Annotated in this window: 40 protein-coding genes (1 of these 40 running past the window's edge); 16 read left to right on the forward strand and 24 right to left on the reverse strand. The window is 64.0% G+C overall.

Annotated features, from left to right (window positions below):
* From NH448_RS09705 to NH448_RS09720, 4 genes are all read right to left on the reverse strand, one after another.
* The coding region (locus tag NH448_RS09705; protein ID WP_253028699.1) for a retention module-containing protein at positions 1 to 1,835 on the reverse strand (1,835 nt) is incomplete at its 3' end.
* A gap of 405 nt (positions 1,836 to 2,240) precedes the next feature.
* Positions 2,241 to 6,152 carry an AAA family ATPase gene (locus NH448_RS09710; protein ID WP_253028700.1) on the reverse strand — a complete coding sequence of 1,304 codons (3,912 nt, stop codon included), beginning with the start codon at positions 6,150 to 6,152 and terminating at the stop codon, positions 2,241 to 2,243.
* Positions 6,153 to 6,184: 32 nt separating this feature from the next.
* A complete protein-coding gene (locus NH448_RS09715) occupies positions 6,185 to 6,817 on the reverse strand; it encodes a tRNA-(ms[2]io[6]A)-hydroxylase (protein WP_045994931.1) in 633 nt (210 codons plus the stop codon).
* Complete coding sequence (locus tag NH448_RS09720) at positions 6,814 to 7,287, reverse strand: DUF1289 domain-containing protein (RefSeq protein WP_045994930.1); 474 nt, start codon at positions 7,285 to 7,287, stop codon at positions 6,814 to 6,816. Before NH448_RS09720 ends, NH448_RS09715 begins: the two co-directional genes overlap by 4 nt.
* Positions 7,288 to 7,538: 251 nt before the next feature.
* On the opposite strand from NH448_RS09720, the gene acnB reads away from it, so the two are divergent.
* Positions 7,539 to 10,142: a bifunctional aconitate hydratase 2/2-methylisocitrate dehydratase gene (gene acnB / locus NH448_RS09725; RefSeq protein WP_045994929.1), complete on the forward strand. Its 2,604-nt coding sequence runs from the start codon at positions 7,539 to 7,541 to the stop codon at positions 10,140 to 10,142.
* A gap of 193 nt (positions 10,143 to 10,335) precedes the next feature.
* Here the strand turns inward: acnB and NH448_RS09730 are convergent, their stop codons facing one another.
* Positions 10,336 to 15,291, reverse strand: a complete 4,956-nt coding sequence (locus tag NH448_RS09730; protein ID WP_162197852.1) for a tandem-95 repeat protein — start codon at positions 15,289 to 15,291, stop codon at positions 10,336 to 10,338.
* Positions 15,292 to 16,000: 709 nt separating this feature from the next.
* On the opposite strand from NH448_RS09730, the gene rraA reads away from it, so the two are divergent.
* Together rraA and NH448_RS09740 are read left to right on the forward strand one after the other, a co-directional pair.
* Positions 16,001 to 16,486 (forward strand): ribonuclease E activity regulator RraA, encoded by a 486-nt coding sequence (gene rraA, locus NH448_RS09735; protein WP_045994927.1) that lies wholly within the window; start codon positions 16,001 to 16,003, stop codon positions 16,484 to 16,486.
* 141 nt (positions 16,487 to 16,627) lie between these two features.
* Positions 16,628 to 18,502: a glycerophosphodiester phosphodiesterase family protein gene (locus NH448_RS09740; RefSeq protein ID WP_253028701.1), complete on the forward strand. Its 1,875-nt coding sequence runs from the start codon at positions 16,628 to 16,630 to the stop codon at positions 18,500 to 18,502.
* Positions 18,503 to 18,572: 70 nt separating this feature from the next.
* Here NH448_RS09740 and ggt read toward each other — a convergent pair whose 3' ends face one another.
* The 3 genes from ggt to ppsA form a co-directional block, all read right to left on the reverse strand.
* Positions 18,573 to 20,411 carry a gamma-glutamyltransferase gene (gene ggt, locus NH448_RS09745; protein ID WP_253028702.1) on the reverse strand — a complete coding sequence of 613 codons (1,839 nt, stop codon included), beginning with the start codon at positions 20,409 to 20,411 and terminating at the stop codon, positions 18,573 to 18,575.
* A gap of 142 nt (positions 20,412 to 20,553) precedes the next feature.
* Complete coding sequence (locus NH448_RS09750; RefSeq protein ID WP_253028703.1) at positions 20,554 to 21,105, reverse strand: hypothetical protein; 552 nt, start codon at positions 21,103 to 21,105, stop codon at positions 20,554 to 20,556.
* Positions 21,106 to 21,277: 172 nt separating this feature from the next.
* A complete protein-coding gene (gene ppsA, locus NH448_RS09755; RefSeq protein ID WP_045994922.1) occupies positions 21,278 to 23,650 on the reverse strand; it encodes a phosphoenolpyruvate synthase in 2,373 nt (790 codons plus the stop codon).
* 417 nt (positions 23,651 to 24,067) lie between these two features.
* Here ppsA and NH448_RS09760 point away from each other — a divergent pair, with 417 nt between their 5' ends.
* The 5 genes from NH448_RS09760 (at position 24,068) to NH448_RS09780 (ending at position 30,257) form a co-directional block, all read left to right on the forward strand.
* On the forward strand, positions 24,068 to 24,901 hold the full coding sequence (locus NH448_RS09760; protein WP_045994921.1) for a pyruvate, water dikinase regulatory protein: 834 nt from the start codon (positions 24,068 to 24,070) through the stop codon (positions 24,899 to 24,901).
* A gap of 279 nt (positions 24,902 to 25,180) precedes the next feature.
* Positions 25,181 to 26,461: an imelysin family protein gene (locus NH448_RS09765; protein WP_045994920.1), complete on the forward strand. Its 1,281-nt coding sequence runs from the start codon at positions 25,181 to 25,183 to the stop codon at positions 26,459 to 26,461.
* A 127-nt stretch (positions 26,462 to 26,588) separates the two neighbouring features.
* A complete protein-coding gene (locus NH448_RS09770) occupies positions 26,589 to 28,028 on the forward strand; it encodes a di-heme oxidoredictase family protein (RefSeq protein ID WP_253028704.1) in 1,440 nt (479 codons plus the stop codon).
* Positions 28,025 to 29,143: an imelysin family protein gene (locus tag NH448_RS09775; RefSeq protein WP_253028705.1), complete on the forward strand. Its 1,119-nt coding sequence runs from the start codon at positions 28,025 to 28,027 to the stop codon at positions 29,141 to 29,143. The genes NH448_RS09770 and NH448_RS09775 overlap by 4 nt, the downstream gene beginning before the upstream one ends.
* A gap of 4 nt (positions 29,144 to 29,147) precedes the next feature.
* Positions 29,148 to 30,257: a DUF1513 domain-containing protein gene (locus NH448_RS09780; protein WP_253028706.1), complete on the forward strand. Its 1,110-nt coding sequence runs from the start codon at positions 29,148 to 29,150 to the stop codon at positions 30,255 to 30,257.
* 155 nt (positions 30,258 to 30,412) lie between these two features.
* Here NH448_RS09780 and NH448_RS09785 read toward each other — a convergent pair whose 3' ends face one another.
* The 5 genes from NH448_RS09785 to NH448_RS09805 form a co-directional block, all read right to left on the reverse strand.
* Positions 30,413 to 31,702, reverse strand: a complete 1,290-nt coding sequence (locus NH448_RS09785) for a CaiB/BaiF CoA-transferase family protein (protein ID WP_349625479.1) — start codon at positions 31,700 to 31,702, stop codon at positions 30,413 to 30,415.
* Entirely contained in the window at positions 31,699 to 32,880 is a 1,182-nt protein-coding gene (locus tag NH448_RS09790) for an acyl-CoA dehydrogenase (protein WP_045994918.1), read from the reverse strand. Before NH448_RS09790 ends, NH448_RS09785 begins: the two co-directional genes overlap by 4 nt.
* A 137-nt stretch (positions 32,881 to 33,017) precedes the next feature.
* A complete protein-coding gene (gene mmsB, locus NH448_RS09795) occupies positions 33,018 to 33,926 on the reverse strand; it encodes a 3-hydroxyisobutyrate dehydrogenase (protein WP_222517235.1) in 909 nt (302 codons plus the stop codon).
* Positions 33,927 to 33,985: 59 nt separating this feature from the next.
* Positions 33,986 to 35,113: an enoyl-CoA hydratase/isomerase family protein gene (locus NH448_RS09800; RefSeq protein WP_253028707.1), complete on the reverse strand. Its 1,128-nt coding sequence runs from the start codon at positions 35,111 to 35,113 to the stop codon at positions 33,986 to 33,988.
* Positions 35,114 to 35,162: 49 nt separating this feature from the next.
* Positions 35,163 to 36,329 carry an acyl-CoA dehydrogenase family protein gene (locus tag NH448_RS09805; RefSeq protein WP_253028708.1) on the reverse strand — a complete coding sequence of 389 codons (1,167 nt, stop codon included), beginning with the start codon at positions 36,327 to 36,329 and terminating at the stop codon, positions 35,163 to 35,165.
* Positions 36,330 to 36,634: 305 nt separating this feature from the next.
* Here NH448_RS09805 and NH448_RS09810 point away from each other — a divergent pair, with 305 nt between their 5' ends.
* A complete protein-coding gene (locus tag NH448_RS09810) occupies positions 36,635 to 37,090 on the forward strand; it encodes a MerR family DNA-binding transcriptional regulator (RefSeq protein ID WP_290442723.1) in 456 nt (151 codons plus the stop codon).
* A gap of 126 nt (positions 37,091 to 37,216) precedes the next feature.
* Positions 37,217 to 38,953: an AMP-binding protein gene (locus tag NH448_RS09815; protein ID WP_253028709.1), complete on the forward strand. Its 1,737-nt coding sequence runs from the start codon at positions 37,217 to 37,219 to the stop codon at positions 38,951 to 38,953.
* A gap of 184 nt (positions 38,954 to 39,137) precedes the next feature.
* Here the strand turns inward: NH448_RS09815 and NH448_RS09820 are convergent, their stop codons facing one another.
* Positions 39,138 to 39,716, reverse strand: coding sequence for a hypoxanthine-guanine phosphoribosyltransferase (locus NH448_RS09820; RefSeq protein WP_045992365.1), 579 nt, complete (start codon positions 39,714 to 39,716; stop codon positions 39,138 to 39,140).
* A gap of 22 nt (positions 39,717 to 39,738) precedes the next feature.
* The gene (gene nagZ, locus NH448_RS09825) at positions 39,739 to 40,752 is read right to left on the reverse strand and encodes a beta-N-acetylhexosaminidase (protein WP_222517239.1); all 1,014 of its coding nucleotides are present in this window, start codon (positions 40,750 to 40,752) and stop codon (positions 39,739 to 39,741) included.
* 199 nt (positions 40,753 to 40,951) lie between these two features.
* Here nagZ and NH448_RS09830 point away from each other — a divergent pair, with 199 nt between their 5' ends.
* The 4 genes from NH448_RS09830 to NH448_RS09845 all read left to right on the forward strand — a co-directional run bounded on the left by NH448_RS09830 (position 40,952) and on the right by NH448_RS09845 (position 43,768).
* The gene (locus tag NH448_RS09830; protein WP_045992367.1) at positions 40,952 to 41,809 is read left to right on the forward strand and encodes an A24 family peptidase; all 858 of its coding nucleotides are present in this window, start codon (positions 40,952 to 40,954) and stop codon (positions 41,807 to 41,809) included.
* A 179-nt stretch (positions 41,810 to 41,988) separates the two neighbouring features.
* The gene (gene coaE, locus NH448_RS09835) at positions 41,989 to 42,594 is read left to right on the forward strand and encodes a dephospho-CoA kinase (protein ID WP_045992368.1); all 606 of its coding nucleotides are present in this window, start codon (positions 41,989 to 41,991) and stop codon (positions 42,592 to 42,594) included.
* Between the two features lie 49 nt (positions 42,595 to 42,643).
* Positions 42,644 to 42,880 carry a DNA gyrase inhibitor YacG gene (gene yacG, locus NH448_RS09840; RefSeq protein WP_045992369.1) on the forward strand — a complete coding sequence of 79 codons (237 nt, stop codon included), beginning with the start codon at positions 42,644 to 42,646 and terminating at the stop codon, positions 42,878 to 42,880.
* Positions 42,881 to 42,883: 3 nt separating this feature from the next.
* Positions 42,884 to 43,768 carry a DNA replication terminus site-binding protein gene (locus NH448_RS09845; RefSeq protein ID WP_045992370.1) on the forward strand — a complete coding sequence of 295 codons (885 nt, stop codon included), beginning with the start codon at positions 42,884 to 42,886 and terminating at the stop codon, positions 43,766 to 43,768.
* Between the two features lie 291 nt (positions 43,769 to 44,059).
* On the opposite strand, the gene NH448_RS09850 is transcribed toward NH448_RS09845, so the two are convergent.
* On the reverse strand, positions 44,060 to 44,356 hold the full coding sequence (locus tag NH448_RS09850; RefSeq protein WP_253028710.1) for a hypothetical protein: 297 nt from the start codon (positions 44,354 to 44,356) through the stop codon (positions 44,060 to 44,062).
* Positions 44,357 to 44,717: 361 nt separating this feature from the next.
* On the opposite strand from NH448_RS09850, the gene NH448_RS09855 reads away from it, so the two are divergent.
* On the forward strand, positions 44,718 to 45,524 hold the full coding sequence (locus NH448_RS09855; protein WP_045992373.1) for a helix-turn-helix transcriptional regulator: 807 nt from the start codon (positions 44,718 to 44,720) through the stop codon (positions 45,522 to 45,524).
* Positions 45,525 to 45,948: 424 nt separating this feature from the next.
* On the opposite strand, the gene NH448_RS09860 is transcribed toward NH448_RS09855, so the two are convergent.
* The 8 genes from NH448_RS09860 to NH448_RS09895 form a co-directional block, all read right to left on the reverse strand.
* A complete protein-coding gene (locus NH448_RS09860; RefSeq protein WP_045994818.1) occupies positions 45,949 to 46,329 on the reverse strand; it encodes a histone-like nucleoid-structuring protein, MvaT/MvaU family in 381 nt (126 codons plus the stop codon).
* 342 nt (positions 46,330 to 46,671) lie between these two features.
* Positions 46,672 to 48,348, reverse strand: a complete 1,677-nt coding sequence (gene rpsA, locus NH448_RS09865) for a 30S ribosomal protein S1 (protein ID WP_253028711.1) — start codon at positions 48,346 to 48,348, stop codon at positions 46,672 to 46,674.
* Positions 48,349 to 48,524: 176 nt separating this feature from the next.
* The gene (gene cmk / locus NH448_RS09870; RefSeq protein WP_253028712.1) at positions 48,525 to 49,226 is read right to left on the reverse strand and encodes a (d)CMP kinase; all 702 of its coding nucleotides are present in this window, start codon (positions 49,224 to 49,226) and stop codon (positions 48,525 to 48,527) included.
* Positions 49,223 to 51,526 (reverse strand): bifunctional prephenate dehydrogenase/3-phosphoshikimate 1-carboxyvinyltransferase, encoded by a 2,304-nt coding sequence (locus NH448_RS09875; protein WP_253028728.1) that lies wholly within the window; start codon positions 51,524 to 51,526, stop codon positions 49,223 to 49,225. The genes cmk and NH448_RS09875 overlap by 4 nt, the downstream gene beginning before the upstream one ends.
* A gap of 47 nt (positions 51,527 to 51,573) precedes the next feature.
* Positions 51,574 to 52,668: a prephenate dehydratase gene (gene pheA / locus NH448_RS09880; protein ID WP_045994814.1), complete on the reverse strand. Its 1,095-nt coding sequence runs from the start codon at positions 52,666 to 52,668 to the stop codon at positions 51,574 to 51,576.
* Positions 52,669 to 52,770: 102 nt separating this feature from the next.
* The gene (gene serC / locus NH448_RS09885) at positions 52,771 to 53,874 is read right to left on the reverse strand and encodes a 3-phosphoserine/phosphohydroxythreonine transaminase (protein WP_253028713.1); all 1,104 of its coding nucleotides are present in this window, start codon (positions 53,872 to 53,874) and stop codon (positions 52,771 to 52,773) included.
* A 103-nt stretch (positions 53,875 to 53,977) separates the two neighbouring features.
* Positions 53,978 to 56,731, reverse strand: a complete 2,754-nt coding sequence (gyrA, locus tag NH448_RS09890) for a DNA gyrase subunit A (protein WP_253028714.1) — start codon at positions 56,729 to 56,731, stop codon at positions 53,978 to 53,980.
* A 142-nt stretch (positions 56,732 to 56,873) separates the two neighbouring features.
* Positions 56,874 to 57,293, reverse strand: coding sequence for a thioesterase family protein (locus tag NH448_RS09895; RefSeq protein ID WP_253028715.1), 420 nt, complete (start codon positions 57,291 to 57,293; stop codon positions 56,874 to 56,876).
* Between the two features lie 209 nt (positions 57,294 to 57,502).
* Between NH448_RS09895 and NH448_RS09900 the strand changes: the two genes are divergently transcribed.
* Positions 57,503 to 57,671 carry the beginning of a recombination-associated protein RdgC gene (locus NH448_RS09900; RefSeq protein WP_108133792.1) on the forward strand. 782 nt of this gene lie beyond the right edge of the window, so 169 of the gene's 951 nt are visible here — the first part of the coding sequence; it begins with the start codon at positions 57,503 to 57,505; the stop codon falls past the right edge of the window.

Below are 57,671 nucleotides of genomic sequence, written 5' to 3' on the forward strand. Positions count from 1 at the left end.
TCGGTGAGGGTGTAGTCGATGACCGCCTTGCCTTCGAAGCCATCCGCAGGGGTAAAGGTGATCTCGCCATTGGACGCGAAGCTCACCGAACCCACACTGGCCCCGCCCTGCACGCTGGCCGCGGTCAAGGTGGCACCATCGGCACCCTGGGTGTCGCTGGTGCCGTCGTCATTATTCAGCACGTTGTAGCTGACCGGGGTGTCTTCGCCGGTGCTGGTGGTGTCGGCCACGGCCTCGGGCTTGGTATCGAGGATGTTGATGTCCAGACTGTCGGAACGGCTTTCACCGGCAGTGTCGGTGACCACTACCTCAAAGCGATCGACAACACTGTCATCGCCGGCCCTGTGATCCGCGCCTTGCGAGTTCTCGGTATAGCGATAATCAACGGCACCGTTGTCAAATCCGATGATTTCGAGCTTGCCCTGCTCGGTTTCTATCACCACCGGATTGTCGGCGGTAGCCTTTGTAATATCCGACCCGGCGATGGTCGCAGTGCCGATTCCTGCGCTGGCTGTCAGCAGCATCTCGCCTGAGACCGTCTCGCCACTGCCCTCCACTACGCTGTTGTCGCCGGCCGTGACGTCACCATCGCTGTCCTGGATCACCACATTGGGATCACCATCCGTGCTGCCGTCGATCAGCACGGTCAAGGTCGCAGTACTGATATCGCCATCGGCGTCCTTGACGGTGTAGCTGAAGGTCTCCATCAGATGCTCGCCATCATCAAGGGCCTGCACCGCCGCAATCACCGTATTGACGGAGTAGCTCCAGGTGCCGTCACCGTGATCGGTGAAGGTGCCATATCTTGCTGAAGTGTCGTCGAAACCTACGAAACTCAGTCCATCGGACCTGGCAAGGTCGTTATCCAGCAGGTCACCGGAAATCGGCGCACTGCTATCTTCGCCGACCCGGGCAGCGTCATCTTCAGCCAACGGCACGGTATCGAGGATATTGATGTCGAGGCTGTCACCGGCTTGCGACCCCCGGTTGTCGGTCACCACCACCTCGAAGCGATCAAACACGCTGTCGTCACCGGCAGAGTGGTCGGCTGGCTGACCGTCTTCGGTATAGACGTAGTCGATCGTCCCGGTATCAGGATCGAAGCCGGTGATCGCAAGGGTACCGTGCTGCCCATCGATCAGGACTGGCGTTGCGGCCGAAGCGCCCGATACATCGACGCCCGAGACAGCAACACGCGCCACACCGGCAGGAGCCGTCACTGTCACGCTGCCGGTGACAGATTGGCCACTTCCTTCAACGACGCTGTTGTCTCCGGCCGAAACGGAGCCCTCTCCCGCTTCGATCGGCGGTAGATCGGGCTCACCTTCCGCCAGGAAAACCTCTTCGTCGTCGGCGATGGGAGTCCCACCGCCCTCTACCGGCTCCAGCGACTCCACTGCTCCCGCCCCACCAAAGGAGTAGCTCTGGGGATCAACAGACTCGGAGATGCGCAACAGGCGCACGAAATCGAAGCCCTCTTCCGCGCCACCGCCACTTTCCCCCAGGCCAGGTGCCTCTATCGCCTCGAGCAGATCGGGTACCTCCGACTCGAGCAGACGCAACAGCTCCGTTACTTGCTGCTGGTCCAGAATCTCGACCGAGGAAGCGTCGCCCTGCCCCATATCCTCGGGCAACGAAACCTGCTGCGCATCGACCAGCGTGACACCGGGCCTGCCGTCCGCAAACTGCAGCGTCACGAGGGCGCCGTCCGCCGTGATGACGATATCGCCGACGTCCAGACGATCCCCTTCTTCCAGAGCGATGACGTCGCCATTCGGCCGTTTGACCCAGGCGTTTCCTTGCAATGAGCTGACAGTAGCGATGGTAACAGGCACGGGGACCTCGAATTTTTCGTAACGGAGCGTAAGACAATGGCTAGTAAACTGGTACGAATAATACTACTTACGTTACACGTCGTTACACACTGTACCAATGGCCAATAGTCGCTACGATCAAGTAATGCACCTTCCGAGATACTGCTTTCCTCCTAGTCACCATAGAAAGTCATGCTTTTTGCTGCCACTTTTGTACGTTTTATCGTCTGTTTCATGCTGATTTCGGAACAGCGTGGTGCGAAATTGGCCCTTGCCAGGAGCGCTGGCGACGAGAACACGCAGACTGGGGACGCCTGGAGCTGACAGCGCGAGACGCCTGGGAGAAACAAACAGAAACGCCCGACTGGCCAAGCCAGTCGGGCGTCGTCTTGTCGGTGAGACGTCAGTGAATGGGTAGCTAGCGCATCAAGCGTCGGTGGTCTGCGATACCCGACGATCAAGCAGGCTTCGCCAGCGCATCAACACCGGCGCATCGCTCAGGCTGACCTGGGACAGCAGGCGGCGAAACTCGCTTCGAACCGCATCGTCGTCGGGATCGACACACGTCAGCCAGACTTCCAGGGCCCCGAGCAATTGATGAAGGTTGCCGTCCCGCTCCGCCTGGGTGCGCGCCTGCTCGGCGAGGGTCCGTACCGCTTCGGCGTCGCGACCCAGGCGGTGGCGCACCAGCGCCAATTGGGTGGCAAGCTCCGGGACAAACAGCGTCGTACGCTCTCGGGCCATCAGCAGACACTGATCCAGATAGTCTTCGGCCTGCTCCAGCTCTCCCATGGCAAGACAGGCGTCCACGTACCACAGGTTCGGACGCTGACTCGGGTCCCGGCCGGTCACTTCCGCCAGTTCCTCGTGGGCCGCCTGAAGCTGCTGCAGGCCTTCACGACTCCCCGCCAACGCCTGCTGCCATCCCAGTACCGCACGGGAGGCGACCTGCCATAGGTGCAGATCGGAACTGCCGGTGAGCTCATACGCTCGCTGGGCCCGATTGGCCGCCTCGTGGACATGCCCAAGCTGGCGGTACAACGCAGAGGCGTACATCAGCGCCATCGCCAGACTGCCGGGATGATGGATCTCTTCCGCCAGGCGGATGGCCGATTCCACATGGCGTTCCGCCCGCTGGTAGTCGCCACGCAGACACAGCGCCCATCCCTGGAAGCAGGCAGCCGCCACCTGCGGGTGGTCAGAGAACGGCAACCACTCGATCATCATCGGCTTGTTCAGCGGATCCAGCTCTTCCAGATGGTCATAGGCCTGGCGAATTCTGCCAGCCCAGTACTCACAGCTTGCCCCGGCGTAGTCGGCCAGGCGCTGGTAGCGCGGGTCCTCAAGGCGCAAGGCGAGATCGTTCAGCCGCGAGGCCAGCAGAAAGGCGTCGGCGTGGGCGTTGCGCTGACTGCAGCCAACCCATAGTCCCCACTTGACCAGGAACGCCTGCTCGAGATCGTCCTCATCCTCGAGGTCGGTGGTGCACTCAGCCAGCAGCTCGCGTGCCTTGACGAAGCTCTCGTGGGCGGTAGGCGAACCATGCCCCTCCAGGGCGAAAGCGGCCTGACCACGCACCGTCAGCAGGCTGATTTCACGCTCTGCCTGGGGCTCGACCTGGCGCAGACTGGCGAGGCCGGCGTCGGCCATCTTCAGCGCCGTGCGATTGGCACTGACCTTGAGCGCCTCCCGGGCGGCAAGCTCGAAGTAGCGCGCGCCTCGAGCGTAGTGACCGCTGCGCCGCAGGTGCATGGCGAAGTCACCGGGATGACGACTGATCCACACCGGGAAACGCTCTTCAATCAACTGAACCACGCGGCGATGCATGTCGACCCGCACGTCACGCGGACAGGAAAGATAGGCTGCCTCATGCAGCAGCTGGTGAGTGAACTGAAATTCTCGCGCCCCCACGTCACCATCGGACGGCTCGATGATCTCGAGTCGACGCATTTCTTCCAGCGCCCGGCTCAGCCGTTCCGGCTCCCAACCACTGCACTCGGCCAGAAAGTCGAAGCGGAAGTGGCGACCCAGCACCGCCGCGATGTGCGCCACTTCGCGATCGCCATCCAGTTGATCGATGCGACTGGTCAACAGGCCAAGCAGGCCGTGGGGCAGTTCGTCGAGCTGGACGCTACGCCCTTCCCGCCGGTCCATGTCGAGACGACGACAGATCTCCTGCAGGTAGAGCGGGACGCCATCGCAGCGCTCGATGATCTGGCCTCGCAGGCGCGGCGACAGATGCAGCCGATAGCGACGAGCCAGCTGGGTCAACAGCCGCGACGACTGCATGGCGTCGAGCCTGCCAAGCGCAATCTGCTGATCCCAGTGCAGTCGGGTGGGCAAGGATTCACGACCATGATGGCTGGCGATCAACAACAGCGGACAGTTGATCGGCAGCCGCGCTTGGAGGCCGGCCAGCACCTTGAACGATGGCTCGTCGACCCACTGCAGGTCGTCGATCATCAGTACCAGCGGACGTTCCTGTGACAGCTCATGGATCAGCCCATGCAGAAGCGCCACCACCGCTTCCACCGCCTCGCTGCTCTGCGCCAGCAGCGAGACTTCGTGAGGTTCGCGAATACCCATGGCCTCTTCAAGCCAACGAATATCGTCGTCATCCAGCTCGCTTAGCCCCAGGCGCTCGACCAACGCGGCCAGGCCCTCGCTGTCGATCTCGCCCCCCAGATGCCAGCGCACCAGGTGGCGCGCCACACCATAGGATTCCTGCACCGACATGCGGGTGTTGGGCTGCCAGCAGATGGTGGCGTCGCGACTCTGCTCAAGGTGACGAAACCCCACCAGCAGTGCCGACTTGCCAAGCCCCGATGGCCCCTTCACCAGCACGCTCTGACGCAGACCGATACCGGCCCGCGCCAGGGCGTCGCGCAGCATGCGCAGCGCGTTCTCACGCCCCACCAGGCTTGGTGGCGTCGCGTCACGGCCGCCCTCATTGGTGCCCAGCACCAGGGCACGCAGGCGGACTCGGCCGTCGCTTGCCACCAACCGGGAAAACAACCTCGGTTGCAGGTCCAGCGCCGGCGGCATGTGCTGGCTGGCCTCCTGAGAAATAACGAGTTCGCTGCCCTCGGCGGCGCTCATCAGGTCGAGTGCCCGCTGGGTCACCTGACCCAGCGGGTCCACCAGGTGGCGCGACGGCAGATAGACCACCTGGCCGCTGTTCAGGCCCGCCGCCAGGGTCATGCGGGGCAGGCTCCCTTCACCGGTCCAGTGTCGCTGCGACTCTTCCGCCAACAGACGTCGACAGTGTTCGTACAGGGCCACCAGTTCGGCCAGCTGATGCGCCGGCCCATGGGTACCGAAACAGGCAAGCCCCAGCCCGCCCGTGGCACCGGGCAACCAGAAGCCACCCAGATGGTGGCACTGCTTCTCGAGCCAGCGCATCAGTTCGATCTGCAATGCCAGACAGGCCCGCGTCTCGGCCCGGCTACCCATGTCGCCGTCCAGTGTCAGGCGAATCGCCATGACCGACAGCTGTCGGTGCTCGACCTCTTCTTCACCGAGCGGCGGACTGTCCATCGCCAGGGTCCGCGAGAAGGCGCCCTTGGGCGACAAGGACGGGTTTTCGGGCTGTCCGTCGGACCAGTAACAAGCCAACTGCAGGAAACTGGGGTCTGGCTGTTGCCCGGACAGCGCCAGCAACTGCAAAAAGGCGTTGTACTGCTCATGCGCCGCCGCCATCTGGCCTTGCTCGGCCAGTTGGCGCACCAGCTTTTCATGAAAGGGAGCGTAGCCGGAAAATCGGCTGACCAGCTCCTGCAACAGCGCATCGGGGATACTGCCCTCCTGGTCGAGCACGTCCTCGGCGAAGCGAATGACCCGCTGGCGCCACTCGTTGCGCACCTGAATCAGCCAACGCTGGAAATCGGGACAGGCCGGCAGCTGCAGCTCCTCCACCAGGTCGCCTCGATACAACCCCAGCAATTCTTCCAGGGTGTCGATGTCACGACTACCCTCCAGCAGCCGCTGCAGGTCATGAACATCGAACCCCCATTGCGCCGGCAGTTGAAAGGCGATGGTCTGGCGCGACACCGTCAACACCTTGTCGGCCTCATCCCCCAGCGACTGGCGCAGACAGTGAAGGGCATGTCTCAGGTTGGTGCGACCGGAGGACAACCCCTGGTCGGGCCACAGCAGTTCGGCCAGGGTCGCGCGGTTGACCGGCTGCTGATGCAGCAGCAGGTAGACCAGCAGCGCCTTGACCTTGTCGTAGCTGAATTGAACGAGGACATCGTCTCCCAGGTTGAGGGAAAAGTGCCCAAAGAGTGCCAGGTGGTCCTGGTCCGTTATCTGGGAAGCATCGTGTTGGGCGTCCCGCATGATGGTGTCCCTGCGTGGCGGTGCTATCGGCCTCAGGCCGGCACACCGCTGTGAAATCGAAAGGCGACGTCCGGGGTCGTCACAAGTTGCTCTTCGCGGGCCTTGAAGACCGCAATGCGCGCTTCTATCGGCGCGTCTGAAAGCTGGCTCGCCAGTGTGATGTAGTCCTCGAAGTGGCGTCCTTCCGACTTAACCAGACCTCGGTAGAACTTGGCAAGTTCGTCGTCGAGATGTGGAATAAGTCGCGCAAAGCGTTCACAACTGCGCGCCTCGATCAAGGCACCGACGATCAGCACATCCACCAGACGCTCCGGCTCATCGCGCCTGACCAGTTCCCTCAGTCCTTCAGCATAGCGCGATGCGCTGAGATGGCGGTACTCAATCCCCCTGGCGCGCATGATTTTCACGACCTGCTCGAAGTGCAGAAGTTCTTCACGGGCCAATTGCGACATCTTGGTCAGCAGGTCGACGTGATCCACGTAGCGATACATCAGACTCATGGCCGTGGACGCCGCTTTCTTCTCGCACTGGGCGTGATCGATCAACAACAGGGTTTCATTGTCCAGCGCCCACTCGACCCATGCATTCGGCGTCGCACACGGCAGGAAATCGAGAAGCTCCTCAGGCAGCGAGGTGTCGTGGTCGGGGCTGATGGTGACATTCATGAAAGCGGTTTCCATTGCTGGGCCCCATCGGGCCCGGACTCGAGATGAAGTGTCCGACGTTGTTCGGCGGCCTGCTGAAGGGCCTGGCTGATGGCGGCGTACAACTGCTGAGGCTGGTCCGGCACACCTGGGCGCAGCACGATACCGTAGGCTGCCAGGTCGCCGATACGATCACGCCCCACCCTCAGCAGCTCTATCACACGCGACGCCGCCGGCTGGGACGAACGAAAACGCACGCGATGGCGTCGCATCTGGCGCTCCAGCAGGTCTTCGTCGATCACCTCGACGAAATTCGCGGCCACCTCGATACGCAGAGCGTCCAGTTCTCCGATCCGCCTCTCACGCTCCTCACCATCCAGCGAGAACCAGCGCAGAATTTCCTGATCATGGCGCTGACAGCCGCGGCAGACGTTATCGCCCACCGTGGTCGAACACAGCCCGACGCAGGGCGACACCACAACTTGGGTCATCGTCGGACACCTCATCGTGCTAAAAATTGAATCGGCACATGGTAACGCCTGCCTCGAGCGGACACACCCCTACCCCAGTCGAATAGGCACGAACCGGCCTCGGCGACCAAAGTTCAAAGCCCGTCATGACGGGCTCTCTTAACATTGTCGACAGTTTATTCTAGAATCCCGGCCACCGTTGACAGCGTGTCCCTCACGTTCGAGCGAGACGCGTTCGAGCGTGACCACCACAAACCAATGAGGGCCCCCACGTGCTTGAAGCCTATCGCCAACATGTCGAAGAGCGTGCCCAGGAAGGCATTCCCCCCAAGCCGCTGAACGCCGAACAGGTCGCCGAACTGGTCGAACTGCTCAAGGCGCCGCCCGCCGGAGAAGAAGAGACTGTCCTCGATCTGCTGACCAACCGCGTTCCGCCCGGGGTGGACGAGGCCGCCTACGTCAAGGCCGGTTTCCTGACCGCCCTGGCCAAGGGCGAAGCCGAATCTCCGCTCATCGACAAGGTGCATGCCGTCAAGCTGCTGGGCACCATGCAGGGTGGTTACAACATCGCGACCCTGGTCGAACTGCTCGATGATGCCGAGCTTGCCAAGGAAGCCGGCGAGCAGCTCAAGCACACCCTGCTGATGTTCGACGCCTTCCACGACGTCGCCGACCGCGCCAAGGCCGGCAACGAGGTGGCCAAGGACGTGATGCAGTCCTGGGCCGACGCCGAATGGTTCCTGTCCAAGCCGGCACTGGCCGACAAGATCACCCTGACCGTGTTCAAGGTGCCCGGCGAGACCAACACCGACGACCTGTCCCCGGCCCCCGACGCCTGGTCACGTCCGGATATTCCGCTGCATGCCAACGCCATGCTCAAGAACGAGCGTGACGGCATCGAGCCCGAGGTCCCCGGCACCAAGGGCCCCATGGCGCAGATCGAAGCGGTCAAGGCCAAGGGCTTCCCGGTCGCCTACGTCGGCGATGTCGTGGGTACCGGTTCCTCGCGCAAGTCCGCCACCAACTCGGTGCTGTGGTTCTTCGGCGACGACATCCCCAACGTGCCCAACAAGCGTGCCGGTGGCTTCTGCTTCGGCGGCAAGATCGCCCCGATCTTCTTCAACACCATGGAAGACGCCGGCGCCCTGCCGGTCGAGATGGATGTGTCGAAGATGGAAATGGGCGACGTCATCGACGTCTACCCTTATGAAGGCAAGGTCTGCCGTCACGACACCGACGAAGTGATCTCCACCTTCGAGCTGAAGACTCAGGTCATCCTCGACGAAGTCCGCGCAGGCGGTCGTATCCCGCTGATCATCGGTCGCGGTCTCACCGACAACGCCCGCAAGACGCTGGGTCTGGAGCAGTCCGACGTCTTCCGTCTGCCCGAGCAGCCCAAGGACACCGGCAAGGGCTTCACCCTGGCCCAGAAGATGGTCGGCAAGGCCTGCGGCCTGGAAGGCGTGCGTCCCGGCATGTACTGCGAGCCGAAGATGACCACCGTCGGCTCTCAGGACACCACCGGTCCGATGACCCGTGACGAGCTCAAGGACCTGGCCTGCCTGGGCTTCCAGGCGGATCTGGTGATGCAGTCGTTCTGCCACACCAGTGCCTACCCGAAGCCGGTGGACGTGGAAACCCACCACACCCTGCCGGACTTCATCATGAACCGTGGCGGCGTATCGCTGCGCCCGGGCGACGGCATCATCCACTCCTGGCTGAACCGCATGCTGCTGCCGGACACCGTCGGCACCGGCGGTGACTCCCACACGCGTTTCCCGATGGGCATCTCCTTCCCGGCGGGCTCTGGCCTGGTGGCCTTCGCCGCTGCCACCGGTGTCATGCCGCTGGACATGCCGGAGTCCATCCTGGTGCGCTTCAAGGGCAAGCGTCAGCCTGGTGTCACCCTGCGTGACCTGGTCCATGCCATTCCCTACTACGCCATCCAGAAGGGGCTTCTGACCGTCGAGAAGTCCGGCAAGAAGAACGCCTTCTCTGGCCGCGTGCTGGAGATCGAGGGCCTCGAGGATCTTACCGTCGAGCAGGCCTTCGAGCTGTCCGATGCCAGTGCCGAGCGCTCCGCGGCGGGCTGCACCATCACCCTGTCCGAAGACTCTGTCTCCGAGTACCTGAAGTCGAACATCACCCTGCTCAAGTGGATGATCGCCAATGGCTACGGTGACAAGCGCACCATCGAGCGTCGCATCCTGGCCATGGAAGAGTGGCTGGCCGACCCCAGCCTGATGCGCGCCGACGCCGACGCCGAGTATGCCGAGGTCATCGAGATCGACCTGGAGCAGCTCAAGGAGCCGGTGCTGTGTGCCCCCAACGATCCGGACGACGCCCGTCTGCTGTCCGAGGTGGCAGGTCAGAGCATCGACGAGGTGTTCATCGGTTCGTGCATGACCAACATCGGCCACTTCCGTGCCGCCGGCAAGCTGCTCGAGAAGCAGCCCGCCGGCAGCCTGAAGACCAAGCTGTGGCTCGCCCCGCCGACCAAGATGGACCAGCACCAGCTGACCGAGGAAGGCTACTACGGCATCTACGGCCGCGCCGGCGCGCGCATGGAAATGCCGGGTTGCTCGCTGTGCATGGGTAACCAGGCCCGCGTCGCCGCCAAGAGCACGGTGGTGTCCACCTCCACCCGTAACTTCCCCAACCGTCTGGGTGATGGCGCCGACGTCTTCCTGGCCTCCGCCGAACTGGCCGCCGTGGCCGCCGTGGAAGGTCGCCTGCCGAGCGTCGATGAGTACCGCCGCTACATGGGCGAGTTCGACGCCATGGCCGGCGAGATCTATCGCTACATGAACTTCCACGAAATCGAGGAGTACCAGAAGGCCGCCTCGAACGTGATTCCGGTGGCTCAGGAAGCCTGAATCATCTGACGGTCAACGGCTCGAGTCTGTCGCCAGACCGACTCGAGCCTTGAATCACAAGGAAGCGCCCCGGGGAGCGAGTTGCGTTCAACTCCCCGGGGCGCTTTTTCATGCCTTGCCAGCAAAGGCCGTGTCACTGGGCGGGCGGCTGACCGCCCACCCCACCTTCCCTCGCCTGCTTTACTCGCCTGCTTTACTCGACCCTCAACTGACCATCGTCGAGCAGGTTCTGCAGGAAGGCGTCACCGTCTGCGCCCATCTGCACGCCCTGAAGCACAACGACCTGATCGGCGTTGCCACCTCCAGCCGCCAGGTTGCCTTCGCTGCTGATGGACAACAGGGTATCGTCCCCGTCCTGACTGGCCTGAAGGTAGTCCGCCAGATTGTCCTCGTCGGCGCCCTGAAGAAGATCGGCAAGATCGAGCCGGTCGGCCTCGGCCTCAACGCCATACTCACCGACGGTGAAGTCGGCCACGGTGTCCTGCGCCGGTGCCGTTGTGCTGCCCGCGTCACCAAACTCCCAGGCGAAGACATCGGCCCCGGCACCGCCGACCAACAGATCATCATCGACACCGCCGATCAGCAGGTCGCCGCCGCCGCCACCGTTCAGGATGTCTTCACCGGCACCGCCGGACAGGCTGTCGTTGCCACCGTCAGACCGATCCGCGATAGCCAGGGTCTCGACGTTGTCCCTGACGTAGTCGATGATCTGCTGATCCGTCGGCTCCGCCCCACCATTCACGCTCCACCTCAGGAACTCGACAAGGCCGAGATAGCCCAAGCCATCGTGTTCTCCCGCCTGGAAACTCTCGCCACTGTCGCCATCCACCCAGGACAGTCCATCGCTGTTGACGGTATCGCCGAACAGGACATCGTCTCCCTCGTTGCCTGCCAGGACATCATCGCCCAGCGCGGCCAACTCGGCCTGGCTGCCTCCGCCAAACAGGGCCGCTTCCAGTTCTTCGGCGGTATTGACCACCTCCACCTGCCCGGTCTCGAGAATGTCTCCATCGTCGAGCAGGCGCTGCTCCAGTCGGATCTGATCGATATCGAGACTGTCGTTGGTGCGGTTGCCGCTGTCGACCAGGAACCGGAGACGATACTCCCCCGTCTCGAGAAAGCCGGTATCGACCGTCGTCCAGTTCGGGGCGTAGGTCAGTGAACTGCTGGCGTACTCCTGCCATTGGCCACCTTCGCGCACCTCGACCACATAACCCATCGAATCGTTCGACTGACTGAACACACTGGTGCTGTAGCGAAACAGCAGCGAGGTGTACAGCTGGTCATCGGGATCGTCATCGACGAAGAAAGAGGTACTGACCACTTCCGCCGCCTGGTCGTCATTGGCGTTGTCCCTGATCCGCAACTTGCCCCCGAACTGGGCCGCCACCGTGTTGGCGTCGGAGACCTTGGTCCAGGTCTCTACCCTCAGCGCGTCCGTCGAACCGCGCGTGAAATTGGCAAGCCTGACACCATCGACCACGGTGCCCTGGTAAGACAGCGCCCCGGTGCCCGACACATCCGTATTGTCGAAAAACTCGAGAACATCTTCCCTGGTCGCGTCACCGATGCCGACCGCTCGCACGCTACTGAGCGCGGCCAGCTCGGTATAGGCGTCGGCGGCCTCCTTGATGGCGGTGGCGTCGATCGCTGTGGCGCTCACCGTGCGTCCGGCATCATCCGTGTAGTGTGTGGGCCCACCATCGGTCAGGATGAAGCTCAGGTCCTCGAAATCGGCGAATTGGGGATCGGCGTCCTGCGCCGCCAGCCACCCAGATGCAGTGCGAATGCCGGCTTCCAGATTGGTGCCGCCCTCCGCCCTGAAACCGTCGATGAAGCTCACCACCTTGGCGATATCGTCAGCGCTGCTGAGGTCGATGACGATATGATCGACGGCATTGGTGCCGAAATCGACGATCTGCAGATTGATCTGGCCGTCATGGGCCACCAGGTCGGTCAACAGGTTCTTGAGCGCCGCCTGAACCAGCTCGAGTCGACTCAGGCCTGGTGTCCCCGACGGCACCACCATGCTGCCGGTGGTATCGACAATCAGCGAAATATTGTAGTTGGTGGCCGGCGTCAGCACCGCCTCCAGGCCACCTCGATCACCGATCAGCACGTCGCCGCCGGCCCCTGTCGCTTCGTTATCGTCGTCGTTGTCCCCCACCACCAGTTCGTCCGCAGGACCTTCGACGCTGACCGTCGCTTCGGCCTCGGCGCTATCCCCATCGTTGTCGGTCAGGGTGTAATCGATCACCGCCTGCCCGCCAAAGGTCGGGTTGGGGACGAAGGTCAGCGATCCGTCGGTGTTCACGCTTACCGTACCGACGCTGTCTCCTCCACGCACCGCAGCCGCCGTCACGCTTGCCCCATCGGCACCCACTTGATCGTTGTCGAGCACCTCGATGACCACCGGCGCGCCGCCGCTCGCGCTTGCCGCGTCGTCCGCCGCCAGCGGCGAATCGTCGTCGACCACGACATTCAAGCTGCCCTGGGCTTCGTCGCCGTCACTATCGCTGACGACGTAGTTCAGGGTCAGATCAATGTCATCCTCGAAGCCAGGGTCGCTGTGGTCCAGCGGACCGGCCAGGGTGACCTGATAGGCACCCGTGAGCAGATTGGTCAGTACCGCCGTCAAGACGACGCTGCCGCCTGCGCTACCCACCAACTGGCGACCATCGCCGCTGAGCGAGAACATGACCGGCATGCCCCCGGAGGTCAGCCCACTCGGACTCGGGGCCAACCAGCGGAAGTCGCCGGCGCCGTCCGTGCCGGCATCGTAGCCAAGCACTCCGGCCACCTGAGTCGCTTCACCCGCGACATCGTCGATACCCCCCGCGATACCTCCCGCCAGGCCATCCTCATCGACCACTGCCACGGGCACGTCATCACCACTCGGCGTCGTCGGGGTACCGTCGGCGTCCACGATGATTGTCCACTCGGCAAAGCGAGGGTCGCCATCGCCGTCGGTCAGGGTGTAACGCACGGTGGCCACACCACTCTGGCCGGGGTCGGGGGTAAAGGTCAGGGTGCCGTCCTGGTTGAGCACTACCGAGCCGGTAACCTCGCTGTCTCCCACCACATTGGCGGCTGTCACGCGGCCACCGTCGGCGCCGACGGCATCATTGGCCAGCACGTCCAGGGTCACCGCAGCACCATTGTCGGATACCGAGCTGTCATCCTCGGTCTCTGCGGTGTCGTCATCGATGAGCAGCTCGAGCTGCCCCTGAGCGGTGTCACCGTCGGCGTCGGTGACCGTGTAGGACAGACCAAGGAAGATATTGTCCTCGCTGAACGGCCGCAGATGATCGATGGGTCGATGCAGAACGGCGCGAGCCACGTCCGAGCCGTCTTCCAGACTCACCGTAATGACACTCTCGCCTGCCTCGTTGCGGCCGATCAGGCCACGCCCCCCATCGACCACCTCAAAGCTCACCTCGCTACCCTGGGAGGTGAGGCCATCGAGATCACTGCGAGGATTGTCGTCGGTAGGGCTCTGGGGGCCTGCGGTCAGCGCGATGTCCGCACTCCAGGCGAAGCCGCCTCCCGCCGCCGGTCCATCGGCACCAAAGTCAATCTGGAGGTCCCTCACGGCGCTGATCGGCTCACCGACCACGTCGCCATTGCCGCCGGCATTACCCCCTGGCAATCCATCCTCATCGAGCACGATGCGATGCACATCACTGGTCACCGGCTTGCCATCGGTGTCCTCGACCTTGACGGTCCAGTGGCCGACCATCGGGTCTCCGTCGCAGTCCAGCACCTTGTACTTGATGCGGGCGGTGCCGCTGAAATCATCAGCGGGGGTGAAGGTCAGCGTCTGGTCGTCATTGATCACCACCTGCCCCTGGCCCGATACCACTTCGGCACTGACCAGGTGCCCCAGATCTGCGCCCGGGCTGTCATTGGCCAGCACATCCGCGTTCACCGACTCGCCGGACCCGGCGCTGGAATAGTCGTCGACGACCACTGGGGTGTCGTCGTCGACGGTGACCGCCAGATAGCCCTTGGCCTCGCTGCCATCGGCATCCTTCACCACGTAGCCGAAAGACAGATCGATGTCGTCCTCGGTGCCGGTGGCGAAGTGATCCAGCGGGCGCAGCAGGGACACCGTTACCAGATCCGAGTCATCTGCGCGCACCACCGTGAACACGGCTTCGCCGCTCACCTCGTCACGGCCGGTCAGGCTGAGGCCGTCGGCCGACACCTCGTAGACGACGGCGCTGCCCTGGCTCTGCAGATTGGTCGGCAGGCCGTCCGTGGTCCAGTAGAAGGCCCCGCTGGCGGCAGGTCCATCGGCACCAAAGTCATAGCCAAGCCGCGCGCTGGCGCTGGTGGCCTCACCGGCCACGTCCTCAGGGCCTCCGGGGTTGCCCCCAGCCAGGCCGTCCTCGTCGACCACCACCGAAGGAGACCGGGTGTAGGGGTCATCATCGCTCGTTGGCGTTGTGGGGACATTGGCGTCGGTGATCTCTACCGTGACCTTCGCCCGTCCGCGGTCCCCATCGTTATCGATGGGCCTGAGGGTGAACTCGAGCTCCGGATGGGTGGTCTGGTCGAGCCCGTCCCTGGCCTCGAACTCCCAGCTACCGTCGGAGTTCACGATCAGGGTGCCCACCGACAACTCGATGGGTGTGTCCAGACGGTAGAAGCCGATCTCCTCCGACACGTAGACGCGCATTTCACGCAGACCATCGGCGCCAGCATTGACCGACCAGGTACCGCGCGCCACCTCCCCTTCGGCCACCGAGCTCGGTGCCGTGGCGGTGGCATCGGGCACGTCATCCTTGACGAAAATCCGCAGATTGTCGGTCTGCACCCCTTGGCTTCCGCCGTTCACTTCCACCTTGAACGGATCGTTGATGCCCTCGTCGCCGCGCCCCTGGGAACGGTGATCGTCAGAGTTGTCGGTCAACTGGTAGTCCCAGCGATAGTTGCCCTGGGCGTCCACCGCCACCGTCAGGGTGCCAAAGTCACCGCTGAGGCTGCCGCCACCGGTCAGGTCGACACCGTTGACGACAAAGCCCTCGATCTGTCCTCCGGGCGGCCGCTCATAGACGCCCCCTACCGAGGTCGCAACGGATCCCGCCCGGGTGCCGTCATCCAGCCCCGCCTCATCCACCCTGAAATCACTGCTCTGGTTCGCCATGACGCCATCCCCTGTGTCGATGCCAAGAAGGAAAGACGCCGGGTCCGCGGCGTGCACGATCAACGCACGACTGGAGCTTGGCCGAGTGACGCCTTTCACCTGGCCAAAGATATGCGGACGGCTGGCATTGCGACGGCCGAACTTGGTCATCGCCGATGGCTTATGCGGAAATCGGCAATGACCTCAAGATCCCCTTATCCGCAACGGATCTTTGGATTCAAGTGGAGAGTCTGGCGACACCGCTCTCGCGCTGGCGTCTCCGGCTTCCCCCGCGGCTTGCAGCGCTGCATAGTACCGGCCTTGCACGACCGACCCTCGGCCCGGCCCGCTATCGATTCGCCAGCACCACGAAAGATCAGCGCCGGTCTGATGCCGGAATCATGAGAGCAACTCACCACCAACGAATGGAGGCCAACGACATGCACTCGCACTCGGGTGCCAGGCAAGTCATCGTACCTTCAGTGGAAAAAGGATCAGGCGGATTGCCAGGGCGCTTCGCCAAGGCATCGATCACATCTCTGGGCTGAACGTGGACAAGCCGGTGAAACGACGCCACTTTTCAACGACCGATATGACGACTCGCGCACAATTCATCAGAGATCGCCGAAATCCATTCCCACGCTCGACCTCCTCAGCCCGTCATCCCCCGGGGGCTGGATAACATCGACACCTGTGGCATCATGCCAGGACTAGCCACGGAGACGCTCCAATGACCCAGATTGTCACGCCCGATATCTGCGACGCCTACCCCGAGGTGGCGGTGTGCGACCCGATCTTCGTCAACTACGGGGGCCAGGAGGCCTTCTTCGGCCCGGTGAAAACGGTCAAGTGCTTCGAAGACAACTCGCTGGTCAAGCAGGCGGTCGCCGAACCAGGAGACGGCGCAGTGCTGGTGGTGGACGCAGGCGGGTCAACCCGCTGCGCCATGCTCGGCGACATGCTCGCGGAACAGGCGGCCGGCAATGGCTGGGCCGGGGTGATCATGTATGGCTGCGTGCGCGACGTGGACATCCTGGCGGAGACCGACCTGGGCATCCAGGCCCTCGGCGCCCACCCACGCAAGAGCGAGAAGCGCGGCGAAGGCCAGCGTGATGTTCCCGTCGCCTTCGCCGGTGTCGACTTCGCACCGGGCCAATGGGTCTACGCCGACAACAACGGCATTCTGGTCGCCGAGTCCCGCCTCGAACTCGATTGACGGGCCATCGCTCTTCCTTGGTCCACCGACCGTCGGGGGTCCTGTGACCCCCACCACTGACGCCATCGCTCACTCGGTGGGTCCTCGGCGCGCAGCGCCCCCTGCTCCTGCTACCCACGTCCAACGGCACACTTTAGACTCATGACGCTTGCCAGGGATGTCTACACCAGCCTGCATGACCACCTGCGTCCGCTGCTGGCCTACCATCTACTGTTCACGCTGTTCGCCTCGGCTGCATTGCTGCCGGCCATGGGCTGGCTGCTGGCCGGCTGGCTTTCCCGGGTTGGCCGCCCCCTGGTCACCACGGTGGATGCGGTCGAACTGCTGCTGTCCCCGCTGGGCTTCAGCTGGATCCTCGCCTTTGCCGTCATCCTGCTGACGCTGCTCTACCTGCAGCAGGCCGGGATGATGCTGGTGGCGGTGGAGCGCCAGGGCTCCCACGCGCGTCAGGCCTTGATCGCCCTGTGGCAGAGCCTGCATCGTCTTCCCAGGCTGTTGGGCCTCGCCAGCCTGCAGGTGTCGATTCACCTGCTGGCCCTGACCCTCGTCGCCGCCTGTGCCAGCCTGGTCCACGATTCCCTGCTCGGTCACCTGGATCCCTACTATGTGCGGCGGGTGCGCCCACCGGCCTTCTGGCTCTACACCTCGACCCTGCTTCCGCTGGTCGGACTCTGGGCAGCGCTGGCGGCGCGACTCTACATCCGATGGTGGCTGGCGCTGCCCTGCGTGGTACTGGAGGGTCTCTCGCCTGTCGCAGCGATGCGCCGCAGCTACCAGTTGACCCGGCACCGCCAGGGGGGACTTGCGCGGGTCATCTTTTCGATGCTGGCGGTACTGCTGGTGCTGCCGTCGGCGGTGTCGATCGCCTTCAGCGCCTGGGTCGCCCCCCTCTTGTCGACACTGCCCGAGATCGGCGCGGTGGTCATCACAACCATGCTGCTGGTGGTCACCGCCGCGACCCTGCTGACGCTCAGTGTCGCCTTCGCGGTGATCGTGCTCAACGCCCTGCTGGCGACCTGCCTGTACCTGCGCCGCGCCCATCGACTGCCGCGCCCCGATCCCCCACCGGCAGACGCCCACCCGGGGCGGCTGGCCTGGGCGGTGGAGGTCGGCATCCTGGTATTCGCCGTCTCCCAGGCGTGGCTGATGGTGGAGCGACAGGAGCTCAATGACGAAGTCGAGGTAATCGCCCACCGGGGTAGTTCGGAGGTAGCGCCGGAAAACAGCCTGTCAGCCATCCGCCAGGCCCTGGAAGACGGCGCCGATCAGATCGAGATCGATGTACGCCTGAGTGCCGACGGCAGCGTGGTGCTGAGCCACGATGCCACGCTGCAGCGTCTTGCGGGAGACCCGCGGCGGGTCACCGACCTGAACTGGCAGGAGTTGGCAACGCTGGATGTCGGATCAGGCTTCGGTCATGCCTTCGCCGGCGAACGCCTGGCCAGGCTCGACCAGGCTTTGGCTGCGGTGCGTGGCCGCGCCGACCTGATCATCGAGCTCAAGCCGAGCCGTGGCAAGGAACAGGCGCTGATCGAGGCGGTCGTGGCAGAGCTTGACGCCGAACGCCGCTGGCGCCTGCACTGCCGAGACCAGGCAGAAGACCGCCTGGCGCGCATGATCTGTGGCGATCCCAGGCTATTCGAGACCACTTGGCTTGCGTCCTTGTCGTACCGTCAGATCCATCTGATCGACGCCCAGGAACCTCGCGCCAGGACACTGCTGCTGGCAGAGTGGGCCCTGCCCGGCAGCCTGCCGCAGCGTCGCTTCGACGGGCTCGGCCTGCGCAACAGCCAGATCGACGATGATCAACTGCGACGCGCCCACCTCAACCAGACGCCGCTCTACGCCTGGACGGTCAACGATCCTGGCCGCATGGCCAGACTTATCGACATGGGCGTGGACGGCATCATCACCGACCGTCCCGAAAGACTCAGCGCGCTGCTGCGCGAACGACGCAGGATGAGCGACGCCGAGCTACTGCTGACCAAGCTGCGCCACTGGCTGGCCGACGACTGAACGAAGAACCCCCGCCCCGGCGGTAGCCGGGAGCGGGGGCAACATCAGTCCGTGGAGCGAATGGCGCGCCTCAGTCGCCCATGACCACGCCTTCACGGCGGGGGTCGGCACCCCCATAGAAGCCGTCTTCGGTGACCTTCAGCGCCTGCAGACCGCTGGTCAACTCGCGGGTCTCGACCTCGTGGCCAAGCCCCCGCAGATCGCGCAGCGTGGCCTCGGGGAAGCGGCCCTGCTCCAGATAGACGGTGCCACCGGTGGTGATCGCATGGGGCAGATCGAGCGCCTGCTGGGCGTCCACACCACGCGTAAGCATGGCATCCAGTGTCTGGGCGGTGTAGTGGATGATCGCCGCGCCTCCGGGAGACCCGAGGCTCGCTACCAGCTCGCCGCTCTCACGCTCGAACACCAGCGTCGGACTCATGCTCGAACGCGGCCGCTTGCCGGGCTGCACCCGGTTGGCGATCGGTGTGCCCTGCTCATCTGTCGGGGTAAAGGAAAAGTCGGTCAACTCATTGTTGAGCAGATAGCCGCCATCAAGCTCACCGCCACCGTTGGCCATGATGCGCGAACCAAACGCCTGCTCGATGCTCGAGGTCATGGCGACCGCCTGGCCCCGGGGGTCGACGATGCTGATATGGCTGGTGCCGTGCTCGGGCTGCTGGGGCTGAGAGGCGTAGGCGGTCTCCAGCGAACCGGGGTTGCCGGGGCGCGCCTCGCCGCTACCCATGCTCTGCTGCTTGATCAGCTCGGCGCGCTTGGCCAGATAGTCCGGTGCCAGCAGCGTGTTCCAGTCACCGCCGGGGGGTTCGACGAAATCGCTGTCACCGATATAGCGGCCGCGATCGGCAAAGGCCAGGCGCGAGGCCTCGAGAAACGGATGCAGCCAATTCACCGTGGGTACACCCTCGTGGGTGGCGGTCTCGATCTCCGGCAAGGCCTCCATCATGCCGAGTATCTGCATCACGGTCAGGTGTCCCGACGAGGGTGGCGGGAAACCGCAGACCTCCCAGTCACGCCAGGGGGTACACAGCGGCTCACGCTCGAGTGCTGCGTAACCCGCCATGTCCTCGAGACTCAGGGTACCGGGCAGCTCCGGGTGATTCCGCACCCGGGACACCAGATCCTCGGCGAACTCGCCGGTGTGCAATGCAGAGCTGCCCTCCTCGGCCACCTTGGTCAGAATCGCCGCCAGGGCGGGATTGCGCAGGGTCGCTCCCACCTCAAGCGGCTCGCCCTGGTCATCGAAGAAGTAGGCCCCGGCGATCTCGTCCTCGGCAAGGCTTGGCGTCGACACCAGGCTCTGATGCAGACGCGGGCTGATCTCGAAACCTTCCGTGGCCAGGGTGATGGCCGGCGCAAACAGTGACTTCCACGGCAGCTCGCCGTATTCGTCGTGCGCCAGCTCCAGCATCCTCAAGGTACCGGGCACCCCCACCGAACGCCCGCTCTCGACCGCGGTCATGAAGTCGATCGGATCGCCGTCGGCATTCAGAAACAGGGACTCGTCGGCGCCCAATGGGGCCTTTTCACGGCCATCGAAGGCGTGAACCTCTTCCCCGTCGAACAGCATCAGAAAGGAACCACCGCCGATGCCGCTGGACTGGGGTTCCACCAGCGTCAGCACCATCTGCACCGCGATGGCGGCATCGATGGCAGAGCCTCCGGCCTTGATCACCTGATAGCCGGCGTCGGTGGCCAGAGGGTTCGCCGCCGCCACCGCAAAGGACGAGGTCGACCAGCCGGGCTTCTCCTGGTAGCCGGAACTCGATTCCGGCGAGATGTCCGGACGAGCGTATTCAAACCCCTCCTGGGCAAAGGCCGGTGTCGTCAGCAGGCCGGCCAGCAGCAGATTGCCGCAAACGATGGAAGACGCCAGACGCGCCAACCGTGGCGAAGTACGCGATGTCATCACCGCTCCTTTTGTGATGAGTAATACGGGAGAGTCTTGATTGCTTGATTCAGCATAGGCCTTGAGCGTCGAGACGGCACGCAGGCTCGCTGTGATGTGCGCGTTTCACCGGCATCCTTTACCGCCGACGAGCAGCGCTGACTCATTGCCGGCGCTCGTAGCGATCCAGCCGCCAGCGGCAGAACCGCGAGACCAGTGCCAGCGCCAGCAGCGCCACGGCGGTCACACCGAGCACCGACACCAACTGGTGATAGCCCTCAGGGGTGCTTTCGGCTCTGGCCGCCATGCCCTTCTCGGCCAGGCGTACCACACCGTATATCAACGCCATCAGCAGGCCCAGCGGCAGCGCCGAGCCAAAGCGTGACAGGCCCCGAGTCAATGCCCAGGGAGGCGTAGGCTCCTTGTTCTTGACCGCCTTTGACGAAGCAGCCTTGCCCCGTGAGGCCCTGGGTTCCTGCCTGGGTTCTGACTTGGCCTGGGCCTTGTTCGCGGCCTTGCTCGACGCCTTGGTCGGGGCATCGCTGCGACTGCGGGCCCTGGGTCCTGGCTTCGCCTTTGGTGTTGCCGTGCCCGATGACTGACGCCCCCCTGGCAGCAGCCGCCCGAGAGCCCAGCGCCCCAGCGACCAGCAGGCCCAGCCCAGGCACACCCCGATGGACAGCAGCACGCTGCCCATGACCAACAGATACGCCATCACAAGATCCTGAAAAGAAAAGCTTCCCATGGTGCCAAGTTAGCGGGCACTTGGGGAGCCCCTCGAGGCGATTGAGCGAGTTTCGCACACCCGCACAACGCAACGACGCCGCGGAAGGTCCGCGGCGTCGACAGGCGGGCGATCGCGTCGCCGTCTCACAGCATGGTGATGCTCAGCCGATGGTCTCGCCGGCCAGCATGAACCAGGTCTCCAGCACCGCGTCCGGGTTCAGTGACACCGAATCGATGCCCTGCTCCATCAGCCACTTGGCCAGTTCCGGATGGTCAGACGGCCCCTGGCCGCAGATCCCCACGTACTTGCCCTTGGCCTTGCAGGCCTGGATCGCCATGGCCAGCAGCTTCTTGACCGCCGGGTTCCGCTCATCGAACAGGTGCGCAACGATACCGGAATCGCGATCGAGACCGAGGGTCAACTGGGTCAGATCGTTGGAGCCAATGGAGAAACCATCGAAGTACTCGAGGAACTCATCGGCCAGCAGGGCGTTGGCCGGCAGCTCGCACATCATGATGACCTTGAGCCCGTTATCGCCGCGCTTGAGGCCATTGGCCGCCAGCAGGTCGACCACTTCACTGGCTTCTTCGGTGGTACGCACGAAGGGAATCATCAGCTCGACGTTGTCGAGGCCCATCTCGTCGCGCACCCGCTTCATCGCCCGACACTCAAGCTCGAAGCACGGCCGGAAGTTCTCGGAGATGTAGCGCGAGGCGCCGCGGAAACCGAGCATCGGGTTCTCTTCACCGGGCTCGTAGAGCTTGCCGCCGATCAGGTTCTCGTACTCGTTGGACTTGAAGTCCGACATGCGCACGATGACCCGCTCCGGATAGAAGGCCGCCGCCAGGGTCGAGATACCCTCCACCAGCTTGTCGACGTAGAAGCTGACCGGATCGTCGTAGCCGGCGATACGCAGATCGATGGTCTGCTGCAGTTCGCTGGGCAGGGTGTCGTATTCCAGCAGCGCCTTGGGGTGAACGCCGATCATGCGGTTGATGATGAACTCCAGACGCGCCAGGCCGACACCGGCGTTGGGCAGGGTGGAGAAGCTGAAGGCGCGATCCGGGTTGCCCACGTTCATCATGATCTTGAACGGGATGTCCGGCATGGCATCGACGCTGGTGACGTTGCGGTCGAACTCCAGCAGACCATCGTAGACGTGGCCGGCATCGCCCTCGGCGCAGGACACGGTGACTTCACGGCCATCGCGCAGCACGTCGGTGGCGTCACCACAGCCCACCACCGCCGGGATACCCAGTTCGCGGGCGATGATCGCCGCGTGACAGGTGCGCCCGCCACGGTTGGTGACGATGGCAGAAGCGCGCTTCATGATCGGTTCCCAGTCCGGGTCGGTCATGTCGGTGACCAGCACGTCCCCGGCGTTGACCTTGTCCATCTCGTCCGGGCTGAGGATGACCTTGACCGCACCGCGACCGATGCGCTGACCGATGGCGCGACCGGTGACCAGGGTGCGCCCCTTCTCCTTGAGCTGGAAGCGCTCAAGCGAGCCGCCCTCCTGCTGGGACACCACGGTCTCGGGACGCGCCTGAACGATGTAGAGCTTTTGATCGTCACCGTCCAGTGCCCACTCGATGTCCATGGGACGGCCGTAGTGCTCTTCGATGGTCATCGCCTGACGCGCCAGCGCCATCACCTGTTCGTCGTTGATGCTGAAACGGCCACGATCGGACAGCGGCACATCCACGGTCTCCACCGACTTGCCGGCGCTGGCATCACCGGTGTAGACCATCTTGATCAGCTTGGAGCCGAGGTTACGCCGCAGCACCGCCGGGCGGCCTGCCGCCAGGGTGGTCTTGTGGACGTAGAACTCGTCAGGGTTCACCGCGCCCTGCACCACGGTCTCGCCGAGGCCCCACGACGAGGTCACGAACACCGCATCACGGAAGCCGGACTCGGTGTCCAGGGTGAACATCACGCCGCTGGCCCCGGTCTCGGAGCGCACCATCTTCTGCACGCCGGCGGACAGCGCCACGTTCTCGTGGGCATAGCCACGGTGCACCCGGTAGGAAATCGCGCGGTCGTTGAACAAGGAGGCGAACACCTCGTGCACCGCCCGCTTGATGTTGTCGTAACCTTCGATATTGAGGAAGGTTTCCTGCTGGCCGGCGAAGGACGCGTCGGGAAGATCCTCGGCGGTAGCGGAGCTGCGCACCGCCACCTTGAGGTTGGGATGCTTGCCGAGCATCAGCTCGTAGGCTTCACGCAGGGCGGCCTCGAAGGCCGGCGGCAGCGGGGTATCGATGACCCACTGGCGAATCTTGCTGCCGGCCTCGGCAAGGGCATTGACGTCATCGACGTCGAGACGCGCAAGCTCCTGGTTGATTCGATCGTTGAGCCCCTCGTGGGAGAGGAACTCGCGATAGGCCTCGGCGGTGGTGGCGAAACCGCCAGGCACCGTGACGCCGGCGCCGGACAGGTTGGAAATCATCTCGCCCAGGGAAGCATTCTTGCCCCCGACTCGCTCGACGTCGTTCATGCCCAGCTGATCAAACCACAGAATGTACTTGTCCACGTGACCCCCTTGGATGTCGACGACCTCGTCCGTGACGCGCCGTCATGACTGGATGCTGGCGACTCTATCAGCGCCTCGCCATATTCGCCATTGGTCTAAGAGCGAAGTCACTGGAGGATTTTTACAACACCCGGGGGAAATCGACGATTCCTGTAGTCAGCGCCCTGACGCCGCTATCGAGGTCTCCGCCAGGGCGTGCAAATCATGACGTCGGATGCTGGCGTCAAAGTATCTGAAAGGCGCGCGAATGCTTGGCTCGGCCCCGCCGCCAGGACTTTTTTCAGAGGCTGATCGAAAGCCAGCCTATCTTGTAGTCGGGCACGCCTGTGCCGCCTTAGGTTTACTTTGGAACAGCGACAACTTGTCTCACCGCAGCGGTAAACGGACAATGCCATCACTGTCTTCAAGGGAATCGTCATGACCCGAACCGCCTTCTTCATTTCCGACGGCACCGGCATCACCGCCGAGAGCCTGGGCCGCAGCCTGCTGGCCCAGTTCGAGAACGTCGACATCCGCAAGCTGACCAAGCCCTACATCGACACCATCGAGAAGGCGCGCTCGCTGGTCAGCATCATCGAGGCCACCGCCGTGCGCGACGGCGTGCAGCCGATCATCATCGACACCATCGTCGACGAGAAGATCCGCGCGGTGATTCGCCAGGCACCGGGCTTCAAGGTCGACATATTCTCCACCTTCCTCGAGCCGCTGGAGCGCGAGCTGGACACCCACTCCTCCTACAGCGTCGGGCGTACCCACGCCATCTCCAGCGACGATGTCTATATGGACCGCATCCACTCGGTACACTTCGCCCTCGACAACGACGACGGCGCCCGTACCCACCAGTACGACCAGGCGGATGTCATCCTGGTCGGGGTGTCACGCTGCGGCAAGACGCCGACCTCGCTGTACCTGGCGCTGCAGTTCGGGGTGCGCGCGGCCAACTATCCGCTGACCGAAGACGACCAGGACGACAGCGGCACCCTGAAGCTGCCGCCGGTACTGGCCAAGCAGCGCCACAAGCTGTTCGGCCTGACCATCGACCCGCGCAGGCTTGCCGCCATCCGCCACGAACGTCGCCCCAACAGCCGCTACAGCAGCATGGACCAGTGCATGCAGGAGGTCGCCCAGGCCGAATCCATGTTCCGCCAGCTGCATATCCCCTTTATCGATGCCACCCGCTTCTCGGTGGAGGAAATCTCCACCCGCATGATCGCCGAGACCGGCATCAACCGCCGCTTCTCACCGCGCTGACACCCGCCTGCGTCCGCCGGTCCATGGCGGGAAGGTGCCTCCTTTCCGCCATCTCCCTGTCGGCTCGCTGCCCCCTGCTCGGCTGCATCACAGCGCAGGGTCCGTGGGCTTGGGCATAGGGCTGAGTCACCAGGCTCCGGACCGTTCCAGCGCACCCAGCGACTTGCAATGATAGTCAATCTCGTTACTATTTCTTTCCGTAGTGGACTCCCCGGCGCAGCCATCCCTTACCTGTCGTCGCCGCGCAAGAATAACCGCCCTGAGAAAAGGTAACGCCCCATGATCTCCCGTCTCGTCCGCCGTCCCCTGGCGCTTGCCATTGCCGCCAGTGCCCTTGTCGTGTCTAGCCACGTCGCCGCCGAAGACGTTACCGCCAAGGCGGTGGTGAGCCACTACACCGATCTCGCCCACACCACCTATAGCGACGCACTGAAGACGGCCAAGGCGCTGGACGAGGCCATCGACAGCCTGCTGGCCGCGCCGACCCCCGAGACCCTGGCCGCGGCCAAGAAGGCCTGGCGCGAGGCGCGGGTGCCCTACCAGCAGAGTGAAGTCTTCCGCTTCGGCAACGCCATCGTCGACGACTGGGAAGGCCAGCTCAACGCCTGGCCGCTGGACGAAGGCATGATCGACTACGTCGCTCAGGACGGCTACCAGCACGAGCTGGGCAACGCCGGCGCTACCGCCAACATCATTGCCTCCGAGCGCATCAACGTCGGCGGCGAAGAGATCGACGTCAGTACCCTGAGCCCGGAGCTGCTGGCCGAGCTCAACGAGATCGGCGGCTCCGAGGCCAACGTGGCCACCGGCTACCACGCCATCGAGTTTCTGCTGTGGGGCCAGGATCAGCACGGCTACGAGGCCGGCGCCGGCGAGCGCCCCGCCAGCGACTTCGCCCAGGGCGAAGACTGCAGCAACGGCCACTGCGACCGCCGTCGGGCCTATCTGAAGGCAGCCAGTCAGCTATTGATCAACGACCTGGAATGGATGGTCGCCCAGTGGGCGCCGGTAGACGGCGACAACTACCGCAGCGAACTGACCGCGCAACCGGCTGAAGAAGGCCTGCGCCGCATCCTCTTCGGCATGGGCTCACTGTCACTGGGGGAGCTCGCCGGTGAGCGCATGAAGGTCGCGCTGGAGGCCAACTCCTACGAGGACGAGCACGACTGCTTCAGCGACAACACTCATAACTCGCACTACTACAACGGTCAGGGCATCCAGAACGTCTACACCGGCAGCTACCAGCGCATCGACGGCACCACCCTGGAAGGACCGGGCGTGGAAGCCCTGCTGGCCCAGCGCGACAGCGAGCTGGCCCAGACCCTGGAGCAGCAGATCGAGGCCTCCATGGACGCGCTCGGCACCCTCAAGGAGACCGCCGAGCGCAGCGACTCGCCGATGACCTTCGACATGATGATCGCACCGAGCAATGACCAGGGCGCCGCCATCGTCAACGATGCCATCCTGGCGCTGGTCACCCAGACCGGCTCCATCGAGCAGGCCGCAGGCGAACTGGGCGTCACCTCGCTGCAGCCCGACGACGCCGGTCATACTTTCTGACCCCGTCACTGGACCCCGCTTGATCCAGATCAGGTGATAACGCCTTGGCGGATGATGCAATGAGAGTCATTCGCCCCAAGAAGCCGCACCGCCCGCGTGCGGCTCACCTGTTTCAAGGAAACGCCTGATGCGTCAATTTCCGTCGCTCCCCCCTGCCCTGTCAGCGTTGCTGGCGGCCCTCGTCATCGGCGCGCCGGTCAGCGCAAACGACGCGCCAGTCAGCGCAAACGACAGTCCGCCCATCCAGAACGACCCACGCTCGGGTGGCGAAGGCTCGGTCAGCCAGTTCGACCACAACGCCTACTCGCTGCCCCTTGGCAACATGAGCATGACCAAGCGCCTGGACTTCAGCGTCGGCAACAGCTTTTTTCGCAACCCCTGGGTGGTGGCACCGGCCAGCACCGATGCCCGTGACGGCCTCGGACCGCTGATCAACACCAACAGCTGCCAGGGCTGCCATATCAAGGACGGCCGCGGTCACCCTCCGGCCCCTGGCGAGGCGCCGGTGTCCCTGTTCCTGCGCCTGTCGCTGCCCGCTGAAAGCGACGAGGATCATGACATCGTAAGGCGCACCGGCGCCGTTCCGGTGCCCCACTACGGGCGCCAGCTTCAGACTGCGGCGATTCCCGGCGCCACGCCGGAAGCCGACATGGTACGCACCCTCGAGGATCGCGAGATCAGCTTCGACGACGGACACCACGTGGTGCTCGCGGCGCCCGTCTATTCCATCGAGAACCCCGCTTACGGGGAGCTGCCCGAGAATCTGCTGACGTCCCCCCGGGTCGCCCCGCCGATGATCGGCCTGGGCCTGCTCGAGGTGGTCGACGAGGCGCAGATCCTGGCCTGGGCGGATGAGCAGGACGCCGACGGCGATGGCATCTCGGGCCGGCCAAACCGAGTGTGGGACGTGCGCCAGCAGACCACCGTGCTGGGACGGTTCGGCTGGAAGGCCGGTGAGCCCACGGTGGAGCAGCAGAGCCTGCACGCCTTTGCCGGTGACATGGGCCTGACCTCGCGCCTGGCCGCGAGCACCGACTGTATGCCGGGCCAGGGCTGCGAGAACTTCCCCGATGGCGGCGATCCCGAAGTCAGTGACGAGGTCGCCGACTTCATCACCTTCTACGCCTCGAGCCTGGCCGTACCCGAGCGGCGCGACATGGATTCGCCAGACGTCCAGGCCGGCGCCCGTCACTTCAACACCCTGGGTTGCGCCAGCTGTCATCGCCCGTCGCTGACCACGCCGGAAGACACCGAGCGCGCCGAATTGGCCGGACAGACCCTGTGGGCCTACACCGACATGCTGCTGCACGACATGGGCGAAGGCCTCGCCGACGGTCGCCCCGAGTACCAGGCCGACGGCAATGAGTGGCGCACCCCGCCACTGTGGGGGCTAGGCCTGGCCCAGAGCGTCAATCCCCAGGCTGGCTTCCTGCACGACGGACGGGCTCGCACCTTGGAAGAGGCGATCCTGTGGCACGCCGGTGAAGCCGAATCTTCACGAAATGCCTACAAGGCGCTTGAGGCCCACGAGCGCCAACAACTACTGGACTTCCTGAACTCCCTATGACGACTTTTCCACGACACTCGGGTAGCGCCCTGGCAGCCGCCCTGCTGCTGGCGACCGCCGGCTTGACGCTGGGCGGGCCCGGGACGGCCCTGGCCCAGGGGTCCTCTGACGCCAGCGCTGACACCGCGCACGATGCAGAGAACGAAAGCACCCCGCGCAGCGTCTGGCATCACGATATCGGGCTTGGCTATCGGCAACTGGCGAGCCGGACTCAGGCACTGGCCGAACGCCTGAAGGCGAGCTGCGGCGAGGCCGGGGTCGACCGCCCGGCGCTGCGCAGTGAGTGGCTTGCGGCCTACCAGGCCTGGCAAGTGGTGCGCTTTGTCGACTTCGGGCCGATCGAGGTGGACAGCCGTGCCTGGCAGCTCCAGTTCTGGCCCGACGCCAAGAATCTTGTGGGTACCCGCGTCGGCGCCAGGCTACGCCAGGACGCCCCCGTCGGCGCCGACGACATCGCCGAGGCCGGCGTCGCCGAGCAGGGCTTCCCGGCGCTGGAAGTACTGCTCTACGACGACGTCATGGCCAGCCGCTCGCTGGGCGACCCCCTGCCCTGCGCCCTGGCTGGGGCCATCGGCAGCCACCTGGTCGCCGTCAGCGACGCCGTGGTTGCCGACTGGCAGGCCTTTGCGCCGCACTACCTGGCCACCGACAGCTACAACGAGGCGACCCTGCACGGTGCGATGCAGTCTCTCGAGATTCTGGAGGACAAGCGCCTCGGCGAGCCGCTCGGCTTGATGGGCGCCGCGCCCAATGCCTATCGCGCAGAGGCCTGGCGCAGTGGCCAGTCGGTGGCCCTGGCGGCCGCCAGCCTGGCGGGCCTGCAGCAGTACTTCCAGCCGGGCCTTGCGACCTGGCTGGATCAGGCCGGCCATGCCGAGCTGGGCGACGCCTTTGCTCGCCAGCTGGAGGACACGCTCGATCAGGCCGAGGCGATCGATACCGGTATCGTCGATGCGTTGGACGAACATTCAGATGGCGATGCCAGCTCCCCGGCAGCACAACAAGAACTGGCGACCCTCTACCTGGAGGTGGCCCAGCTGCGGGCGCTGCTCGATGATCAGATCGCCCCCGCCCTGGGGGTGGTCAAGGGCTTCAATTCCAGCGACGGAGACTGACCCGGTGGCGTCACTTCCTTCTCTGTCCCGGCGGCGCCTGCTCAAGGCGTCGCTGCTGGGACTCGCCGCCACCGGCCTGCCGGCCAGTCTGTGGGCACTGGACGATGATGGCCGCCGGCAGTGGTACTTCAGCGCGGTGGACGACAGCGACGGTGGACACCACCTGGCAGGGCTGCGCCGCGACGGCGCGGGTCACTTTCTGCTGCCGAGCCCGGAGCGCTGCCACGGCGGCTGCCTCAGACCGGGCCGCGACGAGGTGGTACTGTTCGCTCGACGGCCAGGCCAACGCTTCCATGTGCTCGACGCCAGGCGCCAGGCATCGACACTCGAGATCAGCGCGGGACAGGGCCGGCACTTCTACGGCCACGGCGTGTTCGACCCGAGCGGTCGCTGGCTCTACGTCACCGCCAATCGCATCGACGACGCCATGGGGCTGGTTCAGGTGCACGACGCCGAGCAAGGCTACCGGCATGTGGGCGACCACCTTCTCGACGGCATCGGTCCCCACGAGCTCGGCCTGATGCCCGATGGCGAGACCCTGGTGGTGGCGCTGGGCGGTATCCGCACCCAGCCCGACAGCGGACGGGCCAAGCTCAACCTCTCGGACATGGACCCCGCCCTGCTGCTGCTCGATCGCCATAGCGGCGAGATCCTCGAACGCCATCGGCCATCCCACCACCAGCTGAGCTGTCGCCATCTGGACATCGCCCCCGACGGCACCGTCGTCGCCGGCTACCAGTTCCAGGGCCCCGAGTGGGAGACCGACCACCCGCTGATCGCCAGGCGCGCACCGGACGGCAGCTTCAGCGAGCAGGTGCTGCCTTCGCCCCTGCAAGGGCGTCTGGCCCAGTACACCGCCAGCGTGGCGACCAGCCAGGTGCGCCCGAGCGCGGCGATTTCCGCCCCACGAGGCAACAAGGTGCTGGTGCTGGGCAGGACCAGCGGCGAGCTGCTGGCACAGTTCGATATCGAGGACGCGGCAGGCGTTCGCTGCGACGGCGCAGGGGGATATCTGGTCACCACCGGCGGTGGCGAGGTCCACCGCATCGACGATGGCGGCCGCCATCACCAACTGGCCGCCTTGCCGCTGCGCTGGGACAACCACCTGACCTGATCACCACCCGCGTGTTATCGGCCATCGGGCCGTCGACCAAGACATCGCCCCTGGCATCAATCCTGACATCGCCCCTGGCATCGACGACCGCGCCAACAACACGGCCAGGCCCCTTCGGGCCTGGCCGTGTGCACTCGGGTACTGCTGGGGGGGGCTTAGCGGATGATGCCTTCCCTGCGCAGCCGCTCAATATCGGACGCCGACAACCCCATCTCGGTCAGCACCCTGTCGCTGTGCTCACCAAGGCGTGGTGGCGCGGAATCGGCGGTGGCACTGGCCCCATCGAAGCGCAGCGGGTTGGCGACCTGGGGCACGCCGTCGATTTCCCGGGCCATGCCACGGTGACGCACCTGAGGATCGGCGAACACTTCCGGCAAGGTATGGATGGGCCCTGCCGGTATCCCCTGGGCCTCGCATTCGGCGAGCCAGTGATCGCGCTCGCCGCCGCTCAGAATGCCCTGGATCAAGGCCACCAGATCCTGGCGATGGGCGACCCGTCCTTCGTTGGTGGCGTAGTCGCCTTCGGCCCATTCGGGGTGCCCGAGCAGCTCAGCCAGGCGGGCGAACTGGGCGTCGTTGCCCACGGTGAGCACCAGATGACCATCGCGGCAGGCGAACGCCTGGTAGGGCACGATATTCGGATGAGCATTGCCGAAGCGCTGCGGTGCCACACCGCTGACCAGGGTGTTGAGCGCCTGGTTGGCCAGGGTCGCCACCTGAACGTCGAGCAGCGCCAGGTCCACGTGGCTGCCCTCACCGGTCTCGCGCCGGCGATGCAATGCCGCCAGCACCCCGACAGTGGCGTAAAGCCCCGTCATCACGTCGGTGATCGCCACTCCGGTCTTCATCGGCATGCCGTCGGCGTCGCCGGTCAGACTCATCAAGCCGCCCATGGCCTGAATCATGAAGTCGTAGCCGGCCCGGTGGGCGTAGGGTCCGGTCTGGCCAAAGCCGGTGATGGAACACACCACCAGCGCCGGATTGATCTCTCGCAGCGAAGCAGCGTCGAGGCCATAGCGAGCTAGCCCGCCGACCTTGAAATTCTCGAGCACGATGTCGGCGCCCTTGGCCAACGCCTTGATCAGCCGCTGGCCATCCGCGCTTGCGATGTCCACCGCCAACGACTGCTTGGCACGATTGGCGCAGAGGTAATAGGCGGCCTGGCGTTCGACCGCATCACCGTCGATCGGCTCGCCCTGATGCCAGGGCGGCCCCCAGCCGCGAGTGTCATCGCCACGACCGGGGTGCTCGATCTTGATCACCCGAGCGCCGAGGTCGCCGAGTAGCTGGCCGCACCAGGGGCCGGCCAGCACCCGCGACATGTCCAGCACGGTAACCCCCTCGAGCGGCCTGGCGGCGCTGGCAGCTTGCGTGCTCTCGCCTGTCGTATTGCCGGCGCCGGCCTCCGCTGAGCTGTCTGCCTGGTGCATGGCGGTGTCACTCACCCGGTGAAGGCCTGCAGGCCGGTCTGGGCACGCCCGAGGATCAGGGCATGCACATCGTGGGTGCCTTCGTAGGTGTTGACCGCCTCGAGGTTCATGACGTGACGGATGACGTGGTACTCGTCGCTGATGCCGTTGCCGCCGTGCATGTCCCGGGCGACCCGGGCGATATCCAGCGCCTTGCCACAGTTATTGCGCTTGATCAGCGAAATCGCCTCGGGCACCAGTTGGCCGTCGTCGATCATCCGCCCCACCCGCAGCGACGCCTGCAGGCCCAGGGCGATCTCGGTCTGCATGTCGGCGAGCTTCTTCTGGATCAGCTGATTGGCGGCCAGCGGGCGGCCGAACTGCTTGCGCTCCATGGTGTAGTCACGTGCGGCGTGCCAGCAGGCCTCGGCGGCGCCCATGGCACCCCAGCTGATGCCGTAACGGGCGCGGTTGAGACAGGAGAAAGGCCCCTTCAGGCCCTGCACGCCAGGCAGACGCTGGTCGTCGGAGACCTCGACGTCCTGGATCGCGATCTGGCCGGTGATGGAGGCGCGCAGGCTGAACTTGCCCTCGATCTTGGGCGCGCTGAGACCAGGCATGCCCTTCTCGAGCACGAAGCCGCGGACCACCCCCTCCTCGTCCCGTGCCCAGACCACGAAGACGTCGGCGATCGGCGAGTTGGTGATCCAGGTCTTGGTGCCGTTCAGGCGCCAGCCGGAGTCGGTGCGATAGGCCCGAGTCGACATGCTGCCGGGATCGGAGCCATGGTCCGGCTCGGTCAGGCCGAAGCAGCCCACCCACTCACCGCTGGCAAGCTTCGGCAGGTAGCGATCGCGCTGAGCGTCGCTGCCGAAGGCGTGGATCGGGTACATGACCAGGCTCGACTGCACGCTCATGGCGCTGCGATAGCCGGAATCGACCCGCTCGACCTCACGGGCGATCAGGCCGTAGCTGACGTAGTTCATGCCGGCGCAGCCGTAGCCATCGATGGTGGCGCCGAGCAGTCCAAGCTCCCCCATCTCGTTCATGATCTCGCGATCGAAGCGCTCGTGACGGTTGGCCTCGAGCACCCGGGGAAGCAGCTTTTCCTGGCAGTAGTCGTGGGCGGTCTGCTGGACCATACGCTCTTCCTCGTCGAGTTGATCGACGAGGCGGAAGGGATCTTCCCAGGTAACGGGGGTGATGCTGGTCATGGCGGGGGCTCCAGAATTTCTACATTTTCACCAAATGTAGACCTAATGGTCGGTCTTGCCAACCCCCACCTTGGTCGAGCGATGACGAATCACGGGCCTCGACGTCGAACGACGAGGCCCGAACGTCGTCAGCCCGGCTATTGGCCGGACGACTCGCCGGCCCGGTACAGCGACTGGATGCTGGAAAAATCCAGACCGCCGTTACCCTGGGCGCTGTGCAGCGCGAACAGGTTGCGCGCCTGGGAACCCATCGGCACGCTGGCGCGGGACTCAAGCGCCAGCTCCCAGGCAAGCCCCAGGTCCTTGGCCATCAGGTCGGTCAAGAAGCCGCCCTGATAGTCACGTGAGGCGGCGGAACCCTCCATCACCCCGGGCCAGGGGTTGTAGACGTTCAATGCCCAGTTGCCGCCGCTGCTCTGCTTCATGATCTCCGACAGCACGGCCGGATCCATGCCGTTCTTGACACCCAGAGACAGCGCCTCGGCGGTACCGCTCATCAGGATGCCAAGCAGCATGTTGTTGCAGATCTTGGCCACCTGGCCGCTGCCACTGGGGCCTGCGTGGAACAGGTTCTTGCCCATGGCCTCGAGCACCGGACGGGCCTGCTCGTAGGCGTCGGCGTCGCCACCGACGATAAAGGTCAGGGTGCCGGCCTTGGCGCCCCCGATGCCGCCGGACACCGGCGCATCGAGGTAGGCCAGGCCGCGATTGGCGGCCTCGCCCGCCACCAGCCGGGCATCGTCCGGCGAAATGGTGGAGGCATCGAGCAGCAAGGGCCGCGACGAGAGCTGGTCAAGCAGTCCCTCGGCACCGTCACGGCCGAGGTACAGCGCCTTGACGTGCGCCCCCGCCGGCAGCATCGAGACCACCACCTCGGCGCCTTCGGCGGCCTCCAGGGCGGAACTCGCCCGACTCGCGCCCTGCTCTTCAAGCGTCGCCATGGCCGACTCGACCAGGTCGAAGACCCGCACCTGGTGGCCCGCGCCGACCAGATTGGCGGCCATCGGCGCGCCCATGTTGCCAAGGCCGATAAAGGCGATTTGCATAAGATGTCTCCTGGCTATCTAACGAATTGTGATTGTTGTGCTGTCACGTCAAGCGGCGATCAAAGGTCGTCCAGTGGCCCGGGACCGTTACCCCAGGGGGCACCGAACATCGCCGCCAGATCGGCGCTGCCTACGCTTGCGACGTCTCGATGCCGCCACTGCGGTGACTTGTCCTTGTCGATCAACAGCGCGCGCACTCCCTCGGCGAAGTCGCCCAGCACGTTGCACTGGATCGACACCACCAGCTCGTCGCGGAAGGCGTCGGCCAGCGAGGAGTGGCGATGTCGCTCGAGCATCCGCCAGGCCAGTTGCGCGGTCAGTGGACAGCCCTTCTCGAGTCGTGCGCGATTGGCCGAAAGCCAGTCATCGTCGCGATCATCGCCCAGGATGGCAGCCACGGCGTCCTCCACGCGGCCCTTGAGGGTCAGCGAGGTGATGTGATCCAGATGGGGCCAGACCTGCGCCCCGGGGGCCTTCTCCGGCGCCTCGAATTCACCGAGTACGTCGCACACCAGCGCCTCGGCGTCATCCACGTGGCCAGGGGCGAAGTGGCAGTCGCAGAGTCGCGCGAGCAGCTCGTCGCGCCGCTCGCGCGGCACGAAACGATCCGCCATGCCCAGGTCAAGGGCGTCCCTGGCGTTGATGCTGGCGCCGGTAAGACCCAGGTAGAGCCCGACCCCCGGCGGCATCTTGTTGAGAAACCAGCTGGCCCCGATATCCGGATACAGACCGATGGTGATCTCCGGCATGGCGATCCGAGTGGTCTCGGTCACCAGACGATGCCGACCACCGGCGGTCAGGCCGAGCCCACCGCCCATGACGATGCCGTCCGCCCATACCAGCAACGGCTTGGGATAGGTATGCAGTCGATAGTCGAGGCGATACTCGGCGGAAAAGTAGTGGCTGGCATAGCTGCCGACACCGCGCCCGGCCTCCTGCTCGCGCTTGAGCTCTCGCACCAGCGCCACCACATCGCCACCGGCGCAGAAGGCCTTGTCCCCCTCACCGTCAAGCCATACCGCGTGAACATCGGGGTCCTGGGCCCACTCCTCGAGTCTTTCGTCGAGCAGCTCGATCATCTCGAGCGACAAGGCGTTCAAGGCCTTGGGCGCGTTCAGGGTGGCGATACCGATGCAACCGCCGCCGGCCGCCGGGCGGCGTTCGAATCTGACCAGGTCGTGACTCATTGTTTGGCTCCTTGCACTCTTTTCCATGCGCTGTCTGTTCAATCCGACGTCACTGCAGCGATTCGACCACGCCGTCGGCGAGCAGGCGACGACCGACGATCAGGCGCATGATCTCGTTGGTCCCCTCGAGAATCTGGTGCACCCGGGTATCGCGGACCAGGCGCTCCAGCGGGTACTCACGAATGTAACCGTAGCCCCCGTGGAGTTGCAGTGCCTCGTTGCAGACCTTGAAGCCGATGTCCGTGGCAAAGCGCTTGGCCATGGCGCAGTGGGCGGTCGCCTCGGGATCGCCCTGGTCCAGCCGCCAGGCGGCCTGGCGCACCATCAGACGGGCCGCCATCAATTCCGTGGCCATGTCGGCGAGACGGAACTGCAGCGCCTGAAAGGACGACAGCTCGCGACCGAACTGCTTGCGCTCGCCGAGGTAGTCGCGCGCCAGGGTCAGCGCATGCTGGGCCGCCCCCAGCGAACAGCTGGCGATATTGAGACGGCCACCGTCCAGCCCCTTCATGGCAAACCGGAAACCCTCGCCCTCTTCACCCAGACGATGGTCGGCGGCCACCCGCACACCATCGAAGCTGACCAGTCGAGTCGGCTGGCTCTTCCAGCCCATCTTGTCCTCGTTCTTGCCATAGCTGACGCCCTCGGCGTCCGCCGGTACCAAAAAGGCCGAGACGCCACGGGCGCCGCTGTCCGGCTCACCGGTGCGCGCCATCACCACCAGCACCTCGGTGGAACCGGCACCGGAGATAAACATCTTGGCCCCATCGATGACATAATTATCACCGTCTCGCACGGCCTTGGTACGCAGATTGGCGGCATCCGAACCGGCACCGGGTTCGGTCAGGCAATAGGAACCGAGCCACTCACCACTGACCATGGCCTCGACGTAGCGATCACGGACGCCGTCGGTGGCCCAGTTGGCAATCATCCAGGTGACCATGTTGTGGATGGTCAGGTAGGCGGTGGTGGCGATACAGCCCTGCGACAGCTGCTCAAAGATCAGCGACGCATCCAGCCGCGAGAGCCCCAGACCGCCGTGTTCTTCCGGGGTATAGATCCCCAGAAAGCCCGCTTCGCCGGCGCGCCGGATGACGTCCAGCGGAAAGTGCGACGTGGCGTCCCACTCGGCGGCGTGATCCTTGAGTTCGACTCGGGCAAAGTCGGCGGCGGCGTCGACCAGGGCCTTCTGATCGTCGGTAAGGGAAAAGTCCATGGTGGCATCCTCATGTTCAAGACGTCGATGGCGAGCCAGACAGCGAGTCGGACAGCGAACCGTTCGGCTGGCCATTCAGCCGGCCGGGCGGCTTCCCCGCCATGCAATGGGACCCAACCTAGCACTTGCTCGGTTTTCGACCTATCAACCCATAGTCGTACACGGCGCTGCGGCCCTGGACACCGGGGCGCCTTGCCCGGGCGAGGGTCAATTTCGCTACATCCACTTTACGTTAACGTAAACTTTGACTAGTGTCTTTTCCAAGGACCCCGCCGCGTCGGGTCCTCCCAACAGGACAGAGCATCATGAGCAAAACCGCCAGCGCCAACCGCGCCTCAGGCTCCTCCAGCGAAGCTCGCCAGCCCACCGCGATCTCCCGCACCTACAGTATCGGAGAGCTGGCCAAGATGTTCGAGGTGACGCCTCGGACTATCCGCTTCTATGAGCAGGAGGGGCTGTTGGCGCCCCGACGTCAGGGTCAGAAGCGCATCTATCGCGAGAAGGATCGGGTGCGCCTGAAACTGACGCTCAGAGGCAAGCGGCTCGGGTTCTCGCTGGCCGAGATACGCGAGGTGGTGATGATGTACGACGCCATGCCGGACGGAAACGCCCGCCAGCTCAAGCGTCTACTCGAGATCATCGCCGAGAAGCGTGCCGAGCTAGACCGTCAGCTCGAGGATATCCGCCTGATGCGCCTCGAGATGGACGATGTCGACCGGCGAGCCCGGGACGCCCTGGGACAGCTCGGCGAGAAGGACTAGGTCCCGTCCTCCACGACTGGCTCTGGTCCCTCGCCTGCTGCGACACCCTGACTGCCAATGCTCTGCCCCGAACAATGACAATACCCTGCCCCACGGCAATCACCAGACGACAAGACGAGAGCCACGATGACACGCCAGTCTGCTTCCTCTCCCGATCTCGCTCCCTCGACCGCGCCCTCACCCTCGAGCGTGAGCTACGTCAGCGGCATCAGTGACCTGCCCCTGAAGGGCCAGACCATCGGTGACTGCTTCGACGAAACGGTATCCCGCTTCCCCGACCAGGACGCCTTGATCAGCCGCCACCAGGGGCTACGCTATCGCTGGCGCGAGCTCCAGGACGAGGTGAACCAGGCGGCCCGCGCGCTGCTGGCCATGGGCGTCAAGAAAGGCGACCGGGTGGGCATCTGGTCACCCAACTGCGCTGAATGGACGATCACCCAGTTCGCCACCGCCAAGATCGGCGCCATCCTGGTCAACATCAATCCGAGTTACCGCACCCATGAGCTCGACTACGCGCTCAAGCAGTCGGGCACCTCGACGCTGATCCTCCAGGGCAGTTTCAAGACCTCGGACTACGTGGCCACCCTGGCCGAGCTTGCCCCGGAGCTCAACGACGTCCAGGGGGCTGGCCCGCTCAAACTGGCCGGACTGCCCGAGCTCAAGCGTGTCATCTGCCTCGACTCGGCCAGGACCCTGCCAGGCATGCTGGCCTGGGAGCGCATCTTCGAGCGCAGCGACGAAGTCAGCGCCGAGGAATTGGCCGAGGTGCAGTCAGGCCTGCAGTTCGACGAACCGATCAACATCCAGTACACCTCCGGCACCACCGGTGCGCCCAAGGGCGCCACCCTGTCCCACCACAACATCCTCAACAACGGCATGTTCGTGGCCAGGGCGATGAACCTGACCGATCAGGACCGCATGGTGATTCCGGTACCGCTTTACCATTGCTTCGGCATGGTGATGGGCAACCTGGGCTGCGTGACCCACGGCGCCACCATGATCTACCCCGCCGACGGCTTCGACCCCGAGACCACCCTGGCGGCGGTGGCGGAAGAAAAGGCCACCACGCTGTACGGTGTCCCCACCATGTTCATCGCAGAGCTCGAACACCCGGACTTCGAACGCTACGATCTGTCGTCGCTGCGCACCGGGATCATGGCAGGCTCCATCTGCCCGATCGAGGTGATGCGACGGGTCATCGACCAGATGAACATGCAGGACGTGACCATCTGCTACGGCATGACCGAAACCAGCCCGGTCAGCTTCCAGACCACCACCGATGCCCCGCTGGACAAGCGCGTCACCACGGTGGGCACCATCCACCCGCATCTGGAGGTCAAGCTGGTGCATCCGGAAAGCGGCGCGGTAGTCCCGAAGGGCGAGACCGGCGAGCTGTGCACCCGTGGCTACAGCGTGATGCTCGGCTACTGGAACAACGAGGAAGCCACCGCCAAGGCCATCGACAACGCCGGCTGGATGCATACCGGCGATCTGGCGACCATGGACGATGAAGGCTATGTGGCCATCGTCGGGCGTATCAAGGACATGATCATTCGCGGTGGCGAGAACATCTACCCCCGCGAGATCGAGGACTTCCTCTACACCCATCCCGCCATCTCCGACGTTCAGGTCATCGGTGTACCCGACCAGAAGTACGGTGAGGAGGTCATGGCCTGGGTCAAGCTCAGCGAAGGCGAACAGCTCGACGAGGAAGCACTCAAGGCCTTCTGCAAGGGCAAGATCGCGCACTACAAGGTGCCGCGCTACGTCAAGTTCGTCGACGAGTTCCCGATGACCGTCACCGGCAAGGTGCAGAAGTTCAAGATGCGCGAGGAAGCCACCCACGAACTTGGACTAGCCTGAGTCCTGAATAGCAGGACCTGAAAGCCAAGGTCCTGAAAGCCAAGGTCCTGAAAGCCAAGAACTTGAAAGCCAAGCTCCTGGCTTACCTGGTACCCCAAAAACAGAAGCGCCCCGGAGGGTATCCCCGGGGCGCTTCTTGTATTGCTGACGCCGGACACTGGCGGTCGGTCTTGCCCTAACCTTTTTACATCCCCTTGGGAGCAAAGATCCCCGGTGCGTTGCGCCAATAGCCTTTAATGTCCATCCCGAAACCAAAGACATAGCGGTCGGCGACCTCCAGGCTGCAGTAATCGGCCTTGAGGCCAGGCACTGCCTTGCGGTCGTGATTCTTGTCCACCAGTACCGCGGTGGAGATGCTCTTGGCACCGGCCTCGCGGCAATAGTCGAGGATGGCCGCCAGGGTGGCACCTTCATCGAGGATATCGTCGACGATCACCACATGACGTCCGGCCATGGGAATCTCCGGCGAGACACGCCAGAACAGCTCGCCCCCTCGGGTCTTGCCGCGATAGCGAGTGGCGTGCAGGTAGTCCACCTCCAGCGGAAAGCCCAGACGCGGCAACAGGTGACCGGTAGTGATCAAGCCACCGTTCATTACGCAGTAGAACACCGGCAGTTCATCGCCGAGATCCCGGGTAATCTCCTCGGCCATGCGATCGAGCGCACGCTCGACTTCATCATGGCTGATCAGGCAATCCGCGGTGTCCATCACCTCACGCATATCGTCACGTGAAGCGCTATGGGCAGGGTCCAGTTTCGGCATAACAGTCAACTCGTTTCAAACATCAATCAGAAGTCATCGCCTCGAGGCGAGCGTGTACCCGGCGCCAGCGAGACAGGGCCGGCAAGGCGTCCAGGTCAGGACGAGCGCGGCCATAGCGCAAGCGTGAAGCCCGGCGAACGGTCCGCTCGGCACAGGCATCGAGCACCGCCTTGGCAGCGGCTCGGTCATTGCACACCAGCACCATGTCACAGCCGGCGTCGAGGGCCGCCTGGGCGCGCTCCACCGGCCCACCGGCGACCTGAGCGCCGGCCATGGTCAGGTCATCGGAAAAGATCAGGCCCTTGAAACCCAGGCTCTCACGCAGCATGCCAAGCCAGGGGCGCGAGAATCCTGCAGGCCTTGGGTCAAAGGCGGGATACACCACATGAGCCGGCATCATGCCATCGAGCTTGGGTGCCAGAGACTGAAACGGCACCAGGTCGTGCTGTCGGAGTTCGTCGAGGCTACGTTCGTCACGCGCGACTTCATGGTGGGTATCGGCCTTCACCCCGCCATGCCCCGGAAAGTGCTTGCCGATCGCCGCCATCCCTGCGTCGTGCAGTCCCTCGACGAAGGCACCCGCCAGCAGCGCCACGGTCTCGGGGTCACCGGCAAAGCTGCGATCACCGATCACCGATGACAGCCCGACGTCGACATCCAGCACCGGCGCGAAGCTCAGATCGAGGCCACAGGCGGCCATTTCCATACCCAGTAGCCAGCCGGCGTCCTGGCACAGCCGTACGGCCGTCTCGGGTGAGTCCAGGTACTCCTGCCCCAGGCGAGACATCGGCGGCAGCCGGGTGACTCCGTCTTTCAGGCGCTGGACACGCCCTCCTTCCTGGTCGATGCCCAGCAGAAGATCAGGACGCACCTCTCGAATCGACCGGCACAGTTCGCGCACCTGGTGCGCATCTCGAGTGTTGCGTCCAAACAGGATGACACCACCGGTGGCGGGATGCTCGAGCAGCGATCGCTCCTCTGCCGATAGCTCATGGCCATCGAGATCCAGCATCACGGGTCCGAACGTCTGGGTCATGTCGCTTACCTGATCGGAAAAAGGGAACAATTTTAGACTAATGGCTGAGCAGGTGACACCCCAAGGGCGACGCAGGAAGCCCGGCAAGGGACGTCCGGGCCCCTGACATCACCCGCTGCCTTGCCGTATCACCAGACAATCGCCTCTTGCCAACGGTAGAATAGCCTCCTTTGACCGCCCCCGAACCACGGAGCTCCTTTTGCTTTTTTCGGATGTCACTTTCGCTTCTCTTGCTCTTGTTGCTCTGCTGGGGTTATGCCTCGGCAGCTTTCTCAACGTCGTCATCACTCGCCTTCCGGTCATGTTGATGCAACAGTGGCGCACCGAGGCCCGCGCGGCTCTCGAATTGTCAGACGATACCGAGGAGCCACTGTCACTGGCCCACCCACGCTCTCGCTGTCCGCGCTGTCTCACCCCTATCGCCTGGCACGACAACCTGCCGTTGCTGGGATGGCTCAAGCGTCGCGGACGCTGCGCCAACTGCCAGGGACGCATCAGCATCCAGTATCCGCTGGTGGAACTGGCCAGCGCCCTGCTCGCGGTCTGCTTCTGCATCCTCCACGGACCCACCTGGCATGCCCTGTGGCTTTACGGCGCCAGCCTGACGCTGCTGGCCCTCGCGGTGATCGATCTGCGCACCCAACTACTTCCCGACGCCCTTACCCTGCCCCTGTTATGGTGTGGCCTGCTTTACCAACTGCTGTTCAGCCCCGCCAGTCTGGATGATGCGGTGATCGGGGCCACCGCCGGCTACGCCGTGCTGTGGGCCATCGGCAAGGCCTTTCACGTCCTCACCGGACGCGACGGCATGGGGCTTGGTGACGTCAAGCTGATTGCCGCACTCGGCGCCTGGCTCGGCTGGCAACTGTTGCCACTGGTGATATTGATCGCCGCCTTGCTAGGTGCAATTTCGGGTCTGCTGATACAGTGGAGGTCCCGACACCTGAGGGGCCAGCCCTTGCCGTTCGGTCCTTCGCTGGTATTGGCCGGCGGTCTCGGCCTGCTCGCCGGCAATGAACTGCTCACCGGATATCAGGCGCTGTCGGGACTGACATGAAGACGGCTGCGCTCGGTGAGACGGGGTGAATGGCGTCTCGAAATGCAGGGTTGCACCTCGTAAACTGCGTTCTCTCAGCGCTGCAACCTTTGATCGTCGCTTGCCGACGTTGCACTCAAGGCCCAGGCTACTGCACCACACAAGCACTACGCTGAACACACGAAGGGAGTACGGGTGGCATGATAATTGGACTGACTGGTGGCATCGCCTCAGGCAAATCGACGGTGGCCCGTCTGTTTGGCGATCACGGCGCTCGCTGGGTCGATGCCGACGATATCGCGCGCGAGGTGGTCGCCCCGGGCGAGCCGGCCCTCAAGGCCATCGTCGACCGATATGGAGATGCCATACTGACCAGGGAAGGTCGCCTCGACCGTGCAGCCCTGCGCGCCCTCGTCTTCGCCGACGAAAAGGAACGCCGCTGGCTTGAAGCGACCACCCATCCACGCGTGCGCGAACGGTTGGTCACGAGACTGTCACTGCTGCGGCAGCAAGACGCCCCCTATGTGCTGCTGGTTTCCCCGTTGCTGTTTGAATCCGGGCAGGTGGACATGGTCCAGCGCACCCTGGTGGTGGACGTACCAGAAGCGCTGCAGATCGAACGCACTACCCAGCGTGACGATGTCGACCTGGCCCAGGCCAAGGCTATCGTGGCCTCGCAGATGGGTCGTGACGAGCGGGTGTCACTGGCCGACGATGTCATCACCAATGACGGTGATCTAGCGGCGCTCTCCGAGGCCGTCAAGGCACTGGATGCCACCTATCGCAGGCTCGCCGCCAAGGCCTGAGCCTGCCTCTTCCGCTATCGACGTTTACGTCTTGCATCAGGAGCCCCACATGTCACACAGCACTCGTCAGGGCACCTTGAAGGTTGCCTGCCCACAATGTCGCAAGGAAGTACTCTGGACGCCCGAGAACAGCTATCGCCCCTTCTGCAGCAAGCGCTGTCGTCTTATTGACCTGGGGGCCTGGGCCGATGGCAGTCATCGCATTGCCGGCGAACCCGCCATGGACGAAACCAGCATCGATGAGTGGGTCGCCAGAGCCGAACGCGACCTGCACAACCAGGACTGAACGATGGACCGGCCAGGCACTGCCAGCGCCCCGTCACGGCCCGCCTACCAGCTATTGGCAGAGCTCGACGCAGGGTTCGATCGGATCATCGCGTGCGCCAGAGAGGTCGTCGACCGCTGGCAGGCATCACGCCTTCCTGCCTGGTCCTTCGATCGCGAGACAGCCGATGCGGACTGGCTGCGCCAGGCGTTACTGGATCTGTGGTATGTCGACGGCCAGGACGGCCGTGTCACACGCAGCTATATCGGTCTGGTGGCCGCAGACCCTGTCACCTGCGAGGCGGCTCTGGCGCTGAACCAGGCCAAGGCGGAGTTTTCTGAACGGCTGAGTGTCATTCGCCAGCAATCGCCCCAACTGATACCCGAGATCAAGGCCAGGCTGCCGATACGCCACCCGGAACTCAATGATCACCTGGGGGGCGCTGGCCTCGCCCGCCTCCATCTGAAACAGACCTGGCGCGCCCTGCCCATCGCCGAGGCGCCGGTGGAGCGGGTTCGTCTGGCCTGGTACGCCAGCGGACGCTCCATCACCCGCTTGAGCGTGGCCGAAGTCGAGCGCAAGCTGATGGCCTTCGACACCGAGTCACCGCACATTCGCATTCAACTCGAGCGCCTCGCCGGCATTCCTTCCAGCGAGCCCCTGGCCCAGGTGCAACGACAGGCACCGCTGATGCGAGCCAACCTCTTTTACCGGGACCCTCTGCCGGACGGTCGCCTCAGGCGTGCCATGAATGCGGCTCTACCCCTGCTTGTGCCCCAGGCGCAACTCCCCCATCACAACCTTCCGCCGGCACAACCGCCAGCCGAACGCCAACGCGCCCGGAGAAGCGACGAACGCCTCGAGGACACCCCCTTCCTGCCAAGCTTGAGAGTCTTTCGCTACCGCTGAAGGGCCCGGTGCGGCGCACGCCAGCGCGCCCGCTCAACGAGGCTTGCCCCTGACCTGCCAAAGCACCTGCACCCCGCCTCAGGCGCCTGCGTTCCGGCAACCGCCATAAGCAGCGCGCGCCTGTCGGCAAGCGCTGACATCAGCAATTGCTGACATCATTTTGCAGTATTTGCGCAAAGACGCCACGGCCTTTACCCACAGAGCCGTCGGAAAATCCCTGTCAAAATCGCACAGGTTGAAGTCCGGCAAGCTCCATCTCGATGACCCCTGACAAAGGCAGAGGTCATGCGGTCAGGCGATGCGCCCCATCGATTGCAGCGTGGCGACCAATTCCCGCACCGATTCAGGGGTCTGGGCATATTCCTGGATCAAGCCCTGCAGCCGCCGCTCGAAGTCCTCTTCCTTACGACGCTGCTCTTCTTCTTCCAGGCTGTCGATGGAGCGGACCGGAGGGCCGGTGGGGATCTCGGCGGCCTTGTTCGGGTTGTCCAGGCTGCGCAGCGCTTCCGCGAAGGCGTCATCCAATTCACGAAAGCGGCGAAGCTTCTCGCGTTCGTCCATAGGCTTTTGGGAACTCTGAGATTTCATTTGTTACCAGTCGTTAACGTCGATGGAGGTGCGACAGGTTCAGTATCCTGCGGCACCACCTTATCAAGAAAGGCTCGAAAATAACGCCTTTTTTACTTTCACAACAGCATGTTAGATATGCAATCCATCACTGACGTTTTGTGCACAAACGATCAAAACGGCACATTGCACTTGCCAGACAGGCGCGCTAGACTGCATAACTACGTAACAGGATGTATCCTAACGCTACAAACCTACACCATCATACCTCGGGACAGGCGGATGTTCCGACTACAACGACCAGCGATACGGACGCTCGGATTCGCTCTCCGAGGACCCAGGGAGGGTCGGGTCCGCGCCGATGGTTCAGGGAGGCAAGACCATGTTCAACGAGATGATGCGCGCCGAAATCTGGCTCCAGGAAACCCTGGACAGTCAGCTTAGTATCGAAGATCTTGCCACGCGTATGGGGTACTCCTCATCCCAGGTGCGTCGGCGCTTCCGCCAGTCGTTCGGCATTTCGCCAAGTGCCTACCGCGACATGCTGCGGCTCGAGAAGGCCGCCAGGCTGCTGATCCATACGCCCCACGGCGTGCATGATATCGCCAAGCGCTGCGGCTATCGCAATCACTCGGCGTTCACCCGCGCCTTCCAGCGCCGCTACCGTGTCGCTCCCCGGGAGTACCGTCAGAACCAGCGTCTGGAACTCTATCGCCAGCGCCACAATCTGCCCCACTTCTCGGTGAAGATGGCCGACCTGCCGCTGCGGCGTGCCGCGGTCACCCGCCTCTATCAGCCGCCCGAAATCATCGAGAACCTGGACAACTGGCAGCGTAATGCCGAAGGCGCCTACGATCTTCCGGCACGCCTCACCAACGCGGCACCGATCGCTATTCTTCACGATCACCCGCTGGCCAGCGAGGCGCCCCGTATCGACCTGGGTGTCCACGTCGACGAAGAACACGCACACCGCCTGGCGCTGCCACTGCCGTTCCGCCTGGTCATGCTGCCGGCCCAGCGACACGCCTGCATCACCCTCGAGGACAGCTCACACCTGACCAGCGCCATGCTGTTCATGGCCTGTCGCGGCCTGTCTGAACACGGCGTCTACCTGAGCGGCGAAGCGCCTCAGCTGGTCAAAGGCAAGTATGGGCTGGAACTGCGACTGCCGCTACTCGAAGAGGACTGATCGCTTAGCCTCTCCGAGCCCGCAAGCCTCCCTTCTGGTGGCCACTTCGGTGGCCACCTTTTGCGTTCCATCATACCAGAATTCAAGCAAAGTACCGGCAACGACAAGGCCACAGCCCCGCTTCGCCTGGATCACACTGTTCCTGCATCACACCGGTGCAGTGGGAGGCCACGCTTCGTCCCCTCCCCGGAAACCAGAAACATCGCAAGGGGCAGTCGAAGCTTCGGGCTTCGGGCTTCGCCTCCAACGAGACGCAGCCGATCAAGGAATACCGTGCAAAAAGAAACCGTCCCGAACAATACGACGACGTCACTGTCATGTCGATGGTTCAAGACGGCTTCTGGCACCGCAAGCCTGAAGATCGAAACAGTGCCGGACCGATGCAACGTCCAAGGCACTGGCTCATCTGCGGCTCAAACAATCATCAGTCTTCTACACGCACCAGCCAGGACTCGACGGTGTCATTACCGTGCTCTTCCTTCCAGGCCTTCAACGTCTTCTGATTGCCACCACGAGTTTCGACGACTTCGCCGGTATTCGGGTTCTTGTAGATCTTGAGCTTGCGCTTGCGACGACCGCCAGCGGCCGGGGCAGCGGCCTTTGCCGGGGAAGCAGCGGACTTCGGATCCAGGATGGCGATGACGTCAGATGCGCTCTTGTCGAACTCTTTCATCAGCTCTTCGAGCTTTCCCTTGAACTCGAGTTCGGACTTGAGACGGTCATCGTTCTGGAGCTGACCAAGTCTTTCCTGCAGTTGCTGGAGCTGCTGCTCCATCTGCATATAGTCATTCAAAAGTGAAGACATTAAGGTACGCCTATAGTAGTTGCTTTCGGATGCAGGGGCATTATCACTCCTGCATGAGTATATGACAACCAGCCAAACGACGTTATTCAAACGTTATTGGCCAAAAGCAAAGTCAAAATCCTGTCAAACAAACGGTAGATGCTTACAACAAGGGCATCAACCCTAAAACACGTCCCCTCAAGCATATGCGGTAAAAACTCGCCCAACTCACCAATAATACTGAGGCAGCGCCGCCACGAGGGACATTCCAGCCCTCTACAATTTCTTACATATAAAAAAAGAGCGCTCCCCGAAGGAAGCGCTCTTGACCATTACCAGTCCCGAACAGTGTCGGGGTCCGGCTTAGTCCTGACCCATCTGCTGCTTGATCAGGTCGCCGATGGTGGTCGGGCCACCGGTCTCGACTTCCTGGTCGCGCAGCTTGCTCATGTTGCGACGGGTGTCGTCCTGGTCCTTGGCCTTGACGGACAGGGCGATCTGACGGTTCTTGCGATCGACACCGACGATACGGGCCTCGACGCTGTCGCCTTCGTTCAGCACGTTGCGCGCGTCTTCGACACGGTCAGCGCTGATCTCGGACGCCTTGAGCACGGCAACGACGTCAGTCGCCAGCTCGACGTGAGCTTCCTTGGCGTCAACCTCGACGACACGACCGGTAACGATGGTGCCCTTGTCGTTGACAGCCAGGAACTCGGCAACCGGGTCGGTATCGAGCTGCTTGATACCCAGGGAGATGCGCTCACGCTCCGGATCGATGGACAGGATGACGGCTTCGGCCTCATCGCCCTTCTTGAAGGAACGCACGGCTTCTTCGCCAGTCTCGGTCCAGGAGATGTCGGACAGGTGAACCAGGCCGTCGATGCCGCCGTCCAGACCGATGAAGATACCGAAGTCGGTGATGGACTTGATGGTACCGGCAACGCGGTCGCCCTTGTTGAACTGGGCGTTGAAGGTTTCCCACGGGTTGGCGGTGCACTGCTTGATACCCAGGGAGATACGACGACGCTCTTCGTCGATATCCAGCACCATGACGTCAACATCGTCACCGACCTGAACCACCTTGGACGGATGGATGTTCTTGTTGGTCCAGTCCATTTCGGAGACGTGAACCAGACCCTCGACACCCTCTTCCAGCTCGGCGAAGCAGCCGTAGTCGGTGAGGTTGGTGACACGGGCGTGCACCTTGGTGCCTTCCGGGTAACGATCCTTGATGTTGACCCACGGATCTTCGCCCAGCTGCTTCAGACCCAGGGAGACGCGGTTGCGCTCGCGGTCGAACTTCAGCACCTTGACGGTGATCTCGTCGCCGACAGCCACGATCTCGCTCGGATGCTTGATGCGCTTCCAGGCCATATCGGTGATGTGGAGCAGGCCGTCAACGCCGCCCAGATCAACGAAGGCACCGTAGTCGGTCAGGTTCTTGACGATACCGATGATCTGCTGGCCTTCCTGCAGGGTGGCGAGCAGCGCTTCACGCTCGGCGCTGTTCTCGGCTTCGAGAACGGCACGACGGGAAACGACAACGTTGTTGCGCTTCGGATCGAGCTTGATGACCTTGAAGTCGAGCTCTTTGTTCTCCAGGTGCGTGGTGTCGCGCACCGGACGAACGTCGACCAGAGAGCCGGGCAGGAAGGCACGGATGGAGTCGACGTCGACAGTGAAGCCGCCCTTGACCTTGCCGTTGATCACGCCCTTGACGATCTCTTCCTTCTCGAAGGCAGCTTCCAGCACCTTCCACGCTTCGGCACGCTTGGCCTTCTCGCGGGACAGGCGGGTTTCGCCGAAGCCGTCTTCCACAGCTTCGAGGGCCACGTGGACCTCGTCACCGACGGCAATGGTCAGTTCGCCGCTGTCGTCGCGGAATTGCGCGGCAGGGATCTGACCTTCGGACTTCAGGCCGGCATTGACGGTGACCCAGTCACCTTCGATGTCGACGACAGTAGCCGCGACGATCGCGCCCGGCTCCATGTTGATGTCCTGGAGAGACTGTTCAAACAGTTCAGCAAAGCTTTCGCTCATGATGTTCCTACGTGATCAACGTTGAGTGCGGCAGGGCCGCTTCTCCGCACCACCAGCAAGTGCGGGCCATATTCAAAAACCCCCGGGGATGTTGGCACTGGTTGGACCTGACCGAGTTTTCCGTTTCCTGTACTCGGGCACGTCGTGACATCTGGCCGGGGACGCCGCAAGGGAGTTCAGGTGCCGGACAGGAGCCCCTTTCGGGACAACAGTTCGGACAGCCGATCAACCACTTCCGGTATGCTCAGGCGGGTCGTGTCGAGCTCGATGGCATCATCGGCCGGCACCAACGGCGCCACGCTACGCTGCGTATCGCGGTCGTCGCGCGCCTGAATCTCCTTCAAAAGACTCGATAGACTAGCATCCACCCCGGCCTCCCGCAACTGCAGGTGACGCCGGCGCGCCCTTTCCTCGGCGCTGGCGGTCAGAAATATCTTCAGGGGCGCATCGACGAACACCACGGTGCCCATGTCACGGCCATCGGCGACCAGGCCGGGCGCCTGGCGGAAGTCCCGCTGACGCTCGAGCAGCGCCTGGCGCACCGCCGGCAACGCCGCCACCAGAGAGGCGCTGTTTCCCACCTGCTCGGTGCGAATCTCGCGAGTCACGTCACGCCCTTCGAGCTCGACCACCGCCTCGCCATTCTCGGCGCGAAAGACCACATCGAGGGCCGAGGCCAGTGCCGCCAGCGCCGGCTCATCGTCCAGCGCGATGCCCTTGCCGATAGCCGACAGCGCGGTCAGTCGGTAGAGGCTGCCGCTATCCAGCAGATGCCAGCCCAGTCGCTCGGCAATCAGCCGGCTGATGGTGCCCTTGCCGGCGCCGCCGGGGCCATCGATGGTCAGCACCGGGGCCGAATGGTCGTCATGATCGCTCATGCCTGCTCCTCGCGTACCTCTTCGAGTTCAAGGCCGACACCTCGTGCCAGCTCCACAAAGCCGGGGAAGGACGTGGCCACGTTGGCGCAGTCGTTGACCTCGATCGGGCTTGATGCGCGCAGGGCCGCGATGGTGAAGGCCATGGCGATGCGATGGTCCTCATGACTGTCCACGCGCCCGCCGCCATAGTTGGCGCCATCGCCGCCCTTGCCGACGATGTCGATGCCATCGTCATAAAGGGTGTTGTCGATACCCAGCACGCTCATGCCGTCGGCCATGGACTGCAGGCGGTCGGACTCCTTGACCCGGAGCTCCTCGGCGCCGCGCAGTCGCGTGGTGCCTTCGGCGTTGGCCGCGGCAATGAACAGTGCCGGGAACTCGTCGATGGCCAGCGGCACCTGGTCCTCGGGAATGTCGATGCCCTTTAGCGGCCGATAGCGGATATGCAGGTCGGCGACCGGCTCGCCCCCTACCTCTCGCTCGTTCTCGAGGCGCAGATCCGCCCCCATGGCGGTCAGGATGTTGATCACCCCGATCCGGGTCGGATTGATGCCGACGTGTTCCAGCACCAGATCCGACCCCAGGGTGATGGCCGCCGCCACCAGGAAGAAGGTCGCCGAGGAGATATCCGACGGCACATCGATCGGACCAGCGGCCAGCTTCCCGCCGCCCTGCAGCCAGCAGGTATCGCCCTCGCGCTCGACGGCGTAGCCAAAGCCATTGAGCATGCGCTCGGTGTGATCGCGGGTCGGTGCGGGTTCACGCACTCGGGTCTCGCCCTCGGCAAACATCCCCGCCAGCAGCAGACAGGACTTCACCTGGGCGCTGGCCATGGGCATGTCATAGTGGATGCCCTTCAGCGCCTGGCCGCCCTTGATCCTGAGCGGAGGACGCCCGCCTTCGGCGGTGTCGATCACCGCCCCCATCTGGCGCAGCGGATCGGCCACCCGCCCCATGGGACGACGTGTCAGCGAGGTATCACCGGTCAATTCAGTGTCGAAGGCCTGCCCCGCCAGCAGCCCGGCAAACAGCCGCATGGCGGTGCCGGCATTGCCGACGTAGAGCGGACCTGCCGGCTTCTTCAGGCCGTGCATGCCGACCCCGTGGATGGTCACGCGGCCCTGGTGCGGTCCCTCGATGGCCACCCCCATCTCGCGGAAGGCCTGGAGCGTGGCGAGGCTGTCCTCGCCCTCGAGGAATCCGGACACCTCGGTAACGCCCTCGGACAGCGCACCAAGCATGATCGAGCGATGGGAAATCGACTTGTCGCCGGGGACCCGGATGCGACCGGTGACGCTTCCGCCCGGGGCCACCCGGTAGCGCAGCATGGCTGATTCTTGCATCTGATATTCCGCCTGATAGCTGGTCTGATTCAACAGAGTATCGAAATAGTGGCGCGCATGACTGGCGCGGTCGAAGGTGGCCAGCAGACCGTCGCCATCACCACGGTTCACCGCGTCCCTGAGTCGGGCCAGACCTGACTCGAAGTCATCCAGGGCTTCGAGCACGGCGCCCCGGTTGGCCTGAAAGATGTCTCGCCACATCACCGGATCACTACCGGCGATGCGGGTGAAGTCGCGAAAGCCGCCGGCGGCGTAGCGAAAGATCTCGAGGCGCTCATCCTGGCGCGCCAGGGTATCCACCAGCGAGAAAGCCAGCAGATGCGGCAGATGGCTGGTGCGCGCCAGCACCTGATCGTGGCGAGCCACGTCCATCTCCAGCACCTCGGCACCGGTCAACTGCCACAGGACCCGCACACGCTCAAGCGCATCGGGGTCGGTGGCGCAGGTCGGCGTCAGGATCACCTTGTGGGCCTGGTACAGCTCCGGATTGGCCGCCGCCACGCCGCTCTTTTCCGACCCGGCGATAGGATGCCCCAGCACAAAGCGCGCGGGAAGCTCACCGAAGGCCTCGATGGCGGCCGCCTCGATCGCTGCCTTGGTGCTGCCGACGTCGGTGATCACCAGATCGCCGGCAGCGCGGCCACGCAACGCGCCTAGCTCGCCCATGACCTGGCCCATGGCCAGCACCGGTACCGCCAGCACCACCAGGGTAGCACCCTCGATAACCTCGGAGAGTTGTGTCGAACCCGCGTCGATCAACCCCATGCGACGTCCGCACTCAAGCTCCTTCGGGTCTGGGTCACAGGCCAGGATGAGACTGTCATCCCCCTGCCCCACCCCCGCCTTGCGCAAGGCGGCGGCCAGCGACCCTCCGATCAAGCCAAGTCCAACGATGACGATGCGTGAAGCCCGAGGCAAGGATGCGGGTACTGCGCCACGCGTTGCGACTTCCTGCATTGCGACGTCCTGCATTCCTTCTTGCTGCATTCCTTCTTCCTGCATTACTACAGGACCCCCTGGGGGTAGGAGCCGAGCACCTTGACCTCGGAGACTCGCAGGCGCACCTCCTCGAGCAGCGCCGACACTCGCGGCTCCTCGACGTGGCCACAGAAGTCGATGAAGAACACATAGTTCCAGGCACCGGTACGCGAGGGACGCGTCTCCAGACGCGTCAGGTCGATCTGGTGGCGGTGGAACGGCTCGAGCAGGTCGTGCAAGGCACCCGGCTGGTTACGGGTCGCCACCACCAGCGACGTCTTGTCGACCCCGGACATGGGCACGTCCTGGTTGCCGATGATCAGGAAACGCGTGGAGTTGTCCGGGCGATCCTCGATCTTCTCGGCCACGTGGCTAAGGCCATAGAGCTTGGCCGCCATGTCGCCGGCGATGGCCGCACTGTGCCACTCGCTCTTGACCAGCCTGGCCGCCTCGGCGTTGGACGACACCGGCACCCGCTCGGCGTGGGGGAAGTGGGCATCGAGCCATTTGCGACACTGGGCGAAGGACTGAGGGTGCGAGTAGATACGCGACACCTTGTCCTTGAGGGTAGTGTCGGCCACCAGCAGGTGATGGTGGATGCGCAGCACCACCTCACCGCTGATGCGCAGCCCCGAATCGATGAAGGAATCCAGGGTATGGTTGATCACGCCTTCGGTGGAGTTTTCCACCGGTACCACGCCGTAGTTCACCGCGCCGGCCTCGACCTCACGGAAGACCTCGTCGATGGCCGCCATGGGCAGGCTGATGGCGCTGTCGCCGAAGTGCTTGAGCGCAGCCTGCTGGGTAAAGGTACCCTCGGGGCCGAGATAGGCCACCTTGATCGGCTGTTCCAGCGCCAGGCAGGCCGACATGATCTCGCGAAACAGCCGTGCCATTTCTTCGCTGTCCAGCGGCCCCTGGTTGAGCTCCATCACCCGGCGCAGCACCTGGGCCTCGCGCTCGGGGCGATAGAACACCGCCTGGGGGTCGCTTGCGGTCTTGGTCTCCGCCACCTGGCGCGCACACTCGGCACGCTCGCTGATCAGGCGCAGGATCTCGGTGTCGATATGGTCGATGCGCTGACGCAGCGACGAGAGGTTCGGCTCTTGCGAATCACTCATGGGTTGTCTCCTTGTAACGCCCCGTGACCGGGCGTTGACGCATGGCTGGCGAAACCTGGCCCCGCCACCTCTTTACTGGGTGCGCCAGCTCTCGCACGAACCTCAGCCGCGCCGCTTCTCGAAATCGCCCATGAACGCCACCAGGGCGTCCACCGCGGCCTCAGGCACCGCGTTATAGAGGCTTGCGCGCATACCGCCGACGCTGCGATGGCCCTTGAGATTCAAAAGCCCCGCTGCTTCCGCCTCTTCCAGGAAGGCGTTATCCAGGGCGCTGTCGGCCAGCACGAAGGGCACATTCATCTTCGAGCGATTACGCACCGCGATGGGGTTGGAATAGAAGTCGCTGCGGTCGATGGCCTCGTAGAGCTTGGCCGCCTTGCGATCATTGATCTCGGCCATCGCCTCGAGACCCCCGACGTCGCGCTTGAGCCAGTCGAACACCAGACCCGCCAGGTACCAGCTATAGGTAGCCGGCGTGTTGATCATCGACCCTGCCTCGGCCAACTGACGATAGCTGAACAAGGACGGCATCTCGCTCACCGCCTGGTCGAGCAGATCATCACGCACGATCACCAGCACCAGCCCGGCCGGCCCGATGTTCTTCTGGGCGCCAGCGTAGATCACACCGAAGCGCGAGACGTCCAGCGGCTCAGACAGGATGGTCGAGGAAAGATCCGCCACCAACGGCACCTCTACCCCGTCGCCGCGCCGCGCCACGGGCACAAAGTCCAGTGCCAGACCACCGATGGTCTCGTTGGGGGTCACGTGGAGGTAGGCGGCGTCGTCGGACAGCGCGATATCAGCCTGCTGCGGTGCTTCGACATGGCCATTCTCGGCGCTGGAGGCGGCAATGTGGGCGCTGCCGAATAGATGCCGCGCCTCCTTGATCGCCTTGTTGCCCCAGATACCGGTTTCGATGAAGTTGGCCCGGCCGCCGTGGCCAAGCAGGTTCATGGGCACCGCGGCAAACTGCTGGGTGGCACCACCCTGGGTGAACAGCACCCGATAGTTGTCGGGCACTGCGAGCAGTTCACGCAGGTCGGCCTCGGCGCGCTCGGCGATGGCCACGTACTCGCTGGAGCGGTGGCTCATCTCCATCACCGAGAGCCCACGGCCCTGATAGTCCAGCATCTCGCGCTGGGCACGTTCGAGTACTGCGGTAGGCAGCGCGGCGGGCCCCGCGCAGAAATTGTAGTGGCGTGTCATGGTGTCCTGGCGATTGATCGTCAAGGGCAGGCGTCCGGCGACGCCCGCCAGTCACTATATAGGTGGGCCACGGCGTCCATCGCGGACACCGTGGCACCCCGGATCAGTCGTTATTGTCGGTATTGCTGTCGTCGGCCGCGCTGTCGTCGCCCGGTTCGGCGCTGCCACCCTCGGCGGCGTCATCTGCCGAGTTCTCGACGGCGTCCTCACTACCTTCTTCGCCCTCGGCATCGAGCTCGTCGTCGCCTTCAAGCTCCTGGATACGCACGGTCTTGACCAGCGCCTCGGCCTCGCCGAGGCGGATCAGGGTGACGCCCTGGGTGTTGCGCGAACTGATCGAGACTTCCTCGACCCGGGTGCGCACCAGGGTGCCGCGATCGGTGATCAGCATCATCTCATCGCTGGAACAGACCTGCATCGCCGCCACCATGGCGCCATTGCGGGCGCTGGTCTGCATCGCGATCACGCCCTGGCCGCCACGACCACGCAGCGGGAACTCCTCGAGACGGGTACGCTTGCCGTAGCCGTTTTCGCTGCCGGTGAGGATATAGATCTGGCCGTCGTCACCGCTGGCGTCGACATCACCGGCCTCGCCATGCTCACCGCCCTCGGCGTCGGCATCGATCTCGAGACTCTGCGGGATGATCAGGCTGATCACCTCGGCGCCATCGAGCAGTCGCATGCCACGCACACCGCGCGCGGTGCGGCCCATGGCACGGACCTGGGACTCCTCGAAGCGGATCGCCTTGCCGTTGGACGACAGCAGCATGGCGTGGTCGCTGCCGGAGGTAATGGCGGCGCCCACCAGGCGATCGCCCTCCTCCAGGTCGATGGCGATCAGGCCAACGCTGCGCGGACGCGAGAACTGCTCAAGGCTGGTGCGCTTGACCGTGCCCCGGGCGGTGGCAAAGAAGATGTAGCAGTCCGGATCATAGTCCTTGACCGGCATGATGGCGTTGATCGACTCGCCTTCTTCCAGCGGCAGCAGGTTGACCAGCGGCTTGCCGCGGGACCCGCGACTGGCCGCAGGCATCTCGTAGACCTTGAGCCAGTAGACCTTGCCGCGATTGGAGAACAGCAGCACGGTGTCGTGGGTCGAGGCCACCAGCAGGTGCTCGATGACGTCCTCGTCCTTCATCGCGGTGGCCGACTTGCCACGACCACCACGACGCTGGGCCTGATAGTCCGACAACGGCTGGGTCTTGGCGTAACCGGAACGGGACACCGTGACCACCATGTCTTCCTCGGCGATCAGGTCCTCGATGGACAGGTCCAGGTGGCTTGCCTGAATGTCGGTACGACGCTCGTCGGCGAACTGATCGCGCACCGCGATCAGCTCTTCGCGAATCACCTCGAGCAGGCGATCGGCGGAGGCCAGGATGGCCATCAGCTCGGCGATCTTCTCGAGGATCGACAGATACTCGTCGAGCAGCTTCTCGGTCTCGAGGCCGGTCAGGCGGTGCAGGCGCAGCTCGAGGATGGCCTGGGCCTGGGCCGGCGACAGACGGTACTCGCCTCCGGCCTGGTCCAGACCAAAGCCTTCTTCCAGGTCTTCGGGCTTGCACGAGGTGGCGCCGGCGCGCTCCAGCATGCCGGTGACCTGGCCGGGCTGCCAGGACTTGGCCAACAGCTTTTCCTTGGCTTCGGCAGCATTCGGCGAGGCCTTGATCAGCTCGATCACCTCGTCGATGTTGGAGATCGCCACCGCCAGGCCTTCGAGGATGTGGCCGCGCTCACGCGCCTTCTTCAGTTCGAACAGGGTGCGCCGGGTGACCACCTCGCGACGGTGGCGAATGAAGGCCTCGAGCACCTGCTTGAGGTTCATGGTCTTCGGCTCGCCGTCCTCCAGCGCCACCATATTGATGCCGAAGACATTCTGCAGCTGGGTCTGGGCGAACAGGTTGTTCACCACCACCTCGCCACTCTCGCCGCGCTTGACCTCGATCACCACCCGCAGACCGTCCTTGTCGGACTCGTCGCGCAACTCGGCGATTCCCTCGATCTTCTTGTCCTTGACCAGCTCGGCGATCTTCTCGATCAGCCGCGCCTTGTTCACCTGGTAAGGCAGCTCGGTGACGATGATGTGGTCACGGCCGGACTTGTCGTCGTGTTCGATGGTGTGCTTGGCGCGAATGTAGATGCGCCCGCGGCCGGTACGATAGGCCTCGAGGATGCCCGCGCGGCCGTTGATGATACCGCCGGTGGGGAAGTCGGGCCCCGGCACATGCTCCATCAGATCATCGACGCTCAGGGTGTAGTCGTCGACTAGCGCCAGGCAGGCGTTGATGATCTCGTTCATGTTGTGGGGCGGGATATTGGTCGCCATGCCCACGGCGATGCCCGAGGAGCCGTTGACCAGCAGGTTCGGCACCTTGGTCGGCAGCACGTCGGGGATCCGCTCGGTACCGTCGTAGTTGTCGACCCAGTCGACAGTATCCTTCTCGAGATCGGCCAGCAGCTCGTGGGCCAGGCGCGCCATGCGCACCTCGGTGTAACGCATGGCGGCGGCGTTGTCGCCGTCGATGGAGCCGAAGTTGCCCTGGCCATCGACCAGCACGTGGCGCATCGAGAAGTCCTGGGCCATACGCACGATGGTGTCGTACACCGCACTGTCGCCGTGGGGGTGGTACTTACCGATCACGTCACCCACCACACGGGCGGACTTCTTGTATGGCTTGTTCCAGTCGTTACCCAGCTCGTGCATCGCAAACAGCACACGCCGATGAACCGGCTTCAGGCCATCGCGCACGTCCGGCAGCGCTCGGCCGATGATCACGCTCATCGCGTAATCGAGGTACGACTGCTTCAGCTCGTCCTCGATATTGACTGGCAGAATCTCTCTGGCGATGTCACCCATGGGTCGTCAAGTCCTTTGCACAGCAACAGGTAGGCGCGTCACGCAGCCGTGACAAGGCGCACAAATACAGCGACCTAGCATACCACCCTTGGGGCCTTCCGCGCAGCGTCTGTCGTTGTGTGCGGCGCCTTGACCGCTGCCGTCATGACACCACCAGCGGCGCCAGGGCATCACGCAGCTCACCCTCGATCGCCACCGCACTGTTGCTGGCCACGTCCAGCAGCACGAAGGTCAGCTCGGCGCGAGCCACCAGGGCACCATCGCGGCGGCGCAGGATCTCGTGGCGCATCCTGGCGCTGCGCCCGCCCAGGGCCGACAGACGGGTGGAAATGTCCAGCTCGTCACCGGCCACCGCCGCCTGGCGATAGTCGATATTGAGATTGACCGCGACGAAGGCGACATCTCCCTTTCCCAAGCGAGACATCAGCGCCGGATGCTTGTCGAAATAGTCCCAGCGCCCTTCCTCCATGAACTCCAGGTAACGGGCGTGATTGACGTGGCCATAACCGTCAAGGTGGTAGCCACGAACCTTCAGCGAAGTGGTGCTGATAGCGTCTTCCATGTCATTGCTCCTCATTTAAACTACTGTTTGATTCTGACCTCGAGCGGGCAAAGTGGCAACACTGTCACCAAAGAGGGACGGGCGCGGGCGACGCAGCCTGCTAGGCTTGGCCGCAACCCTGTTCAATCGACCATTGCGATGGCTGGCAACTGGCACCCGAAGGGACCATTCGCCATAATGTGCCTCCTTTTTGACCCGAGAATTGCTCCATGTGGTTCAAGCACTTGCACCTCTACCGTCTGCACGACGCCAGCACCCTGGACAGCGAGCAGCTGGAGACGGCCCTCGCCGAACAGGCTTTCCGCCCGCTCGGTGGCACCGAAGCCCGCCGCATCGGCTGGACGACGCCTGCCGGACGGGGTAGCGATCGCTATCTCC

The sequence above is a fragment of the Halomonas sp. OfavH-34-E genome (assembly GCF_024124525.1).
Taxonomy (GTDB): Bacteria; Pseudomonadota; Gammaproteobacteria; order Pseudomonadales; family Halomonadaceae; genus Halomonas; species Halomonas litopenaei.

Excerpts from the sequence above, each read along its gene's own strand:
- NH448_RS09775 (WP_253028705.1), top strand. The coding sequence starts at position 28,025 with ATGACGACTTTTCCACGACACTCGGGTAGCGCCCTGGCAGCCGCCCTG.
- NH448_RS09710 (WP_253028700.1), bottom strand. The coding sequence starts at position 6,152 with ATGCGGGACGCCCAACACGATGCTTCCCAGATAACGGACCAGGACCAC.
- NH448_RS09875 (WP_253028728.1), bottom strand. The coding sequence starts at position 51,526 with ATGCAGGAAGTCGCAACGCGTGGCGCAGTACCCGCATCCTTGCCTCGG.
- NH448_RS09730 (WP_162197852.1), bottom strand. The coding sequence starts at position 15,291 with ATGGCGAACCAGAGCAGTGATTTCAGGGTGGATGAGGCGGGGCTGGAT.
- NH448_RS09790 (WP_045994918.1), bottom strand. The coding sequence starts at position 32,880 with ATGACCAGCATCACCCCCGTTACCTGGGAAGATCCCTTCCGCCTCGTC.
- NH448_RS09800 (WP_253028707.1), bottom strand. The coding sequence starts at position 35,113 with ATGAGTCACGACCTGGTCAGATTCGAACGCCGCCCGGCGGCCGGCGGC.
- pheA (WP_045994814.1), bottom strand. The coding sequence starts at position 52,668 with ATGAGTGATTCGCAAGAGCCGAACCTCTCGTCGCTGCGTCAGCGCATC.
- NH448_RS09895 (WP_253028715.1), bottom strand. The coding sequence starts at position 57,293 with ATGGAAGACGCTATCAGCACCACTTCGCTGAAGGTTCGTGGCTACCAC.
- ggt (WP_253028702.1), bottom strand. The coding sequence starts at position 20,411 with ATGACATCGCGTACTTCGCCACGGTTGGCGCGTCTGGCGTCTTCCATC.
- NH448_RS09860 (WP_045994818.1), bottom strand. The coding sequence starts at position 46,329 with ATGTCTTCACTTTTGAATGACTATATGCAGATGGAGCAGCAGCTCCAG.
- rpsA (WP_253028711.1), bottom strand. The coding sequence starts at position 48,348 with ATGAGCGAAAGCTTTGCTGAACTGTTTGAACAGTCTCTCCAGGACATC.
- NH448_RS09820 (WP_045992365.1), bottom strand. The coding sequence starts at position 39,716 with ATGCCGAAACTGGACCCTGCCCATAGCGCTTCACGTGACGATATGCGT.
- NH448_RS09750 (WP_253028703.1), bottom strand. The coding sequence starts at position 21,105 with ATGGCGTATCTGTTGGTCATGGGCAGCGTGCTGCTGTCCATCGGGGTG.
- rraA (WP_045994927.1), top strand. The coding sequence starts at position 16,001 with ATGACCCAGATTGTCACGCCCGATATCTGCGACGCCTACCCCGAGGTG.
- NH448_RS09845 (WP_045992370.1), top strand. The coding sequence starts at position 42,884 with ATGGACCGGCCAGGCACTGCCAGCGCCCCGTCACGGCCCGCCTACCAG.
- nagZ (WP_222517239.1), bottom strand. The coding sequence starts at position 40,752 with ATGACCCAGACGTTCGGACCCGTGATGCTGGATCTCGATGGCCATGAG.
- NH448_RS09815 (WP_253028709.1), top strand. The coding sequence starts at position 37,217 with ATGACACGCCAGTCTGCTTCCTCTCCCGATCTCGCTCCCTCGACCGCG.
- NH448_RS09715 (WP_045994931.1), bottom strand. The coding sequence starts at position 6,817 with ATGAATGTCACCATCAGCCCCGACCACGACACCTCGCTGCCTGAGGAG.
- NH448_RS09805 (WP_253028708.1), bottom strand. The coding sequence starts at position 36,329 with ATGGACTTTTCCCTTACCGACGATCAGAAGGCCCTGGTCGACGCCGCC.
- NH448_RS09765 (WP_045994920.1), top strand. The coding sequence starts at position 25,181 with ATGATCTCCCGTCTCGTCCGCCGTCCCCTGGCGCTTGCCATTGCCGCC.
- NH448_RS09770 (WP_253028704.1), top strand. The coding sequence starts at position 26,589 with ATGCGTCAATTTCCGTCGCTCCCCCCTGCCCTGTCAGCGTTGCTGGCG.
- gyrA (WP_253028714.1), bottom strand. The coding sequence starts at position 56,731 with ATGGGTGACATCGCCAGAGAGATTCTGCCAGTCAATATCGAGGACGAG.
- mmsB (WP_222517235.1), bottom strand. The coding sequence starts at position 33,926 with ATGCAAATCGCCTTTATCGGCCTTGGCAACATGGGCGCGCCGATGGCC.
- NH448_RS09740 (WP_253028701.1), top strand. The coding sequence starts at position 16,628 with ATGACGCTTGCCAGGGATGTCTACACCAGCCTGCATGACCACCTGCGT.
- yacG (WP_045992369.1), top strand. The coding sequence starts at position 42,644 with ATGTCACACAGCACTCGTCAGGGCACCTTGAAGGTTGCCTGCCCACAA.
- NH448_RS09760 (WP_045994921.1), top strand. The coding sequence starts at position 24,068 with ATGACCCGAACCGCCTTCTTCATTTCCGACGGCACCGGCATCACCGCC.
- NH448_RS09720 (WP_045994930.1), bottom strand. The coding sequence starts at position 7,287 with ATGACCCAAGTTGTGGTGTCGCCCTGCGTCGGGCTGTGTTCGACCACG.
- NH448_RS09855 (WP_045992373.1), top strand. The coding sequence starts at position 44,718 with ATGTTCAACGAGATGATGCGCGCCGAAATCTGGCTCCAGGAAACCCTG.
- serC (WP_253028713.1), bottom strand. The coding sequence starts at position 53,874 with ATGACACGCCACTACAATTTCTGCGCGGGGCCCGCCGCGCTGCCTACC.
- NH448_RS09850 (WP_253028710.1), bottom strand. The coding sequence starts at position 44,356 with ATGAAATCTCAGAGTTCCCAAAAGCCTATGGACGAACGCGAGAAGCTT.
- coaE (WP_045992368.1), top strand. The coding sequence starts at position 41,989 with ATGATAATTGGACTGACTGGTGGCATCGCCTCAGGCAAATCGACGGTG.
- NH448_RS09810 (WP_290442723.1), top strand. The coding sequence starts at position 36,635 with ATGAGCAAAACCGCCAGCGCCAACCGCGCCTCAGGCTCCTCCAGCGAA.
- cmk (WP_253028712.1), bottom strand. The coding sequence starts at position 49,226 with ATGAGCGATCATGACGACCATTCGGCCCCGGTGCTGACCATCGATGGC.